At 70.6% G+C, this 54,659-nt stretch carries 59 protein-coding genes and 1 pseudogene (1 of these 60 running past the window's edge); 22 read left to right on the top strand and 38 right to left on the bottom strand.

All coding sequences use genetic code 11. The features are described from left to right. The coding region annotated (ppk1, locus tag AC2H6A_RS01125; protein ID WP_484271284.1) for a polyphosphate kinase 1 crosses the window boundary (this coding region is incomplete at its 3' end): on the bottom strand, nt 1–405 show 405 of its 1,847 nt. Its footprint begins 1,442 nt before the window's first position. A 104-nt stretch (nt 406–509) separates the two neighbouring features. Between ppk1 and AC2H6A_RS01120 the strand changes: the two genes are divergently transcribed. After that, nucleotides 510–2,009: a Ppx/GppA phosphatase family protein gene (locus AC2H6A_RS01120; RefSeq protein WP_484271283.1), complete on the top strand. Its 1,500-nt coding sequence runs from the start codon at nt 510–512 to the stop codon at nt 2,007–2,009. Between the two features lie 4 nt (nt 2,010–2,013). After that, entirely contained in the window at nt 2,014–4,647 is a 2,634-nt protein-coding gene (gene plsB / locus AC2H6A_RS01115) for a glycerol-3-phosphate 1-O-acyltransferase PlsB (protein ID WP_484271282.1), read from the top strand. Here the strand turns inward: plsB and AC2H6A_RS01110 are convergent. Next, nucleotides 4,623–5,363 (bottom strand): GNAT family N-acetyltransferase, encoded by a 741-nt coding sequence (locus AC2H6A_RS01110; protein WP_484271281.1) that lies wholly within the window; start codon nt 5,361–5,363, stop codon nt 4,623–4,625. The genes plsB and AC2H6A_RS01110 overlap by 25 nt on opposite strands. A 312-nt stretch (nt 5,364–5,675) precedes the next feature. Between AC2H6A_RS01110 and leuA the strand changes: the two genes are divergently transcribed. After that, complete coding sequence (leuA, locus tag AC2H6A_RS01105; RefSeq protein WP_484271280.1) at nt 5,676–7,403, top strand: 2-isopropylmalate synthase; 1,728 nt, start codon at nt 5,676–5,678, stop codon at nt 7,401–7,403. Between the two features lie 21 nt (nt 7,404–7,424). Here leuA and AC2H6A_RS01100 read toward each other — a convergent pair whose 3' ends face one another. The 5 genes from AC2H6A_RS01100 to rsmD form a co-directional block, all read right to left on the bottom strand. Next, a complete protein-coding gene (locus AC2H6A_RS01100; protein ID WP_484271279.1) occupies nt 7,425–8,372 on the bottom strand; it encodes an aldo/keto reductase in 948 nt (315 codons plus the stop codon). A 54-nt stretch (nt 8,373–8,426) separates the two neighbouring features. Continuing rightward, nucleotides 8,427–8,891 (bottom strand): SixA phosphatase family protein, encoded by a 465-nt coding sequence (locus AC2H6A_RS01095; RefSeq protein WP_484271278.1) that lies wholly within the window; start codon nt 8,889–8,891, stop codon nt 8,427–8,429. Between the two features lie 131 nt (nt 8,892–9,022). Further along, the gene (locus AC2H6A_RS01090) at nt 9,023–9,298 is read right to left on the bottom strand and encodes a YfhL family 4Fe-4S dicluster ferredoxin (protein ID WP_484271277.1); all 276 of its coding nucleotides are present in this window, start codon (nt 9,296–9,298) and stop codon (nt 9,023–9,025) included. A 6-nt stretch (nt 9,299–9,304) separates the two neighbouring features. After that, on the bottom strand, nt 9,305–9,805 hold the full coding sequence (gene coaD, locus AC2H6A_RS01085) for a pantetheine-phosphate adenylyltransferase (RefSeq protein ID WP_484271276.1): 501 nt from the start codon (nt 9,803–9,805) through the stop codon (nt 9,305–9,307). Continuing rightward, nucleotides 9,802–10,437: a 16S rRNA (guanine(966)-N(2))-methyltransferase RsmD gene (rsmD, locus tag AC2H6A_RS01080; protein ID WP_484271275.1), complete on the bottom strand. Its 636-nt coding sequence runs from the start codon at nt 10,435–10,437 to the stop codon at nt 9,802–9,804. Before rsmD ends, coaD begins: the two co-directional genes overlap by 4 nt. Before the next feature lie 54 nt (nt 10,438–10,491). Between rsmD and ftsY the strand changes: the two genes are divergently transcribed. Next, on the top strand, nt 10,492–11,601 hold the full coding sequence (gene ftsY / locus AC2H6A_RS01075) for a signal recognition particle-docking protein FtsY (protein WP_484271274.1): 1,110 nt from the start codon (nt 10,492–10,494) through the stop codon (nt 11,599–11,601). Between the two features lie 241 nt (nt 11,602–11,842). Continuing rightward, nucleotides 11,843–12,685, top strand: a complete 843-nt coding sequence (rpoH, locus tag AC2H6A_RS01070) for an RNA polymerase sigma factor RpoH (RefSeq protein WP_484271273.1) — start codon at nt 11,843–11,845, stop codon at nt 12,683–12,685. Nucleotides 12,686–12,910: 225 nt separating this feature from the next. Here rpoH and AC2H6A_RS01065 read toward each other — a convergent pair. The 9 genes and pseudogenes from AC2H6A_RS01065 to AC2H6A_RS01025 all read right to left on the bottom strand — a co-directional run. After that, a pseudogene (locus AC2H6A_RS01065) lies at nt 12,911–14,509 on the bottom strand (rhodanese-like domain-containing protein); the annotation flags it as partial. A gap of 147 nt (nt 14,510–14,656) precedes the next feature. Further along, the gene (locus tag AC2H6A_RS01060; protein ID WP_484271272.1) at nt 14,657–15,604 is read right to left on the bottom strand and encodes a CysB family HTH-type transcriptional regulator; all 948 of its coding nucleotides are present in this window, start codon (nt 15,602–15,604) and stop codon (nt 14,657–14,659) included. 129 nt (nt 15,605–15,733) lie between these two features. Then, nucleotides 15,734–16,330, bottom strand: coding sequence for a cysteine hydrolase family protein (locus AC2H6A_RS01055; RefSeq protein WP_484271271.1), 597 nt, complete (start codon nt 16,328–16,330; stop codon nt 15,734–15,736). Between the two features lie 73 nt (nt 16,331–16,403). Beyond that, complete coding sequence (locus tag AC2H6A_RS01050) at nt 16,404–18,041, bottom strand: ABC transporter ATP-binding protein (RefSeq protein ID WP_484271270.1); 1,638 nt, start codon at nt 18,039–18,041, stop codon at nt 16,404–16,406. Between the two features lie 11 nt (nt 18,042–18,052). Next, on the bottom strand, nt 18,053–18,754 hold the full coding sequence (biuH, locus tag AC2H6A_RS01045; protein WP_484271269.1) for a biuret amidohydrolase: 702 nt from the start codon (nt 18,752–18,754) through the stop codon (nt 18,053–18,055). A gap of 29 nt (nt 18,755–18,783) precedes the next feature. Next, a complete protein-coding gene (locus tag AC2H6A_RS01040; RefSeq protein ID WP_484271268.1) occupies nt 18,784–19,791 on the bottom strand; it encodes a formamidase in 1,008 nt (335 codons plus the stop codon). 38 nt (nt 19,792–19,829) lie between these two features. Then, complete coding sequence (locus tag AC2H6A_RS01035) at nt 19,830–20,756, bottom strand: ABC transporter permease (protein WP_484271267.1); 927 nt, start codon at nt 20,754–20,756, stop codon at nt 19,830–19,832. After that, a complete protein-coding gene (locus tag AC2H6A_RS01030; RefSeq protein ID WP_484271266.1) occupies nt 20,753–21,844 on the bottom strand; it encodes an ABC transporter permease in 1,092 nt (363 codons plus the stop codon). Before AC2H6A_RS01030 ends, AC2H6A_RS01035 begins: the two co-directional genes overlap by 4 nt. A gap of 34 nt (nt 21,845–21,878) precedes the next feature. After that, a complete protein-coding gene (locus tag AC2H6A_RS01025) occupies nt 21,879–22,994 on the bottom strand; it encodes a BMP family ABC transporter substrate-binding protein (RefSeq protein ID WP_484271265.1) in 1,116 nt (371 codons plus the stop codon). 293 nt (nt 22,995–23,287) lie between these two features. On the opposite strand from AC2H6A_RS01025, the gene atzF reads away from it, so the two are divergent. The 10 genes from atzF to AC2H6A_RS00975 are packed head-to-tail and all read left to right on the top strand — an operon-like array spanning nt 23,288 to nt 33,231. Further along, nucleotides 23,288–24,970: an allophanate hydrolase gene (gene atzF, locus AC2H6A_RS01020; RefSeq protein ID WP_484271264.1), complete on the top strand. Its 1,683-nt coding sequence runs from the start codon at nt 23,288–23,290 to the stop codon at nt 24,968–24,970. Between the two features lie 47 nt (nt 24,971–25,017). Next, nucleotides 25,018–26,616: an ABC transporter substrate-binding protein gene (locus AC2H6A_RS01015; RefSeq protein WP_484271263.1), complete on the top strand. Its 1,599-nt coding sequence runs from the start codon at nt 25,018–25,020 to the stop codon at nt 26,614–26,616. 37 nt (nt 26,617–26,653) lie between these two features. Further along, complete coding sequence (locus AC2H6A_RS01010; protein ID WP_484271262.1) at nt 26,654–27,667, top strand: ABC transporter permease; 1,014 nt, start codon at nt 26,654–26,656, stop codon at nt 27,665–27,667. A 1-nt stretch (nt 27,668) separates the two neighbouring features. Beyond that, complete coding sequence (locus tag AC2H6A_RS01005; RefSeq protein WP_484271261.1) at nt 27,669–28,520, top strand: ABC transporter permease; 852 nt, start codon at nt 27,669–27,671, stop codon at nt 28,518–28,520. Further along, nucleotides 28,517–29,479: an ABC transporter ATP-binding protein gene (locus AC2H6A_RS01000; protein ID WP_484271260.1), complete on the top strand. Its 963-nt coding sequence runs from the start codon at nt 28,517–28,519 to the stop codon at nt 29,477–29,479. The genes AC2H6A_RS01005 and AC2H6A_RS01000 overlap by 4 nt, the downstream gene beginning before the upstream one ends. Continuing rightward, a complete protein-coding gene (locus AC2H6A_RS00995) occupies nt 29,476–30,489 on the top strand; it encodes an oligopeptide/dipeptide ABC transporter ATP-binding protein (RefSeq protein WP_484271259.1) in 1,014 nt (337 codons plus the stop codon). Before AC2H6A_RS01000 ends, AC2H6A_RS00995 begins: the two co-directional genes overlap by 4 nt. Continuing rightward, nucleotides 30,486–30,680: a DUF4089 domain-containing protein gene (locus tag AC2H6A_RS00990; RefSeq protein WP_484271258.1), complete on the top strand. Its 195-nt coding sequence runs from the start codon at nt 30,486–30,488 to the stop codon at nt 30,678–30,680. Before AC2H6A_RS00995 ends, AC2H6A_RS00990 begins: the two co-directional genes overlap by 4 nt. Further along, a complete protein-coding gene (locus AC2H6A_RS00985) occupies nt 30,677–32,092 on the top strand; it encodes an AtzE family amidohydrolase (RefSeq protein ID WP_484271257.1) in 1,416 nt (471 codons plus the stop codon). The genes AC2H6A_RS00990 and AC2H6A_RS00985 overlap by 4 nt, the downstream gene beginning before the upstream one ends. A 16-nt stretch (nt 32,093–32,108) precedes the next feature. After that, nucleotides 32,109–32,486, top strand: a complete 378-nt coding sequence (gene hpxZ / locus AC2H6A_RS00980; protein ID WP_484271256.1) for an oxalurate catabolism protein HpxZ — start codon at nt 32,109–32,111, stop codon at nt 32,484–32,486. Between the two features lie 34 nt (nt 32,487–32,520). Then, nucleotides 32,521–33,231, top strand: coding sequence for a GntR family transcriptional regulator (locus tag AC2H6A_RS00975; protein WP_484271255.1), 711 nt, complete (start codon nt 32,521–32,523; stop codon nt 33,229–33,231). Nucleotides 33,232–33,255: 24 nt separating this feature from the next. Here the strand turns inward: AC2H6A_RS00975 and AC2H6A_RS00970 are convergent, their stop codons facing one another. Further along, nucleotides 33,256–33,831: an NADPH-dependent FMN reductase gene (locus AC2H6A_RS00970; protein WP_484271254.1), complete on the bottom strand. Its 576-nt coding sequence runs from the start codon at nt 33,829–33,831 to the stop codon at nt 33,256–33,258. A 287-nt stretch (nt 33,832–34,118) separates the two neighbouring features. Between AC2H6A_RS00970 and AC2H6A_RS00965 the strand changes: the two genes are divergently transcribed. Further along, nucleotides 34,119–35,294, top strand: a complete 1,176-nt coding sequence (locus tag AC2H6A_RS00965) for an LLM class flavin-dependent oxidoreductase (protein WP_484271253.1) — start codon at nt 34,119–34,121, stop codon at nt 35,292–35,294. Between the two features lie 87 nt (nt 35,295–35,381). After that, nucleotides 35,382–36,269 carry a DMT family transporter gene (locus AC2H6A_RS00960; RefSeq protein WP_484271252.1) on the top strand — a complete coding sequence of 296 codons (888 nt, stop codon included), beginning with the start codon at nt 35,382–35,384 and terminating at the stop codon, nt 36,267–36,269. On the opposite strand, the gene AC2H6A_RS00955 is transcribed toward AC2H6A_RS00960, so the two are convergent. Next, nucleotides 36,242–36,670, bottom strand: coding sequence for a sirohydrochlorin chelatase (locus AC2H6A_RS00955; RefSeq protein WP_484271251.1), 429 nt, complete (start codon nt 36,668–36,670; stop codon nt 36,242–36,244). The two genes, AC2H6A_RS00960 and AC2H6A_RS00955, sit on opposite strands and share 28 nt — an antisense overlap. A gap of 4 nt (nt 36,671–36,674) precedes the next feature. Next, on the bottom strand, nt 36,675–37,502 hold the full coding sequence (locus AC2H6A_RS00950) for a proteasome-type protease (protein WP_484271250.1): 828 nt from the start codon (nt 37,500–37,502) through the stop codon (nt 36,675–36,677). Between the two features lie 126 nt (nt 37,503–37,628). Between AC2H6A_RS00950 and AC2H6A_RS00945 the strand changes: the two genes are divergently transcribed. Beyond that, on the top strand, nt 37,629–38,525 hold the full coding sequence (locus AC2H6A_RS00945; protein ID WP_484271249.1) for a DMT family transporter: 897 nt from the start codon (nt 37,629–37,631) through the stop codon (nt 38,523–38,525). Nucleotides 38,526–38,590: 65 nt separating this feature from the next. Here the strand turns inward: AC2H6A_RS00945 and AC2H6A_RS00940 are convergent, their stop codons facing one another. From AC2H6A_RS00940 to AC2H6A_RS00920, 5 genes are read right to left on the bottom strand one after another with little or no spacing between them, the layout of a single operon-like run. Then, the gene (locus tag AC2H6A_RS00940; RefSeq protein ID WP_484271285.1) at nt 38,591–39,139 is read right to left on the bottom strand and encodes an SCO family protein; all 549 of its coding nucleotides are present in this window, start codon (nt 39,137–39,139) and stop codon (nt 38,591–38,593) included. 46 nt (nt 39,140–39,185) lie between these two features. Then, on the bottom strand, nt 39,186–40,076 hold the full coding sequence (gene cyoE / locus AC2H6A_RS00935; RefSeq protein WP_484271248.1) for a heme o synthase: 891 nt from the start codon (nt 40,074–40,076) through the stop codon (nt 39,186–39,188). Between the two features lie 26 nt (nt 40,077–40,102). Further along, nucleotides 40,103–41,152, bottom strand: coding sequence for a COX15/CtaA family protein (locus AC2H6A_RS00930; RefSeq protein ID WP_484271247.1), 1,050 nt, complete (start codon nt 41,150–41,152; stop codon nt 40,103–40,105). A gap of 5 nt (nt 41,153–41,157) precedes the next feature. Further along, nucleotides 41,158–41,952 (bottom strand): hypothetical protein, encoded by a 795-nt coding sequence (locus AC2H6A_RS00925; RefSeq protein WP_484271246.1) that lies wholly within the window; start codon nt 41,950–41,952, stop codon nt 41,158–41,160. After that, nucleotides 41,918–42,745, bottom strand: a complete 828-nt coding sequence (locus AC2H6A_RS00920) for an SURF1 family protein (RefSeq protein WP_484271245.1) — start codon at nt 42,743–42,745, stop codon at nt 41,918–41,920. The genes AC2H6A_RS00925 and AC2H6A_RS00920 overlap by 35 nt, the downstream gene beginning before the upstream one ends. On the opposite strand from AC2H6A_RS00920, the gene AC2H6A_RS00915 reads away from it, so the two are divergent. Continuing rightward, on the top strand, nt 42,744–42,959 hold the full coding sequence (locus AC2H6A_RS00915; protein WP_484271244.1) for a twin transmembrane helix small protein: 216 nt from the start codon (nt 42,744–42,746) through the stop codon (nt 42,957–42,959). The genes AC2H6A_RS00920 and AC2H6A_RS00915 overlap by 2 nt on opposite strands. A 177-nt stretch (nt 42,960–43,136) precedes the next feature. On the opposite strand, the gene AC2H6A_RS00910 is transcribed toward AC2H6A_RS00915, so the two are convergent. The 8 genes from AC2H6A_RS00910 to AC2H6A_RS00875 form a co-directional block, all read right to left on the bottom strand. Continuing rightward, the gene (locus tag AC2H6A_RS00910; protein WP_484271243.1) at nt 43,137–44,003 is read right to left on the bottom strand and encodes a cytochrome c oxidase subunit 3; all 867 of its coding nucleotides are present in this window, start codon (nt 44,001–44,003) and stop codon (nt 43,137–43,139) included. Nucleotides 44,004–44,085: 82 nt separating this feature from the next. Then, nucleotides 44,086–44,283 carry a DUF2970 domain-containing protein gene (locus AC2H6A_RS00905; RefSeq protein ID WP_484271242.1) on the bottom strand — a complete coding sequence of 66 codons (198 nt, stop codon included), beginning with the start codon at nt 44,281–44,283 and terminating at the stop codon, nt 44,086–44,088. Continuing rightward, entirely contained in the window at nt 44,283–44,855 is a 573-nt protein-coding gene (locus AC2H6A_RS00900) for a cytochrome c oxidase assembly protein (RefSeq protein WP_484271241.1), read from the bottom strand. The genes AC2H6A_RS00905 and AC2H6A_RS00900 overlap by 1 nt, the downstream gene beginning before the upstream one ends. After that, nucleotides 44,852–44,962, bottom strand: a complete 111-nt coding sequence (locus AC2H6A_RS00895) for a cytochrome oxidase small assembly protein (protein WP_484271240.1) — start codon at nt 44,960–44,962, stop codon at nt 44,852–44,854. Before AC2H6A_RS00895 ends, AC2H6A_RS00900 begins: the two co-directional genes overlap by 4 nt. 17 nt (nt 44,963–44,979) lie before the next feature. Beyond that, a complete protein-coding gene (gene ctaD / locus AC2H6A_RS00890; protein ID WP_484271239.1) occupies nt 44,980–46,563 on the bottom strand; it encodes a cytochrome c oxidase subunit I in 1,584 nt (527 codons plus the stop codon). A 72-nt stretch (nt 46,564–46,635) separates the two neighbouring features. Then, complete coding sequence (gene coxB, locus AC2H6A_RS00885) at nt 46,636–47,844, bottom strand: cytochrome c oxidase subunit II (RefSeq protein ID WP_484271238.1); 1,209 nt, start codon at nt 47,842–47,844, stop codon at nt 46,636–46,638. 23 nt (nt 47,845–47,867) lie between these two features. Beyond that, nucleotides 47,868–48,344, bottom strand: coding sequence for a DUF2244 domain-containing protein (locus AC2H6A_RS00880; protein ID WP_484271237.1), 477 nt, complete (start codon nt 48,342–48,344; stop codon nt 47,868–47,870). A gap of 157 nt (nt 48,345–48,501) precedes the next feature. Further along, nucleotides 48,502–49,452 (bottom strand): methyltransferase domain-containing protein, encoded by a 951-nt coding sequence (locus AC2H6A_RS00875; protein WP_484271236.1) that lies wholly within the window; start codon nt 49,450–49,452, stop codon nt 48,502–48,504. A 39-nt stretch (nt 49,453–49,491) separates the two neighbouring features. Here AC2H6A_RS00875 and AC2H6A_RS00870 point away from each other — a divergent pair, with 39 nt between their 5' ends. After that, a complete protein-coding gene (locus AC2H6A_RS00870) occupies nt 49,492–50,406 on the top strand; it encodes a phosphoribosyltransferase family protein (protein ID WP_484271235.1) in 915 nt (304 codons plus the stop codon). A gap of 172 nt (nt 50,407–50,578) precedes the next feature. After that, nucleotides 50,579–51,046 (top strand): tRNA (uridine(34)/cytosine(34)/5-carboxymethylaminomethyluridine(34)-2'-O)-methyltransferase TrmL, encoded by a 468-nt coding sequence (gene trmL, locus AC2H6A_RS00865; protein ID WP_484271234.1) that lies wholly within the window; start codon nt 50,579–50,581, stop codon nt 51,044–51,046. 7 nt (nt 51,047–51,053) lie between these two features. Here the strand turns inward: trmL and AC2H6A_RS00860 are convergent, their stop codons facing one another. From AC2H6A_RS00860 to AC2H6A_RS00835, 6 genes are all read right to left on the bottom strand, one after another. Next, on the bottom strand, nt 51,054–51,605 hold the full coding sequence (locus tag AC2H6A_RS00860) for an LOG family protein (protein ID WP_484271233.1): 552 nt from the start codon (nt 51,603–51,605) through the stop codon (nt 51,054–51,056). Beyond that, complete coding sequence (locus tag AC2H6A_RS00855; protein ID WP_484271232.1) at nt 51,598–52,608, bottom strand: NAD(P)H-dependent glycerol-3-phosphate dehydrogenase; 1,011 nt, start codon at nt 52,606–52,608, stop codon at nt 51,598–51,600. Before AC2H6A_RS00855 ends, AC2H6A_RS00860 begins: the two co-directional genes overlap by 8 nt. A 9-nt stretch (nt 52,609–52,617) precedes the next feature. Further along, on the bottom strand, nt 52,618–53,070 hold the full coding sequence (locus tag AC2H6A_RS00850; RefSeq protein WP_484271231.1) for an SH3 domain-containing protein: 453 nt from the start codon (nt 53,068–53,070) through the stop codon (nt 52,618–52,620). Nucleotides 53,071–53,090: 20 nt separating this feature from the next. Next, complete coding sequence (secB, locus tag AC2H6A_RS00845) at nt 53,091–53,579, bottom strand: protein-export chaperone SecB (RefSeq protein ID WP_484271230.1); 489 nt, start codon at nt 53,577–53,579, stop codon at nt 53,091–53,093. Nucleotides 53,580–53,606: 27 nt separating this feature from the next. Next, a complete protein-coding gene (gene grxC, locus AC2H6A_RS00840; RefSeq protein WP_484271229.1) occupies nt 53,607–53,867 on the bottom strand; it encodes a glutaredoxin 3 in 261 nt (86 codons plus the stop codon). 97 nt (nt 53,868–53,964) lie between these two features. Continuing rightward, a complete protein-coding gene (locus AC2H6A_RS00835; RefSeq protein ID WP_484271228.1) occupies nt 53,965–54,369 on the bottom strand; it encodes a rhodanese-like domain-containing protein in 405 nt (134 codons plus the stop codon). Between the two features lie 101 nt (nt 54,370–54,470). Between AC2H6A_RS00835 and AC2H6A_RS00830 the strand changes: the two genes are divergently transcribed. Further along, the coding region (locus tag AC2H6A_RS00830) for a histidine phosphatase family protein (RefSeq protein WP_484271227.1) at nt 54,471–54,659 on the top strand (189 nt) is incomplete at its 3' end.

Genomic DNA, 54,659 nt, shown 5'->3' with positions numbered 1-54,659 from the left:
CTGCTCGGCCCACTGGCGCACCGCCGGCGTCCAGGAGGCGATCATCTGGAAGACGATGCCTTCGGTGGCAAGCGCCGGCATCAGCGCATCGTTGAGCAGGCCATACTGTCGCTCGACCAGCAGCCGGGCCCGGGCCGCGATGGTGCGCAGGCTCTCGCGGGCCGTCACCGCATCGGCATGGCGCGAAGCCGCGATCTCACGCAGTTCGGCCACCCGCACCTCGAAGAACTCGTCGAGGTTGCTCGAGACGATGGTCAGGTAGCGCAGCCGCTCCAGCAGGGGCACCTGCGCGGATTCCGCCTGGGCCAGCACGCGCTCGTTGAAGGCGAGCATGCCGAGCTCGCGGTTGAGCAGACGCGGCTCACCCTGCGCCGGCAGATCGCTGCCCTGATCGGAGGCTTCCATGGAGCCCAGTCTCTGGGCACGGGATGACGATTTGATGACACGGGCTTTATTTGCCATTCTCCCGGCCTCCTCTGTCCATTGTGCCTTGCCCGCTCCTGCCCGGGATGCCTGAACGCCACCTGCTTGCCGCCGTCGACCTCGGATCGAACAGCTTCCGCCTGCTGATCGGGCGCGTCGAACAATCGGGCAGCGGGGTCCAGGTGCAGCCGCTCGATGCGCTGAAGGCGCCGGTGCGGCTGGCGGCGGGCCTCACTCCCGAAGGCATGATCGACGCTCCGGCGCAGCAGCGCGCCCTCGAGGCGCTGGCCCGCTTCGGCGAGCGGCTGCGCTCCTTCAGCCCCGACGCGGTGCGGGCGGTGGCCACCAACACCCTGCGGGTGGCGCGCAACGCCAGCCACTTCCGGGCCACCGCCGAGGCCGCGCTCGGCTTTCCGATCGACATCATCGCCGGCCATGAAGAAGCGCGGCTGATCTACTGCGGCGCGGCGCACGCCCTGCCTGCCGACGGCCGCAATCGGCTGGTGGTCGACATCGGCGGCGGCTCCACGGAGTGCATCATCGGACAAGACTACGAGACCCGCCTGCTCGAGTCGGTGAGCGTGGGCTGCGTGTCGCTCAGTCGCAAGCATTTCCCCGACGGCAACCTCAGCCGGTCGTCCTTCGAGAAGGCGGTGCTGCGCGCACGCGCCGCGCTGGCCCCCATCGGGCTCGCCTACCGGCGCGAGGGCTGGGACTACGCCGTGGGCACGTCAGGCACCGCCAAGTCGCTGAGCCAGATCGCGGCAGCGCAGTGGGGCCGCACCGAGCTCACCCGCCAGGGCCTGCGCGACATCGCCGACGCCCTGCTCGCCGCAGGCAACGCCGAGCGGCTCAAGCTCGAAGGCCTGCGGGCCGATCGCCGCCCGGTGCTGGCCGGCGGGCTGGCGGCCATGATCGCGGTGTTCGAGGAGCTCGAGCTCCCGGCCATGCGCTACTGCCCGGGCGCGCTGCGTCAGGGTCTGCTCTACGACCTGCTCGGGCGCGAGACCGAGGGCGACATGCGCGAGCTCACCGTGGCCCGCATGAGCGCGCGTTACGGTCTCGACCCGGAGCATGGCGCGAGGGTGGCCCAGACCGCCCGCGCCATGCTCGGCCAGGCCGACCGCGGCCCCGAGGAACAGCGCGTCGCCAATCGTGACCTGCTCGGCTGGACCGCCCGGCTCGCCGAGATCGGCATGTCGATCTCCCACGAGGACCATCACCGGCACTCGGGCTACATCCTGAGCCATGCCGACATGCCCGGCTTCAGCCAGAACGAGCAGGCACGCATGGCCGTCCTGGCCCTCGGCCAGGGCGGCGGGCTGCGCAAGATGCGCGGGGCGATCACTGACGAGCATGACTGGCTGATGCTGCTCTGCCTGCGGGTGTCGATCATCCTTCACCGTCGCCGGGATGGCGAAGAGGTGCCGCTGCCGGCGCTGTTCGCGCGCGCCGGCCGGGTACGCATCGAGCTGCCGGCGGCCTGGGCGCAGCGCCATCCCCTGAGCGACGAGAGCCTGCGGGCCGAGGCCGCCACCTGGAACGAGGTCGGCCCGTTCTCCGAAGTGCTCTACCAGACCCTGTAGCCGCATGCGCAGCCGCCTGGTCGACCTCGCCCGGCGGGCCCTGATGACGCTGGTGCGGTTCGAGGCGAGCGGCCAGGAGGCCGTGCGCGAGGCCGCCGCACGCCGGATGTCGACCGCGGCGGGCGAGGCGGGCACGGCCGCCGCGGTCGATGCCCCGCCAGATCCCGCGCCGATACTCTGCTACGTGCTGCCGGTGCGCCAGATCACCGCGCTGCTGGTCCTGGAGGAGGCCACCCGCCGGCTCGGGCTCCCCGGCCCGCTGCAGCCGATCGAGGGCGCCGGGCTGCGCGAGCGTCACGGCTACTTCTTTCTCAGCCGACGCGGCCAGCCCTCGCCGCTGGGTAGCACGCCCTACCGGTATCCGCCCCGGCTGGCACGCCTGGCCGCGGCCGCGCGCGAGGCCGACGCGCCGCCGCTGCAGGTGGTGCCGGTGAGCGTGTTCTTCGGCCGCGCACCGCGCCAGCAGGAGTCGCTGCTCAAGGTGATGGTGGCCGATGCCTGGTCGGCGCCGGGCCTGTTCACCCAGTTGCTGCGGGTGCTGATCCACGGCCGCCAGACCCTGATCCGGTTCAGCCCGCCGATCGCGCTGGCCGACCTGCTCATCCAGACCCGCGCTGACGCGACCGCCGCGACTCAGGCGCCCGCCCCGGCCCATGCGCCCGCCCCGGCCCATGCAGCCGACCCCGCCAGCGACCAGCGCCGCGTGGCCCGCGCGCTGCGCGCGCAGTTCCGCCTCGAGCGCGAACTCGCCATCGGCCCCAACCTGTCGCACCGCCAGACGCTGATCGGCGCCCTGATCGACAGCTCGCCGGTGCGCGCGCAGATCGCCGCCCAGGCGGGTCGCGCCGGCATCACCCCCGCCCAGGCCGAGCTGCAGGCGCGGCGCATGGCGGTGGGCATCGCCTCGGACTATGCATACCCGGTCATCCGCGTCTGGGATGTCGCACTCACCGCGCTGTGGACGCGCATCTACCGCGGCGTGTCGGTGCATGGCTTCGAGACGCTTGCGCGCACCGCCGCGGGGGCGCAGCTGGTCTGGCTGCCCTGCCACCGCAGCCATGTCGATTACCTGCTGCTGTCGTGGATCATCCACCACCGCGGGCTGCAGATTCCGCACATCGCCGCCGGCGAGAACCTCGACATCCCGGTGGCCGGCACCCTGCTGCGACGCGCCGGCGCGTTCTTCATGCGCCGCAGCTTCCGCGACGATCCGCTGTACGGCGCGGTGTTCGCGCAGTACCTGCACGAGCTTCTGCGGCGCGGCTATCCGATCGAGTACTTCGTGGAAGGCGGCCGCAGCCGCACCGGCCTGACCCTGCCGGCGCGCGCCGGGCTGCTCTCGATGACCGTCGACAGTTTCCTGCGCGAACCGGTTCGGCCGCAGGTGCTGCTGCCGGTGTACATCGGCTACGAGCAGGTGATCGAGTCCGCGAGCCACGCCGCCGAGCTCGCCGGCGGCCGCAAGTCACGCGAGACCCTGGCCGGCGCGCTGCGTGCGGTGGCCGCCCTGCGCAAGCGGGACTTCGGCCGGGTGCATGTGAACCTCGGGGAGCCGGTGATGCTCACCGACCTGCTCGAGCAGCACTGGCCGCAGTGGCGTGAAGCGCAGGCCCGTGCGGCTGCCGAACCCGGAGGCGAACCCGGAGGCGATCCACAGGCCGGTCCGCAAGGCGAGGCCCGGCGCGCCTCGCCACGCGGCGCCCTGATCGAGGCCCTCGCGCAGACGGTCACCGAACGCATCAACCAGGCCGTGGTGATCGGCCCGGTCAATCTGCTGGCGATGGCGCTGCCCGGCGCCGACAAGGCCGCGATCGACGAGGACGAGCTGCACGCGCGCATCGGCCAGCTCAAGGCGCTGGCCACGGCCAACCCGATGTCCCCGCGCCAGGTGCTGACCGGCGACGAGCCCGCCGCGGTGATCGCGCTCGGGCTGTCGCAGGGCCTGATCCGCCGTCAGTCGCACCCGCTGGGCGATCTCATCCTGGTGATCGAGGAGCGACGCCACGCGGTGGACTACGCCCGCCACAATGTGCTGCACGCCTTCGCCGAAGCCGGGCTGATCGCCGGTCTGCTCGCTCAGGGCGAGGGCAGCGCAGAGGCGGCGCCGCCCGCGGCCGCGCTCGGCCTGCATCCTCTGCTGCGGACCGAGCTCTTCCTGGGCGACGACGGCCGCCCGCCCGCGGCCCGGCTGCAGGCCTGCCTCGACGCGCTCGGGCGCGATGCGCCGTCCGGCCCGCCCTCCAGGCACCGCTGGCTCGCCGCGCCGGTGGCACCGCTGCTGCTGCGCTGGGCGCTGGTCGCGAGCCTGCTCGAGGGCCTGGCCTCGGACCCGCCCGAGGCCAGGCTGGTCGAGGACTGCGCGCTGATGGTCGCCGAGCGCATGGCCCTGCTCGATCCGGCGAGCGCCGCGCGACTGCCCCAGCGCGCCGCGTTGCGCCAGGCGCTCGGCACGCTGCAATCGCTCGGCCATGTGACGCAGATCGAGGGCAGGCTGAGCGCGCAGCCCTCGCTGGCCGACCTCGCGGCATTCGCCCTTCGGGCGCTGCCGCCGCGCACCGCCGAGGCGATCGCGCAGGCCGGCCGCCGCCCTCCCGCTGCGCTGCTGGCTGCGGCTCAGGCCCCGAACCGGCGACGGTAACGCGCGCTCAGCGCGTCGACATTGAGCAGCACCGGCAGGTCGGCGCACCCGAAGTCGGCGTCGTGATGCGGCTCGCCGAGCAGGCGTGCGCCGGCGCGCAGATAGCCCTTGAGCAGCGGCGGCAGCGGAGCCGGCGCCGGCAGCGGGGCCAGCGTCTCCAGGGGCAGGCGCTCGCGGGGCCAGACCCGCAGGCTCTCGCCGGCGAGATGGGTGTCTGCCAGTCGCCGATAGAGGTCGGCGGCGAGCCGCCCGCCGTCGGCCATCGGCACGCTGACACAGCCGATCAGATAGCGATGGCCGCTGTCGGCGAGCAGCGCGCTCAGCGCGCCCCAGAGCAGCATCAGCACCGGCCCGCCGCGATGGTCGGCCCGCACGCAGGCCCGGCCGAGTTCGACCAGGTCGTCACGGATCGGCGCCAGGCGCCCGAGGTCGAACTCGCCCTCGGCGTAGAGCCGGCCGATCGCGCGGGCGCCCTGCGGCATCAGCACCCGGTAGGTGCCCACCACCGCGCCGCGCGAGCCCTCGCGCACGATCAGGTGCAGGCAGTGGGCGTCGAAGGCATCGCGCTCCAGCCCCGCCTCGGCCGTGGCACGCGCACCGAGCTCATGCACGAAAACCTGGTGACGCAGGCGCAGCGCCGCGGCCACCTCCTCGTCGGTGCGGGCGACAGACACCCGCAGTTCGGCGGCGACATCGGCTTCGGCAATCGCGGTCATGATCGGGCTCCGGACAGGGTGCCGTCACGATGGACCGCGAAGGTTGCAGCGCATTGACGCGACGATGAAGCCGCGATGACAGCGGTTGACAAGCGCCCCCCGGCTCACCCATGATGCCGGGATGTCTCCGAGCCACGCCTTCCCGCTTCGCGCCAGCGCTTCTGCCGCCGGCCTGCGTGCGCTCGTCCTGCTAGCGCTACTGCGCCCCTAGGCGCAGACAACACTTTCCCCCATCACCGGTTGTGCTCTCGGCCTTCGAATGGTCGGGGGGCAGCCTCGCATTCCATCCCCGTGCCGCCGAAGGAAACCGTCATGACCATGCCCGACCCCCGTGCCAAGTACCGCCCTTTCGCGCCGGTGAACCTGCCCGATCGCACCTGGCCCAACAACACCATCACCCGCGCGCCCATCTGGTGCAGCGTCGATCTGCGTGACGGCAACCAGGCACTGATCGAGCCCATGGACGGCGAGCGCAAGCTGGCGATGTTCAATCACCTCGTGAAGCTCGGCTACAAGGAGATCGAGGTGGGCTTTCCCTCGGCCTCGCAGACCGACTTCGACTTCGTGCGCCGGCTCATCGACGAGAACCTGATTCCCGATGATGTCACCCCGCAGGTGCTGGTCCAGGCGCGCGAGGAACTGATCGAGCGCACCTTCGAGTCGCTCAAGGGCGCCAGGCGCGCCATCGTGCACCTGTACAACTCCACCTCCACCGCGCAGCGCCGGGTGGTGTTCTGCCTCGATCGCGAGGGCGTGAAGCAGATCGCGGTGCAGGGCGCGCAGTGGGTGGCGCAGCACGCGGCCCGCAACCCCGGCACCGACTGGATCTTCGAGTACTCGCCCGAAAGCTTCACCGGCACCGAGCTCGATTACGCCAAGGAGGTCTGCGACGCCGTGGGCGATGTGCTCAAGCCCACCCCGCAGCACAAGATGATCATCAACCTGCCGGCCACGGTCGAGCACAGCACGCCCAACATCTACGCCGACATGATCGAGTGGATGCACCGCAACCTGAAGTACCGGGATTCGGTGGTGCTCTCGGTGCATCCGCACAACGACCGCGGCTGCGGCGTGGCCGCGGCCGAGCTCGCGGTGATGGCCGGCGCCGACCGGGTGGAAGGCTGCCTGTTCGGCAACGGCGAGCGCACCGGCAATGTCTGCCTGGTGACGCTGGCCATGAACCTCTACACCCAGGGCGTCGACCCCGGCATCGACTTCTCGGACATCAACGAGACCATCCGGGTGTCCGAGCACTGCACCCAGCTGCCGGTGCACCCGCGTCATCCCTACGGCGGCGAACTCGTGTTCACCGCGTTCTCGGGCTCGCACCAGGACGCCATCAAGAAGGGCCTGGCCGAGCGCAAGACCGAAGGCGGCTTCTGGGATGTGCCCTACCTGCCGATCGACCCCTCCGACCTCGGCCGCACCTACGACGCGATCATCCGGGTGAACAGCCAGTCGGGCAAAGGCGGCGTGGCCTACCTGCTCGAGCGCGACCACGGCCTGAACCTGCCGCGGCTGCTTCAGATCGAGTTCAGCCAGGTCATCCAGGGCATCACCGACGCCACCGGCAAGGAGGTGAGCTCGAGCGAGATCCGCAAGGCCTTCGACCGCACCTACCTCGAAGGCAACGGCCCGCTGCGCTACGAGGACCACGCCCAGACCCATGTGCGCGGCCAGACCAACGCCGAGCGCGTCGAGGCCACGGTGCTGCACGACGGTCAGCCGCTCGCGGTCGCCGGCGCGGGCAACGGCCCGGTGGACGCGATGATGCGCGGCCTGCAGCAGGCCCTGGGCATCGACGCCCATGTGATGAGCTATTCCGAGCACTCGCTCACCGCCGGCGAAGACTCGCGGGCGGTGGCCTATGTGCAGCTGAAGTTCGGCTGGGACCAGAGCGCCTACGGCGTGGGCATCGACGAGAACATCGTCACCGCGGCGCTCAAGGCGATTGTCTCGGCGGTCAACCGCGGGGTGTCGCTCGGCATGGCCAGCCTCACGCTGCCGCCGGCCGCCCCGCGGGTGGTCAACAGCCGCTGAGCGGCTCAGGCGCTGGCCGGCTCAGGCGCTGGCCGCGTCCAGCGCCGCCACGGCGGCCGCATCGAGCGGCAGCCGCAGCCCCGCCAGCAGCGCCTGAAGCTGCTCGACGCTGGTGGCGCTGGCGATCGGCGCGGCAATGGCCGGCCGGTCGCGCAGCCAGGCGATCGCCACCGCGGTCTGGGTGGTGCCCAGCCGCACGGCCACTGCATCGAGCGCGGCCAGGATGCGCAGCCCGCGCTCGTTCAGGTAGCTGCCGGCGCGCGCCCCGCGGGCACGGCCCTCGAGGTCTTCGGGCTTGCGGTACTTGCCACTGAGAAAGCCCGCCGCCAGCGAGTAGTACGGGATGACCGACAGGCCCTCCTTCACGCACAGCGGTTGCAGTTCGGCCTCGAAGCCGGCACGGTCGGCGAGGTTGTAGCCGGGCTGCAGGGTCTCGTAGCGCGGCAGCCCCAGCCGGGCCGACACCGCCAGGGCCTGCGCCAGACGCGGCGCAGTGTAGTTGGAGGCGCCGATGGCGCGCACCTTGCCCGCGCGGATCAGCTCGGCGAAGGTGCCCAGCGTGTCTTCCAGCGGGGTGTCGGCATCGTCCTGATGTGCCTGATAGAGATCGATGCAGTCGATGCCCAGGCGCTGCAGCGAGGCATCGACCGCGCGCCGCAGGTAGGCCGGCGACAGGCCCTTGTTGCCCTCTCCCATGTCCATGCCGGCCTTGGTCGCGATCAGCACCTGGTTGCGCCGGCCGCTGCGCGCCAGCCACTGGCCGATCAGGCTCTCGGACTCGCCGCCGCGATGGCCAGGCACCCAGCGCGAATAGACATCGGCGGTGTCGATCAGGTTGCAGCCAGCATCGACGAAGGCATCGAGCAGCTGGAAGGAGCGGGCGGCATCGGCCGTCCAGCCAAAGACATTGCCGCCGAAGGCAAGCGGAACCGCCTTCAGGCCGCTGCGACCGAGTTCACGGGTTTGCATGGATTGACCTCGCGGGAGAATCCCGCAGGCCGGCGCGGCCGCGCGGGGGACCGTTCAGAGCTGCTCGGGGTTGGTCACCGAGCGTAGCACGACCTGCTCGCGGCCCTCGCGCTCGCGGGTGCTCAGCCACCAGACCGCGCCCTTGCGCACGCTCCAGTCCATCTCCTGACCGGCCATCAGCAGGCTGGCCAGGCGCCCGATCATGGGCTGGTGGCCCACCAGCACCACGGTGCCGCCGCAGCCCTCGGTGCCCTGCGGCCAGTTCGCGGCCGCGAGGTAGTGCGCGACATCGACATCCGGGGCGAGATGACGGTCGATGCGGTAGTCGATGCCCAGCGCGTCGGCGGTCTGGCGGGTGCGCTGCGCAGGGCTCGCCAGGATCAGGCAGCGCTCGGGCAGGCGCGGCCGCAGCCACTGCGCCATGGCCTGCGCCTGCCGCCGGCCGCGCGCGGTGAGTTCACGGGCGAGATCGGGCTCGGCATCCTGCGCCTCGGCATGGCGCCACAGAATCAGGTTCATCGGGTCTCCGGGAAACGCGCCCGAGCATGATCGCCGCACATGGCAGCGAGATGTCGATGGCGGAAGAGGGAACCGGGGCGGATGGGGGCGGGTCGGAGCGCGCGGGGTCCGGGCGCGTCAGTCCTGGCGCGTCAGTCGGCTCGCGGCGGCGCAGCCGCTGGCGCCTGCTGAAGCCGCTGATACTTGGCCATCAGCGCCTCGTGCGATTCCGGCCACTGCGGGTTGAGCGGGATGCAGTCCACCGGGCAGACCTGACGGCACTGCGGCTCGTCATGGTGACCGACGCACTCGGTGCACAGCGCCGGGTCTATCTGGTAGATCTCGGGGCCCATCGAGATGGCATCGTTCGGGCACTCCGGCTCGCAGACATCGCAGTTGATGCACTCGTCGGTGATCATCAGCGCCATGACGGTTCAGGCCTGGCGGGCCCGCTCGGCGATCTTGGCCTGCAGGTGGCGGAACACCACCGGCGAGACAAACTGGGCGACGTCGCCACCCAGGGTGGCGATCTCGCGCACCAGCGTGGCCGACACATGCCGGTATTCGTCGGTGGGGGTCATGAAGACCGTCTCGATCTCGGGCATGAGGCGGCTGTTCATGCCGGCGAGCTGGAACTCGTAGTCGAAGTCGGTCACCCCGCGCAGGCCGCGCACCACCACCCGCGCGCCCTGGGCGCGCAGCAGGTTGACCAGCAGGCCCGAGAAGCGCACCACCCGCACATTCGGATAGATGGCCAGCGCCTCGCGGGCGATCGCCTCGCGCTCGGCCGGCTCGAAGAGCGGACTCTTGCCGCGGCTGTCGGCCACCGCGAGCACCACCTCGTGGAACAGGCTGGCGGCGCGGCGCACCAGTTCCTCGTGCCCGCGGGTGATCGGGTCGAAGGTACCGGCATAGACGGCGACGACGGGGGTCATGGATTCTCCTGGGGCTGGATGGCGAGCAGATGGTAATGCACCTGCCCGGCCGCGGCCCGCCGCGCGATGCGGGCATCCGGACCGAGCCAGTCGCGCACCTGCGCCTCGTCGAGCGCGGCCTCGGACTCGACATAGACCCAGGCCGCCGCCGGATTCAGCAGCGGCGCCAGCACCGGCAGGACGCCGGCCAGCAGGTCCTGGCGGAAGGGCGGATCGACGAAGACCAGGTCGAGGAGCACACCGGCGGCGCGCAGACGCTGCAGCAGGCCGAGCGCATCACCGGCGTGCAGGCGCACCTGCTCGGCGGCGCCGAGCCGGTCGATCGCCGCCTGCAGGGCGCGGCGCGCGGCCGGCGCGGTCTCGGCCAGATGCACCAACGCCGCGCCCCGCGAAGCCGCCTCGAGCCCGAGGGCGCCGGTGCCGGCGAAGAGATCGGCGCAGACCAGACCGGTGAGGTCCTGGCCGAGCCAGTTGAACAGGGTCTCGCGCACCCGGTCGGGCGTGGGCCGCAGGCCAGGGGCGTCGATCACCGGCAGCAGGCTGCGCCGCCAGCGGCCGCCGATCAGGCGCACGCGCTGCGGCGCGGCGCGCGGGGCGCCAGGCGGCGGGGTACGGGGGGGCTTGGCGGGCATCGCGGAATCGGGCAAGGGTGAGCGGACGGCAGGGGTAGAATTGTCGCGGAAATCATGTTCGGATTCCTAAGACGCAAGCCCCCGCCGGCCGCCCAGCCTGCGCCCCCTCCGGTCGACAGCCCCGCCGCGCCAGCCGCGGGCCCGGCCTCGCCGATCCTGCCTTCGGTCGCGGCGCCGGCTCAGGCACTGGCGCCCGCCCAGGCCCCTGCCTCTGCCCTCGTGGCGGCGCCAGCCGCGGCTGCCGAGCCCGCGCCGGCCCGCACTGGCTGGCTGGCCAAGCTGCGGCAAGGCCTGTCGCGCACCAGCGGCAACCTCGCCGGCCTGTTCGGCGCGGCCCGCATCGACGAATCGCTCTTCGAGGAGCTCGAGACGGCGCTGCTGGTCAGCGACGCCGGCGTCGAGACCACGCGCGTCCTGCTCGAGGGCCTGCGCCGGCGGGTCAAAGACCAGCGCCTCACCGACGGCGCCCAGGTGCGCGAAGCTCTGCGCGTCCTGCTCACCGAGATGCTCCTGCCGCTGGAGCGTCCCATGGACATCGACCGCGCCGCGCCGCTGGTGATGATGATCACCGGCGTCAACGGCGCCGGGAAGACCACCTCCATCGGCAAGCTCGCCCACCACCTGCAGGGCGAGGGCAAGACCATCCTGCTGGCCGCCGGCGACACCTTCCGGGCCGCGGCGCGCGAACAGCTCACGCAGTGGGGCGAGCGCAACGGCGTGCAGGTGGTCTCGCAGCAGGGCGGCGACCCCGCGGCGGTGGCCTTCGACTCGGTGAGCGCAGGCCGGGCCCGCCAGACCGGGGTGGTCATGATCGACACCGCCGGCCGGCTGCCCACCCAGACCCACCTCATGGACGAGCTGCGCAAGATCCATCGCGTGCTCGGCAAGGCCATGGAGGGCGCCCCGCATGAGAGCCTGCTGGTGCTCGACGGCAACACCGGGCAGAACATGCTGGCCCAGGTGAAGGCCTTCGACGAGGCAGTGGGCCTCACCGGCCTGGTGGTCACCAAGCTCGACGGCACCGCCAAGGGCGGCGCGCTCGCGGCCCTGGCCCACACCCGGCGCGAGCGCCCGATCCCGGTGTACTTCATCGGCGTGGGCGAAGGCCTGGATGACCTGCAGGCCTTCTCGGCCGCCGAGTTCGCCAGCGCGCTGCTCGACTGAGCTTCAAGCTGCTGGGTCGCCCTCCGGGCCGCATCCCGAACCGGGGCCGGGCAGGCCGCCGGATTGAGCCGGCGCAACGCTCGCGCACGCCCAGCCTCCGATTGTCAGGAAGCATTGGCACTCTCTACCCATGAGTGCTAATATTTTTGTGTGCTGCAACAAAAGGCACGCCCACGAAAGGAACCTCATGGCCACCCTGACTCCGACCGCTCTCGTCCCCGCCGGCGCCCAAGGCGTTGCGATGGCCTTGCCGCCCGTCGGGAATCTGGATGCCTACATCTCGGCGGTCAATCGCCTGCCCATGCTCTCGCCCGAGCGCGAGACCGAACTCGGCCGGCGCCTGCGCGACCATGCCGACCTGACCGCCGCCCGCGAGCTGGTGATGTCGCACCTGCGGCTGGTGGTCTCGGTGTCCCGGCAGTACCTCGGCTACGGCCTGCCCCACGCCGACCTGATCCAGGAAGGCAACATCGGCCTGATGAAAGCGGTCAAGCGCTTCGACCCGGAGCGCGGCGTGCGACTGGTGTCCTTCGCCCTGCACTGGATCAAGGCCGAGATCCATGAATACATCCTGAAGAACTGGCGCCTGGTCAAGGTGGCCACCACCAAGGCCCAGCGCAAGCTGTTCTTCAACCTGCGCTCGCAGCGCACCGATGCGCACACCCTGTCGGCCGGCGAGATCGACGCGATCGCGGCCCGGCTCAATGTCAAGCCGGCCGATGTGGCTGAGATGGAAACCCGCCTCACCGGGCAGGACATGGCCCTGGAGCCGACCGGCGAGAGCGACGAGGACAGTTTCGCCCCGATCGCCTACCTGGCCGCGCCGCAGGCGGAGCCCAGCGAGGTGCTCGAGCGCCGCGAGCGCGACCGCCTGCACGGCGAGGGTCTGTCGCAGGCGCTCGCCACCCTCGATCCGCGCAGCCGCCGGATCATCGAGGCCCGCTGGCTGCGCGACGAGAGCGAGGGCGGCTCGCTCACGCTGCACGACCTGGCCGACGAGTTCGGCGTGTCGGCCGAGCGCATCCGCCAGATCGAGGTCAAGGCCATGCAGAAAATGAAAGCCGCACTCGCCGAAGCGGTCTGAGGCATTGAAAGGTCGGGCAACCCTGCCCGACCGACACGCAAGCCTGCGGGCTCGGGACTCCCGGCGGCGCGTTGCGCGCCCCGGCCCCGGGTCGGCGGGCACCCGGTCGGGGTGGCTGCCCCGGCTGGATTGCCTGACATCGGCATCACGGCTTCCCCCCTTTGGCCGTCCTTGGCGCATGCCATCGACGGCCGTATTTTTTTGGCGAGGCCCGGACCCCGCGGTTCAGCCGAGCCGAAAGGCGTGGGTGCGATCGCGTTCGAGCTGGGCCACCAGACCAAGCTCCCAGTCGAGGTACGCGCGGAAGGCGGCGTCGCGCCGGGCGAGATCGCGGTGGGCGTAGGGGCTGAACCAGTGATCATCGTCGCCGCTGAGCACTCCCCGGTCGCCGCTGCCAACGGGCAGGCCGGCGGCCACCCAGGCCTGGGTGCCACCGGCAATCGCCCGCGCATCGCGCCCGGTGCGGGCCACCAGCTCGGCTGCCACCAACCCGGCCAGGACACCGTCGGCCGACGCGATCAGGATCGTGGCCTGCGGCGGCGCATCGGCAAGGAACTCGCTCAGGCGATCGGGCACGCAGAAGCGCGCACCCGCCACATGCCGCCGCTCGTAGGGCGCGCGCCGATCGACATCGAAGGCCAGCGTCGAGCCCTCGGCCAGCAAGGCCGCGGCCTGCGCCGGTGACACGCAAGGCACTGCGGGATGAGGCCGCAGCACCTGCAGGGGCTCGGGCCCGGTGACCCGGGGCGCATCGGCCGCGGGCCGATACAGCCAGACCTCGCCGACGCCGAGTTGCGCCAGCCAGGCGGCCGCGCTCAGGGCGCGCACGCCGTCGTGGTCTGCCAGCACGATGCGCGCACCGCGGGTGCCGATGAATTCATCGGTGGCCTGCACCAGCTGGCCACCCGGAGCCCATCGCCAGCCCGCGAGGTGAGCGGTCTGGTACTCCTCGCGGGTGCGCACATCGAATCGGTAGAGGGTGCGATCGGCCTCCTGCTGCCAGCGGGCGAGCACGGCATCATCCACCCAGCCCACGCCGGCGCGACCCGCCATCGCCTGCGCGCGGTCGCGGGCCTGCGCGAGGCTCCCGGCACCCGGCTCGGGCAGCGCCGCGCGCCGCCCACGGGCGAGTTCGCGCCCCGCCAGCAGCCAGGCCATGGTGCCGTCGCGCAGCGAGACCACCGGGTTGGGAATGCCGGCATCGATCAGGGTCTGGGCGCCGACGATGCTGCGGGTACGACCGGCGCAGTTGACCACCACCAGGGTGGCCGGATCGGGGGCAAGCTCGCCAATGCGGTAGACGAGTTCGCCACCCGGCAGGCTGTGCGCGAAGGGCAGGCTGAACTGCGCGAACTCCTCGGGGGTACGGCTGTCGACGACCACCAGGTTCTCGCCGTCGGCCAGTCGCCGGGCGAGCTCGTCGGCATCGATGGACGGGGTGTGGTGCTGGTGCTCGATCAGCTCGCCAAAGGCCTTGCTCGGCACATTCGTGCCGCTGAACAGTTCGCCGCCCCAGGCGACCCAGGCCTGCGTGCCGCCGTCGAGCGCCGACACGCTCGTCCAGCCCAGCGAGCGCAGCGTGGCAGCGGCCTCGTCGACCCGCGACCCATCGCCATCGACCAGCACCACCCGGGTGTCGCGCCGCGGCACCAGGCGGTCGATCAGCAGGCCCAGCCGCCAGGCCGGGGCCGAGACCGCCAGCAGCAGGTGACCATGGGCGTAGACGCCGGTCTCGCGGACATCGAGCAGCGCGATCTCGCCGCCATCGGTGAGCCAGGTCTGGAGCTGGGCGGGGCTGAGGCGCGCGGGCGGCACCGACGCGGGCCGGGGCGCAGAGGCAGGGTTGGCAGTCATGCCGGCCACGCTACGCCGGGCAGCGCCGTGCGGCAAGCCGGCGGGGTCCGCGGCCGGGGCGGAACGCGCGGTCCGGTCGGGCGGCGCCGCGGCGACCGGTCACGCGCCCGCGGACGATCAGCCCGCCGAGGGCGGCTCGGTCATGGCCGCGTCGACCACCGCCCGCCCCAGCGTGGGCGCGAACTGCGCGATGAAGGCATAGACATAGTCGCGCAGATAGCTGCCGCGGCGCACCGCGAGCCGGGTGAGGTTCACCGCGAAGAGGTGCCGGGCATCGATGGCCGACAGCGCGGTGTCGCGCGCCTCGTCGTGCGCGATCGCGGCAATGATGCCCACCCCCATGCCGAGCTCGACATAGGTCTTGATCACATCGGCATCCATGGCCGAGAGCACGATGTTCAGGGGCAGGCCGGCACGGCGGAAGGCATCGTCGATGTGCCGGCGCCCGGTGAAGCCGGTTTCATAGGTGACGATCGGAAAGTCCGCCAGACGCGCCAGCGTGAGCGCCTCGCCACGGGCCTGCGCCAGCGCCAGGGGATGGCCGCGCGGCACGATCACCGAGTGGGTCCAGCGATAGCAGGGCAGCGCGGCAAGCTCGGGGAACTCGGCGAGAGCCTCGGTGGCGATGCCGATGTCGGCATCACCGTCGATCAGCCACTGCGCGATCTGGCGCGGCGAGCCCTGGTGGATGTGCAGCGCCACCTCGGGATGCGCGGCGCTGAAGTCACGCACCGCCTGGGGCAGCGCGTAGCGCGCTTGCGAGTGGGTGGCGGCGATGGTCAGCGTGCCCCGGCCCTGCGCGGCGAAATCCTCGCCAGCCCGGCGCAGATTCTCGGCCTGCTGCAGCAGCGACTCGATGATCGGCAGCACCGCCTCGCCCGGGCCGGTAAGCCCGGTGAGGCGCTTGCCGGCCCGGTGGAAGAGCGCCATGCCGAGCTCATCCTCGAGCTCGCGGATCTGGCGGCTGACGCCGGGCTGGGAGGTGTGCAGCACCTGCGCGACCTGGGTCAGGTTGAAGCCGCGACGCACGGTCTCGCGCACGGATCGCAACTGCTGGAAATTCACGATGGGAGCCGCAGGATGAGGAAGCCGCGGATTGTGCGGCGCGCCGCGTGCCTGGCCAAAGACCGTTTGGCACTATGCATGGTGCGGCCGCGCATAAGCGGCCACGCGCCGGCGGCGGATGCCCTCGGCTCAGCCGGCCGCCTGCAGCAGCGCGAAAGGCGCCGCCCAGCCCACGATGCCACCCTGCGCGACGATCATCTCGATCGCACTGTCGCGGAAATGCGGAAAGTAGCTCGCGGTGGCGTCCGACACCAGCAGGCTGTCATAGCCGCGGTCGTTGGCCTCGCGCATGGTGGACTGCACGCAGACCTCGGTGGTCACACCGGCGAAGATCAGCCGCTCAACGCCCCAGTCGGTCAGGAGCCGGCTGAGCTCGGTGCCGTAGAAGGCGCCCTTGCCCGGCTTGGCCAGCACGCACTCGCCGGGCAGCGGCGAGAGCTCGGGGATGAAATCGCTGCCCGGCTCGCCGTCGATGAGAATGCGGCCCATCGGTCCCGGGTCGCCGATACGCTGGCTGGGCAGTCCGCGCTCGCGCTTGGCCGGCGGGCAGTCCGACAGATCGGGCCGGTGGCACTCCTTGGTGTGCACGATGCGCAGGCCCTGCGCGCGCGCCCAGTCGAGCAGCGCCCGCGCGGGCGCGACCGCCGCGCGCAGGTGCGAGACATCGTTGCCGAGCGACTCGCCGAAGCCGCCGGGCTCGAGGAAGTCGCGCTGCATGTCGATCATCATCAACGCGGTGCGAGCCGGCCGGAACCGGAAGGGCGAGGGACGGGCGGACACTTCCCGCCAGGCGTTCGGATCAGGCATGTCCACCCATGGCCTTGCCGATGCGGTCCCGATCGGCTTCGGGTTGCAGGGATTCGAGCACGATGCGCCCGCCATTGATGACGAGCACGCGGTCGGAGAGCTCGAGCAGCTCGTCGAGGTCCTCGCTCACCAGCAGCACCGCGCAGCCCGACTCCCGGGCGTCGCGCAGCCGCTGGTGGATCTCGGCCGAGGCCTGGAAGTCGAGGCCGAACACCGGGTTCATCACGATCAGCAGCCGGGCATCGCGGGAGAGTTCGCGCGAGAGCACCGCGCGCTGGATGTTGCCGCCGGAGAGCCGCTCGATCGGCTCGTCGGGGCCGCGGGTCTTGATGCGGAAGGCCTCGATCGCCTGCTCAGCGGCGCTGCGAAACGCCGCCGGCCGCAGCCAGCCGCCCACCGACCAGGGCGCGCGATCGAAGTCACGCAGGGCGAGGTTGCCGGCCACCGACATGCCCGGCACGCAGGCGTTGTGCAGCGGCTCCTCGGGCAGCGCCGCCACCCGGTGACGCAGGTAATCGGCCCGGCTCGCCCGGAACGGCTCGCCGAAGACCCGCACCTCGCCGGCGGCGCGCGCGCGCTGACCGGTGAGCGCCTGCACCAGCTCACGCTGACCGTTGCCGGACACGCCGGCCACACCAACGATGCTGCCGGCGGCCACCCGCAGGTCCAGGCCGCGCACGGCCGGCAGACCGAGATCGTTGTTCACCGCCAGACCGTGCACCGCGAGCGGCAAGGATGCGGCGGACGAGCCCACGGCAGCGCTGGCCGCGGAACCCGCGGCAGTCGGCGGCTCACCCGCCTGGGCTGCGGCGTGCGACTGAACCGGGGCGGGTCGGCGCGCCGTGGCACCCGCCAGCGACTGGCCGACCATCAGCGTGGCCAGACGGTCGGCATCCATCTCGGCCACCCGGCCGGCGCCGGCGAGCTGACCGCGGCGCAGCACGGTGACCTCGTCGGCGAAACGCTCGACCTCGCGGAACTTGTGGGTGATGAGCAGCGCGGTCATGCGCCCGCCGTGCGCGAGATCGCGCACCGAACTCAGCAGCTCGTCGGCCTCCTCGGGGGTGAGCACCGAGGTGGGCTCGTCGAGGATGAGAAAACGGTTGCGGGCATAGAGCTGCTTGAGCAGCTCGGTCTTCTGCTTCTCGCCCGCGGACAGGTCGGCCACCCGGGCATCAGGGTCGACCCGGAAAGGCACGCTGCCCAGGAAGTCGTCGAGCTCGGCGCGCTGACGGCGCCAGTCGATGCGGGCCGGCAGGCCGCCGCGGGCCAGGGCAAGGTTCTCGGCGACGGTCATCGAGGGCACCAGGGTGAAGTGCTGGTAGACCATGCCGATGCCGAGCTCGCGCGCGCGCTGAGGCGAGGCGATCTCGGTCTCGCGGCCTTCGATGAGGATGCTGCCGCCATCGGGCCGGTGAAAGCCCACCAGGCATTTCACCAGCGTGCTCTTGCCCGCGCCGTTCTCGCCGAGCAGGGCATGCACCGTGCCGGGCTGCACGGTGAGCGAGACCCGGTCCAGCGCGACGAAGTCCCCGAAGCGCTTGGTCAGATCGTAGGTGGCCAGCGCCAGCGCGCCGCTGGACGCGCGTGCCGGTGCCACCACCGCGCCATCGACCCGCAGGACTTCCATCGCCGGCGGCCTCAGCCCAGCGCGGCCAGCACCGCGGCCGAATCGGCCACCGCGCCGAACACGCCACCCTGCATCTTGATCATCTTGATCGCGGCAAGGTGGTTGCCGAGATCGGTGGCACCGGTGCAGTCCTCGAGCATCAGGCACTCGAAGCCGCGGTCATTGGCCTCGCGCATGGTGGTGTGGACGCAGACATCGGTGGTGATGCCGGTGAGGATCAGGTTGCGGATGCCGCGGGTGCGCAGCACCAGTTCCAGGTCGGTGGCGCAGAACGAGCCCTTGCCGGGCTTGTCGATGATCACCTCGCCGGCCACCGGCGCGAGCTCGGGGATGATCTCCCAGCCCGGCTCGCCCCGCACCAGGATGCGCCCGCAGGGGCCGGCATCACCGATGCCCGCGCCGATGCGCTGCGAGCGCCAGCGCTTGTTGGCAGGCAGGTCCGACAGATCGGGCCGATGGCCTTCGCGGGTGTGGATGATCGTGAAGCCGAGCGCACGCATGCGGGCCATCACGCGGCGGATCGGCTCGATCGGCGCGCGGGTGAGGCTCAGGTCATAGCCCATCTTGTCGACATAGCCGCCCACACCGCAGAAGTCGGTCTGCATGTCGATCACCACCAGGGCGGTGTTGGCCGGGCGCAGGTCGGCATCGAAGGGCCAGGGGTAGGGGTCGGCGGCGACGCAGGGCAGCGCTACGGAGGCGGAGGTGCTCATGACGGAGTCCAGGAAAAAAAGGGCCGTGTTCAGGGCAGCCGGTTGCCGGGATCGTGATCGCGCTGCGGCGGCGCGAAACCGCAGGAGCGCCCGTCGACATGCTCGACCTCGTCCTCCCAGGGCAGCCGGTAGCGGCCGTTCACCATGTCCTGCATGAAGGTGTAGGGGCAGTCCTGCGCGCCGCCGCGCACCGCCACATAGCCGCGATGCCAGAGCTGGTAGATGTTGTTCTCGACGCCCCAGTGGCGGCGGGCCTCGCGCACCAGGTCGGGCCGGACCTCGCAGGTGATGATCTCGTCGGGCCGGTGGCTGCCCATGACCAGCGGCTCACCGTCGAAGTTCACGAACATGCCCTCGCCCATCGAGTCGAAGGTGCCGTCGCTGCCGCACATGCACACGCTGGCGGTGACCATCAGGTTCTGGAAGGCATTGGCCTGGTTGGTGACGCGCCAGGAATGCCGGATGGGCGCGGTGTAGCCGGCGGTGCGAATCATGAGTTCGGCGCCCTTGTAGGCGCACTCGCGGGCCATCTCGGGGAACATCCCGTCGTGGCAGATGATCAGCGCGAGCTTCACGCCGCGCGGACCGTCGATCACCGGGATGCCGAGGTTGCCCGGCTCCCAGGGCTCGACCGGCACCCAGGGATGCAGCTTGCGGTAGTAGAGCGCGATGCGGCCGGTGTCGTCGATGATCAGGCCGCTGTTGTACGGGTTGCCGTTGGGGTTGAGCTCCATGATCGAGAAGCAGCCCCAGATGCGGTGCTCGATGCAGGCGGCCTTGAAGGCGGCCACCTCGGGCCCGTCGAGCCGGCACATCAGCGCCGGATCGGTGTTCATCGACAGCCCGTGCAGCGAGTACTCGGGGAACACCACCAGGTCCATCGAGGGCGAGTTGCGCCGGGCCTTGCCGACCATCTCGACGATGCGCGCGGCCTGCGCGGCGAGTTGCGCCGGGGTGTCGACCACCGGCAGTTGCGACTGCACCAGGCCGACCACCACCCCGTTGGGTGACTTGTTCAGGCCGCCGAGTCCGGACATGAGCGATCTCCAGGAAATGCCAGGGGAAGGGAAAGGGATCAGCGGGTGAGGCTGAGTTCGCCGGGAGCACCGGCGAGCGAGCGGCGCGCCGAGGAGGTGGCCACCATCACCACCAGCGTGAGCACATAGGGCGCGGCGTTCCAGAGGTGGTAGCCCTGCACGATGCCGATCGCCTGCAGGGCCGGCCCGATCGCACCGGCGCCACCGAAGAGCAGCGCCGCCCACACGCAACCCACGGGGCTCCAGCGGGCGAAGATCACCAGCGCCACCGCCATCACGCCCTGGCCGCTGGAGAGCGCCTCGTTCCAGCTGCCCGGGTAGTAGAGCGAAAGAAAGGAACCGCCCACGCCCGCCATGAAACCTCCGGCCGCCGTGCTCCAGGCGCGCACGGCGTTGACCGGGAAACCGAGGGCGCGCGCGGCGTTGGCGCTGTCGCCCACGGTGCGGATGACCAGACCCCAGCGCGTGCTGCGCAACGCCCAGGCCATGAGCAGCGCACACACGATGCCCACCACCAGCAGCGCATTGACCTGCAACGCCGACTGCAGGGCCGGCGAGTCGCTCCAGCCGCCGAGCGCGATCGCCGGCAGGCGCGGCGCGGTGGGCTGCACATAGTCCTTGCCGAAGAAGAAGGCCAGGCCCAGCCCGAGGGTCATCAGCGCGATGCCCAGGGCCACATCGTTGACCCGCGGCAGGCTGCACAGCAGCCCGTGCACCAGGCCGAAGACCACGCCGAACAGGCCGGCGGCGAGCACCCCCAGCCAGGCCGAGCCGCTGTGGTAGGCGATGGCATAGCCGCTCATCGCGCCGAACACCATCGTGCCTTCCAGGCCGAGGTTGATGCGGCCGGCGCGCTCGGTGAGCGCCTCGCCGAGGCTCACGAACAGGAAGGGCGTGGACACCCGCAAGGCCCCGCCAAGGATGGCCGCCAGGACGGTCAGCCAGGCGCTTTCGTCACCGCTCATCGCGGCACCTCCGGGGCGGGCGCAGCCTGCGGACCGCGCAGGGCGATCGGACGCAGCCGCCAGTTGATGCGGCCGTGCATCGCCTCGCAGGCGAGGATCGACACGAACAGCAGGCCCTGCAGCACCTGGGTGGTGGCGTCGGGCAGGTCGAGGCGACGCTGCAGCAGGCTGCCCGCCGCGGCGATGCCGCCGAGCAGCACCGCCACCGGCACCGTCGCCAGGGGTTGCTGGCGCGCGATGAAGGCCACCAGGATGCCGGTGTAGCCGAAGCCGCCGAGCAGCGAGGCATTGGCCGAGCCGTGCACCGCCAGCACCTCGATGGCACCGGCCAGGCCCGCGCACATGCCCCCGAGCGCGCAGGCCGCGACCAGCAGCGCCGACACCGGCAGCCCGACCAGACGGGCGGCGCGCAGGTTGCCGCCGGCCACGCGCATGGCAAAGCCCGCAGTGGTGCGCGAGACCAGCATCTGCGCGAGCACCGCGGCCACCACGCCGATGGCCAGCCCCCAGTGCAGGTCGGTGCCCGGCATGTTGCCGAGCATGACGGCCTCGGGCAGGGGATGGGTGGAAGGCTTGTTCAGGCTGGCCGGGTCGCGCATGGGCCCGTCGACCAGATGATTGAAGAGGGCGATGGCGATGTAGGAGATCAGCAGGCTGGCGATGGTCTCGTTCATGCCCCGCCAGGCGCGCAGCGCACCGGCCGCTGCGTTGGACACCGCACCCGCGACCATGCCCGCCCCGCAGGCGACGATGACGGTGGCCATGGGCCCGGCCCCGGCCTGGGAAGCCGCCAGACCGCCCGCGGCAGCGGCCAGACCGCCCAGGGCAAGCGCCCCCTCGCCACCGATCATCACCAGACCCACCTGGGCCGGGATCGCCACGGCCAGGCCGGTGAGGATGAGCGGCGCAGAGCGCAGCAAGGTGTTCTGCCAGGCAAACGAACTGGCGAAAGCGCCCTCGAAGATGGTCACGACCACCTCGAGGGGATTGCGGCCGATGGCCAGCACGAACAGCGCGAAGAGGATCAGCCCCCCGATCACGCCCGCGAGCGCGATCAGGGTGGACTGCAGGCCGCGAGAAGACGCCATGACCGCGCTGCCGTGCCGGAAACCGCTGCGCCGATCAGCCGGGGATCGCGCCGATCACGCCCTCGACCAGGTAATTCATCTTCTCGAGTTCGACATTGGTCATCTCGAGCGAGGTCCCGGCCGCGATCACGGTGTTGCCCTTGTTGTCCTTCAGCGGGCCCTTGAAGATCGCGAAGTCGCCCGAGGTGAGCGCGGTGCGCGCCTTGTCACCCGCCTCCTTGGCCTTGGCCGACACCGAGGCGCCGTAGGGCGACATCTTCACGAAGCCTTCCTTCATGCCACCGCGCACGAAATTGGGCATGGGCTTGCCTTCGGCGGCGGCCGCGATCAGCAGCTTGTACGGCGTGGTCCAGTCCCACTCGGCGCCGGTGAGATAGCCCTTGGGTGCGAGCTTGGCCTGGCTGGCGTGATAGCCGCAGCTCATGATGCCGCGCTTCTCGGCGGTCTCGATGACCACCTTCGGACCGTCCACGTGGCAGGTGACCACATCCACGCCCTGGTCGACCAGGCTGTTGGTGGCCTCGGCCTCCTTGACCGGCAGCGACCAGTCACCGGTGAAGATCACCTGGGTGGTGATCGAGGGATCGACCGAGCGCGCGCCCATGGTGAAGGCGTTGATGTTGCGCAGCACCTGCGGGATCGGCTTGGCGGCGATGAAGCCGAGCTTCTTCTTCTTGCTCATGTGACCGGCGACCACGCCCGCCACGTACTGGGCACCATCGATGTAGCCGAAGAACGAGCCGGTGTTCTTGGGATGCTTGCCCTCGGTCCACAGGCCGCCGCAATGCGCGAAGCGCACGTTGGGGTACTTCTCGGCCATCTTGAGCATGTGCGGGTCGAAGTAGCCGAAGGAGGTGGCAAAGATCAGCGAAGCCTTGTCCTGATTGATCATGGCCTCCATCGACTTCTGCACCGCGACCGTCTCGGGAACCTTCTCCTCCTCGACCACCTTCACGCCGGGCATCTTCTTGATCATGGCCGCGGCCTGGGCCTGAGCCTGGTTGTAGCCGAAGTCGTCGCGCGGGCCGACATAGATCACGCCGACGGTGATCGGCTTGGCCTGGGCGAAGGCCGACAGCGGCAGGCCGGCCGCCGAGACGAGGCCGGCAGCACCGGCGGAGGTGACGATGAGACGACGGGATGCATCCATGCTGAAGCTCCTGTATCGATGAGGGGGAAGAGACGGTCAGCCGGACCACCCGGCTTGTGTACAAGGTCGGTTGCAAGTTCCTTGCCAGCCGGCAGGCGCTCGCGCCAGACCCCGACCGCACCGCGGCACCCCCGAAATCCGCACGATCCCGGTGCGCAACGGCCGCCCTGAAGCCCGTCTCTGGTGCAGACGCCCGATTTGCGGGCGAAACCGGACCGGAAGCACGTCCATCCGGCTGGCACAGGGATTGCAAGGTCTCTTGTATCCAAGAACACGCGCTCAGGAAGCTGCCGATGGATCCGACCTGGATCACCCGATTCCCCCACCCCAGACCGGGGGCCGACACCGGCCCGCTGGCCGGCCGGCGATTCGCAGTCAAGGACAACATCGATGTGGCCGGTGAGGCGACGACCGCAGCCTGCCCGGCCTACGGCCGCGTGGCTGCGCGCTCCGCGACGGTGGTCGAGCGCCTGATGGCTGCCGGCGCGAGCCTGGTGGGCAAGACCAACCTCGATCAGTTCGCCTGCGGACTCAACGGCAGCCGCTCTCCCTACGGCACACCGCCCAACGCCTTCGACCCGGCCCTCGTGCCCGGTGGCTCGAGCTCGGGCTCGGCGGTGGCGGTGGCCCGCGGCGAGGCCGACTTCGCCCTGGGCACCGACACCGCGGGCTCGGGTCGCGTGCCGGCGGCGCTGAACAACCTGGTGGGCCTCAAACCCAGCCGCGGCCTGATCAGCAATCGCGGCGTGGTGCCGGCCTGCCGTTCGATCGATTGCGTGTCGATCTTCACCACCACCGTGGCCGATGCCGTCGATGTGCTGCGCGTGGCCGCCGGCCACGACCCGGAAGACCCGTACTCCCGGGCCCGTCCGCTGGACCCCGCGTTCTTTCCCGAACGCTTCCGCTTCGGCGTGCCGCACGAGGACCAGCTCGAGTTCTTCGGCGATCCGCTCTCCAGGCGCGCCTTCGAGCAGGCCTGCGCGCGGCTGCGCCGGCTCGGCGGAGAACCGGTGCGCATCGACTACCAGCCCTTTGCCGAAGCCGCCGCGATGCTCTACGAGGATGCCTTCGTGGCCGAGCGCTACGCCGGCATCCGTGAGTTCTACGATGCCCAGGCCGAGAGCAACCCCGAAGCCTTCGACCCGACGGTGCGCGCGATCATCGGCTCCGGCCGCCGCTACAGCGCCGCCGACTGGTGCCAGGCCAGCGACATGCTCGGCCTGCTGCGCCAGTGCTGCGACGAGATCCTGGCCAGCGTGGATGTGCTGGTGCTGCCGACCACGCCCGGCCCGGTGAGCGTGGCCGACATGCGCGGCGATCCGGTGGGGCTGAACCGTCGGCTCGGCCACTACACCAACTTCGTGAATCTGCTCGACTACGCAGCGCTGGCGGTGCCGGCCTGCCTGCGCGAGGACGGCCTTCCCTTCGGCATCAGCTTCATCGGCCCGGCCGGCAGCGACCTGCGTCTGGCCGATATCGGCCAGCGCTTTCATCACGACACCGGCCTCACCGCCGGGGCCACCGGCCGCCCGCTGCCGCCGCCGCGCGACATCACGCGGCCCACGGGCAGCACGGTGCGCCTGGCCGTGGTCGGCGCCCACCTGAGCGGCATGCCGCTGAACAGCCAGCTGCGCGAGCGCGGCGCCCGGCTGCTGAGTGTGGGCCGCACCGCGCCGCTCTATCGGCTCTTTGCCCTGCAGGGCACGGTGCCGCCCAAGCCCGGTCTGCTGCGGGTGCCGCCCGGCGAAGGTGCGTCGATCGCGATCGAGGTCTGGGAGATGCCGTTGGCGCACTACGGCTCGTTCGTGGCGCTGATCGGCGCGCCCCTGGGCATCGGCACGCTGCGCCTGGAAGACGGTGGCAGCGTGCAGGGATTCCTGTGCGAGGCGCTCGACACCGTCGGGCAGCCCGACATCACCGGTTTCGGCGGCTGGCGCGCCTACCTGTCCAGCCAGGCAGCCCACCGGGCAGCCTGACCCGGTCTCTCTTCCCTTGTCTTTGCAACCCTGATCGAGAGGTCCTCATGAAACCATTGATCGTCTCCGCCTTCCTGGCCGCCGGCCTGATGCTGGCGGGCGCGGCGCCCGCCCAGGACGCGCGCAAGGAAACCCTGGTGGTGGCCAACGAGTTCGGCCCCAACATGCTGGACATCCACGGCGTGGGCGCGAACCGGCCTGCCTATGGCGTGGCCTGGATCGCCTACGACCGGCTGATGACTTATGGCCGCAAGACCCTGCCCAACGGCACGGTCACCTACGATTACGCCAAACTCGAGCCGGAACTGGCCGAGCGCTGGGAAGTGGCCAAGGACGGCTCCGGCGTCACCTTCTACCTGCGCAAGGGCGCGAAGTTCCATGACGGCTCGCCGGTCACCGCGGCCGATGTGAAATGGAGCTACGACCGCGCGCTCGCCATGGGCGGCTTCCCGCAGTTCCAGATGCGCGCCGGCTCGCTGGAAAAGCCCGAGCAGTTCGAGGTGGTGAACGACACCACCTTCCGGGTGAAGTTCCTGCGCCCCGACAAGATGTCCATGCCGAACATGGCGGTGCCGGTGGCCTCCATCTACAACGCCACCCTGGCCAAGAAGCACGCCACCGCCGACGACCCCTGGGCAGCCACCTGGCTCAAGACCAACACCGCCGGCGGCGGCGCCTACAAGGTGGAGAGCTACAAGCCCGGCCAGGAGATCATCTATGTGCGCAATGACGACTGGAAGAACGGCCCGCTGCCCAAGGTGAAGCGGATCATCCAGCGCGATGTGCCTTCGGCGGGCAACCGCCGCGCGCTGCTGCTGCGCGGTGACATCGACATGACCTACGACATGCCGCCCAAGGACTTCGGCGAACTGGCTGCCGACACTGCCAAGGTGAAGGTCGCCTCGTTCCCAATCGAGAACGCCCTGTTCTACCTCGGGATGAATGTGACCAAGCCGCCCTTCAACAACGTCAAGGTGCGCCAGGCCGTGGCCTGGGCCCTGCCCTACGACAAGATGTGGGAGACCGCCATCTATGGTCGCGGGGTGAAGCTCTACGGCGCCGCCAGCAACGATGTGAAGACCATCGCCTGGCCCCAGCCCACCGGCTACAAGACCGACATCGCCAAGGCCAAGGCGCTGATGGCCGAAGCAGGCTTTCCCAACGGCTTCGAGACCACGCTGTCCTTCGACCTCGGCGGCGCGACGGTGGGCGAGCCGATGTCGATCCTGGTGCAGGAGGCGCTCGCGCAGATCGGCATCAAGACCACCATCAACAAGGTGCCGGGCGCGAACTGGCGCGCGGCCCTGCTGAAGAAGGACATGCCGCTGATGATCAACCGCTTCGGCGGCTGGCTGAACTACCCGGAGTACTTCTTCTTCTGGTGCTATCACGGCCAGAACGCGGTGTTCAACACCATGTCCTACCAGGACGCGGAGATGGACAAGTTCATCACCAATGCCCGCTTCGCCGAGAGCAAGGCCATCTACGACGACCAGGTCAAGGCGATGATCCGCAAGGCCTATGTCGATGTTCCGCGAGTGCCGCTGTTCCAGCCCACCCAGGATGTGGCCATGCAGAAGAACATCAGCGGCTTCACCTACTGGTTCCACCTGCAGCCCGACTACCGTCAGATCGTGAAGAACTGATCGGCGTCGGATCACCGGCACGCCCCGTCGCCCCATCATGCTCGCGATCATCCTGAAGCGGCTGCTGCTCTCGGTGCCCACCCTGGCGGGCATCGTGGTGGTGACCTTCGCGCTCACCAGGCTGCTGCCCGGCGACCCGGCGGCCTACTTCGCCGGCAACGCCGCCAGCGTCGAGGCGGTCGAGCAGATCCGCGCCAAGCTCGGCCTGAACCAGCCGCTGGCCACGCAGTTCGTGCGCTATGTGAAGGAGCTGGCCACCGGCGACTGGGGGCAGTCGCTGAACACCGGCCAGCCGGTGGCGGTCGAGATCGCCACCCGGCTGCCGGCCTCGCTGGAACTCACCCTGGTGGCGCTGGTGCTCTCGCTCTCGGTGTCGATCCCCCTGGGCGTGCTGGCCGCCACCCGGCCTGGCTCCTGGGTGGATCAGCTCTGCCGCCTGGTGACCACCGCCGGCGTGTCGCTGCCGGTGTTCTTCACCGGCCTGCTGCTGTCCTTCGTCTTCTACTTCCTGCTCGGCTGGGCGCCCTCGCCGCTGGGCCGCATCGACCCCTATGTGAGCGCGCCGGCCACCGTCACCGGCTTCTACCTGATCGACAGCCTGCTGGCCGGCAGCGGCGAGGCCTTCTGGTCGAGCCTGCGCCAGCTGATCCTGCCGGCCATCACCCTGGCCCTGTTCGTGATGGCGCCGGTGGCGCGCATGACCCGCGCCTCGATGCTCGGCGTGCTGTCGGCCGACTTCGTGCGCACCGCCCGCGCCATGGGCCTGTCACGGGCGCGGGTGCTCTACGGCTATGCCTTCCGCAATGCCTTCCTGCCGGTGCTCACCACGATCGGCATGGTCTTCTCCTTCATGCTCGGCGCCAATGTGCTGGTCGAGAAGGTCTTCGCCTGGCCGGGCATCGGCTCGTTCGCGATCGAGTCGCTGGTGGCCAGCGACTACGCGCCAGTGCAGGGCTTCGTGCTCACCATGGCCATCCTCTATGTGGCCCTCAACCTGGTGATCGACCTGCTCTACCTGGCGATCGACCCGCGTGTCTCGGTGGCGGGCTGAGATGGCGAGCGCAGGCACCCTGGCCCATGCCCGCTATGTGGTGGGCGAAAACCCGGTCACTGCCGGCGCGTTCGGCCTGTTCGCGCTGTTCGTGCTGATGGCGATCGCCGGCCCCTGGCTCGCGCCCTACGACCCGCTGGCCACCAACGCCGCGGTGGCCATGCAGCCGCCCTCGGCGCGGCACTGGTTCGGCACCGATGCGCTGGGCCGCGATGTGCTCTCGCGGGTCATGGCCGCGGCCCGGGTGGACTTCGGCATCGCGCTCTCGGCGGTGGCGCTGTCATCGGTCACCGGCATCCTGCTCGGCATGGTCGCCGGCTACTACGGCGGCTGGTTCGACCGCGCGATCGGCCGGCTGGTGGACACCATCATGGCCTTCCCGCTGTTCGTGCTGGCCATGGGCATCGTGGCGGCGCTGGGCAACACGGTGGCCAACATCGTGATCGCCACCGCGATCATCAACCTGCCCTTCTACCTGCGGGTGGCGCGGGCCGAAACCAATGTGCGCCGCGACGCCGGCTTCATCGAGGCCGCGCGCGTCACCGGCAACAGCGATGCGCGGGTGCTCCTCGTGCACATGCTGCCCAACATCCTGCCGCCGGCGATGGTGCAGATCTCGCTGAACATGGGCCTGGCCATCCTCAACTGCGCCGGCCTGTCGTTCATCGGCCTTGGGGTGCGTCCGCCGGCGCCGGAGTGGGGAATCATGGTTGCCGAGGGCGCGCAGTACATCGTGAGCGGCGAGTGGTGGGTGGCGCTCTTTCCCGGCGCGGTGCTGATGCTGGCGGTGTTCTGCTTCAACCTGCTCGGCGACGGGCTGCGCGACATCATCGACCCGCGCAGGCGCACATGAGCGAACTGCTTCGCATCGAGGGACTCTCGCTGGAGTTCCGCACCCGCAGCGGCACGGTCTCGGCGCTGCAGGGCATCACACTTTCCCTGGACAAGGGCGAGACCCTCGGCCTGGTCGGCGAGAGCGGCTCGGGCAAGTCGGTGCTCTCCTACGCGGTCCTGGGCATCCAGGATCCGGCGGCGCGCATCACCGCCGGCTCGATCCGCTTCGGCGGCATCGACCTGCTCTCGCTTGGCGAGCGCCAGATGGCCGACATCCGCGGCCGCGAGATCGCCATGATCTTCCAGAACCCGCGGGTGGCGCTGAACCCCATTCGCCGGGTGGGCGGGCAGATCGGCGATGTGCTGGTGCGCCACACCACCACGCTCGCCCGCGAACGCGAGGCGCGCGCCGTGGCCATGCTGCAGGCGGTGCGCATTCCCGACCCGCAGCGCCGGGCGCGGGCCTATCCCTTCGAGATGTCGGGCGGCCAGTGCCAGCGCGTGATGATCGCGATGGCGCTGGCCTCGAACCCGGCGCTGCTGATCGCCGACGAACCGACCACCGGCCTGGATGTCACCACCCAGGCGGCCATCATGCAGCTGCTGCGCGATGCGGCGGCCGACCGTCAGATGGCCACGGTGCTGATCACCCACGACCTCGCCCTGGCAAGCGAGAACTGCGACCGCATCGCCGTGATGCACGCCGGACACATCGTCGAGGTGGCGCCCACCCGCACGCTGTTCACCGCGCCACGCCATCCCTACACCCGGGCGCTGATCCGCTCGGTGCCGGCCAGCGCCGCGTCGCTCGCCGACCTGCAGGCCATCCCGGGCTCGCTACCCGATCTGCGATCGACCGACATCCCGGCCTGCCGCTTCGCCCACCGCTGCGCGCAGGCCACGCCGCTTTGCCACACCACGCCCCCGCCGCAGGTCGCCGAGGGCGAGTCGGTGGTGGCCTGCCACTTCCCGACATGACCGGACCCGCCCCGTTGCTGGCCGTCTCGCACCTGTCACGGCGCTTCGCGATGCGCCGCGGCGTCCTGTCGCGGGCCGCGCCCTCCTTCCTGCACGCGGTCGACGATGTCAGCCTGAGCATCGCGCCCGGCCGCAGCGTGGGCCTCGTGGGTGAGTCAGGCTGCGGCAAGTCGACGCTGGTGCGCCTGATCGCCAGGCTGCTCGACGCCACCGAGGGCGAGATCGCCTTCGACGGCGAGGACCTCGCCGCCGTACCCGCCGCGCGCTTTGCCCGTCACCCGCGCCGGCGCGAGCTGCAGGTGGTGTTCCAGGACCCCACCGAATCGCTCAATCCGCGTTACACCGCCTTCGACAGCATCGCCGAACCGCTGCGTCTGCTCGAGGGTGTGCGCGACAGCGCCGGGCTGGAGGCCCGCGTGAAGGCGGCCGCCAGCGACGTCGGCCTGCCCGCCGAACTGCTCGGGCGCTTCCCGCACCAGCTCTCCGGCGGCCAGAAGGCGCGCGTGAACATCGCCCGCGCGGTGGCGGTGCGCCCGCGTCTGCTCATCCTCGACGAGCCCACCGCGGCACTCGATGTGTCGGTGCAGGCGATCGTGCTGGAGCTGCTCGCCGAGCTGCGCCAGCGCCACGGCCTCGCCTATCTGTTCGTCTCGCACGATCTGAATGTGGTGCGGCTGATGTGCGACGAGGTGCTGGTGATGTACCTCGGCCGGATCGTCGAGCGCGGCCCTGCCGCCGAGGTCTTCGCCAACCCCGCCCATCCCTACACCCGACTGCTGGTCGATGCGCTGCCGCGCCTGGGCCAGCCCGCACCGGCCGTGGCGCTGCCGGCCGGCGAGCCCACCAGCCCGATCGACCCCGATCCGCGACAATGCCGCTACGCCTCGCGCTGCCCGCAGGCCCGCCCGCGCTGTTCGGAGCTCAGCCCCAGCCTGAGCACCCTTGCACCGGGTCGTGAAGCCGCCTGCCATTTCCCGCTCGTCAACCTCGCCCCGGAGAGCGCCACATGAAGCCTGCCGAGATTCCCCGCTACGTCGACGCCGCGCTCGCCCTGCACGGCTACCAGCTGAGCGAAGCCGCCCGAGACGAGGTGCTGCGCCAGTTCACGCTTGGCGCCACGATCGCCGCCGGTTTCCTGGACCTGCCGCTCGGCCCCGAGGACGAGATGGCGCCGGTCTTCACCCCGGTATCGCCGGCATGAGCGCGGCCATCAGCGGCGCCACGCCGATCGGCGATGCGCTCTCGCTCGCCCGCCAGGTGCGCGAGGGCAGCCTGAGCGCCACCGCGCTCATCGAGCAGACCCTGGCCGGCATCGCCGCCCGCGGGCATCTCGGCAACGCCTTCACCCTGGTCACCGCCGAGCGCGCACGCGCGCAGGCGCGGGCGCTCGACGCCCGGCGCGCCGCCGGACAGGTGCTGCCGCCGCTGGCCGGCGTGCCCTTCGCGGTGAAGAACCTGTTCGACATCGCCGGCGAGGTCACCCTGGCCGGCTCCAAGGTGAACGCTTCGCTGCCGCCGGCCGGGACGGATGCCAGCCTGATCAGGCGGCTCACTGCGGCCGGCGCCATCCTGGTGGGCGCGCTCAACATGGACGAGTTCGCCTACGGCTTCACCACCGAAAACAGCCATGTCGGCCCCTGCCGCAACCCGCACGACCGCAGCCGGCTGGCCGGCGGCTCCTCGGGCGGCTCGGCGGTGGCGGTGGCCGACGGCCTGGTCCCGCTCACCCTTGGCAGCGACACCAATGGCTCGATCCGGGTGCCGGCCTCGCTGTGCGGCGTCTTCGGCCTGAAGCCCACCTATGGCCGGCTCTCGCGCCATGGCAGCTTCCCCTTCGTGGCCAGTCTCGACCATCTCGGCCCCTTCGCCGGCACGCTGGCCGACCTCGCCCTGTGCTACGACCTGATGCAAGGGCCCGACCCGGCCGATCCGGCCTGCGCCCAGCGGCCGCTGGAGCCGGTGAGCGACGCGCTCGACGAGGGCGTGGGCGGGCTGCGCATCGCACGCCTGGCCGGTCACTTCGAGCAGTTCGCCGGACCGGTGGCCCGGGCCTCGCTCGACCTTGCCTGCGAGGCCCTGGGCGTGAGCCAGCGTGTCGAGTGGCCGATGGCCTCGGCCGGTCGCGCGGCGGCCTTCGTGATCACCAGCAGCGAGGGTGGCGCGCTGCATCTGCCCGGTCTGCGCGAGCGCTATGACGACTACGAGCCGCTGTCGCGCGACCGGTTCATCGCCGGCAGCCTGATGCCCGCCGCCTGGTACAACCGCGCCCAGCGGGTGCGCGCCCGCTACGCCCGGGCGGTGGCCGAACAGTTCGCCAGCGCCGATATCTTCCTCGCGCCGGTCACGCCGTTGCCCGCACCACCGATCGGCAGCGAAACCGTCACCATCAACGGCATGACCCTGCCCGCTCGCGCCAGCATGGGCATCCTCACCCAGCCGGTGTCGTGCATCGGCCTGCCGGTGCTGGCCGCGCCCGTGCCGGTCGAGGGCGAGTTGCCGATGTCGATCCAGATCATCGCCGCGCCCTGGCGCGAACGCGATGCCGTCCGGGTGGCGTCGGCGCTGGTGCGCGCCGGCGTGTGCCGCGTGCCCGCCGTCCCGACTTCCGCCTGAGCCTGGAGCCGATGCCATGCAGATCAACCTGCCCGATGTGCTTGCCGAGGTGAGCGCCGTCTTTGCCCGCTATGAGCAGGCGCTGGTGACCAACGATGTCGCGGTGCTCGACGAACTCTTCTGGAACAGCCCGCACACCCTGCGCTACGGCGTGGCCGAGAACCTCTACGGCTACGGCGAGATCCAGGCCTTTCGCGCCGGACGGCCGGCGGTGGGCCTGGCCCGCGAGGTGCTGCGCACGGTGATCACCACCTACGGCACCGACTACGCCACCGCCAACATCGAGTTCCGGCGCGAGGGGGCGGCCCGCACCGGGCGCCAGAGCCAGACCTGGGCGCGCATGCCCGAGGGCTGGCGGGTGGTGGCTGCCCATGTCAGCCTGATGGCTGGCTGATCACCGGACGGGCCACGTCCCTCGCAGACCGGTCATGGGCGCCAACGACTCCACCACCGCGCCGCTGCACGCCTCGCTCGCCGACACCGTCTACCAGCGCGTGAAGGACGATATCGCCGAGTTCCGGCTGGTGCCGGGCGATCGTTTCACCGAGAACGAGGTGGCCACGCGCCTGGGCGTGTCGCGCACGCCGGTGCGCCAGGCGCTCTTCCGCCTGCAGCGCGAACGGCTGGTGCAGGTGCACTTCCGATCGGGCTGGCAGGTGCAGCCCTTCGACTTCGAGATGTTCGAGCATCTCTACGACCTGCGCGTGGTGCTCGAGACCACGGCCGCCCAGCGGCTGTGCGAGGCCGCGCCGGGCAAGGCAGATCGCAGCCGCCTCGATGCCCTGCAGGCCTTCTGGGGCGTGCCCCGCGAGGAACGCAAGACCGATGGCCGTCTGGTGTCACGGCGTGACGAGGAGTTCCACGCCGCGCTGGTGGCGGCCGCCGGCAACCCGGAGCTCGCTCGCGTCCACCACGATGTCACCGAGCGCATCCGCATCGTGCGCCGGCTGGATTTCACCCAGCCGGAGCGCATCCACTCCACCTACGACGAGCACGCCAAGATCCTGCAGGCGCTGCTGCGCCGCCGGCCCGAGCAGGCGGTGCTGCTGCTGCGCAGCCACATCGAGGCGAGCAAGTCGGAGGTGCGCAAGCTGACGCTGCACAACCTGTACCTCGCCAAGCGCGGCTCGCGCGCCTGAGCGCGCCAGCGCGCGGCCTGTGCGTCAGCCGCGCGTGGCCAGGCTCATCAGCGCGAAACGCGCCACCTCTTCCCCCACGGTCTCGCAGGCCTTGATCGCGGCCGGATCGGGCTGGCGGTCAGGCCCGCCGAAGGGCTTGGTGCTCGAGGCGATGGCCGCGCCGTAGGGCGTGGGCCAACCGCGCAGCGCGTGCACGATCGCGCGCAGCGACACCATGGTGGTGCCCATGGCCTGCGCGCCTTCGGCGCACACGATGCACCCCACGGCGCGCCCCTCGAGGTAGACGCGGGGATCGGCGCGCATGTCTTCGGTGAAGTCGATCGCGTTCTTGACCAGGCCCGAGATGCCGCCGTGGTAGGCCGGCGTGGCGATGATCACGCCGTCGGCCCGGCGCAGCGCCTCGACCATGGCCTGAGCCTGCGGACTGCGCCCGGGCGCGGCCGGATCGTAGGGTTCGCTGGGCATGTCGCCGGCACCGAAGGCCTGGGTGTCGCAGCCCAGCGTCTGGGCGCGGGCCAGCGCCACGGCCAGCGCACGCTCGGAGGTGGACCCGCTGCGGGTGGTGCCGCCGATGCCGACGATGAACGGACGCGATTGCATGGAGGGCGCTCTGGAGTGGGGGGAGGGGACGGCGCCGCGGTGCTTGAAGCGTGAAGCAGGACGCCGGAACGCCCGAGTCTATCAAGGGCCGGACCACGCCCCGGAGCCGACAGGCGGGTCGATTCCACTTTGCCCCGGGCCCGGCCCGCAGGCCGGGGACGCCACCGACCCGTGTGATGGACAGGTCGTCGGGGCAAGGCGTAGAAATCGTGGTTCCAGCTGGCCACCGTGCCAACCGGAGCCTCGCCGCCCCATCACGGCGAAGGCCACCACAACAAGGAGACATCATGGGACACCGCATGCGTTTCGGCATCTTCCTGGCCCCCTTCCACAAACCCGGCATCAACCCCACCCTGGCGCTGGAGCAGGATCTCGAGCTCATCCAGTGGCTCGACCGATGCGGCTATGACGAGGCCTGGTGCGGCGAGCACCACTCGGCCGGCTCCGAGATCAGCGCCTCGCCCGAGATCCTCATGGCGGTGGCCTCGCAGCGCACCCGCCACATCCGGCTCGGCACCGGCGTGGTCAGCGTGTCGTACCACAACCCGCTGTGGGTGGCCGAACGCATCGTGCAGCTCGATCACCTCACCCGCGGTCGCGTCATGCTCGGCGTGGGCCCGGGCTCGCTGCCCAGCGACGGCATCATGATCGGCATCTCGCAGGCGCAGACACGCGGTCTGCTCGAAGACGGCCTGGGCATCATCATGAAGCTGCTGACCAGCGACGAGCCGGTGAACTTCAGGAACGACCGCTGGGAGCTCAACGACGCGCGGCTGCACCTGCGGCCCTACTCCAACCCGCTGTTCGACATCGCAGTGCCGGCGGTGGCCTCGCCCACCGGCCCGAAGCTCGCCGGCATGCACGGCGTGGGTCTGCTGTCGATCGGCGCCACCACTGCCGCCGGCTTCGATGCCCTGGCGCTGCACTGGGATGTGATGGAGGAGCAGGCCCGCCACCACAAGACCCGGGTCGACCGCAACAAGTGGCGCCTCGTGGGCATGGTCCACTGCGCCGAGACCATGGAGCAGGCCTACCGCGATGTGGAGTACGGCATGGAGCAGTGGTTCGACTACTTCCAGGCCGTGGCGGCCTTCCCGCAGATGGCGGTGCCCGGCAGCAACGTGAAGGAGATGATCTCCTTCGTGAACGACTCGGGCTTCGGCGCGATCGGCACCCCCGACATGGTCAATGCCCAGATCGAGCGGCTCTGGAACCAGTCCAACGGCGGCTTCGGCGCCTACCTCATGCTGGCCCACAACTGGGCCAACTTCGACGCCACCCGCAAGAGCTACGACCTGATCGCCCGCCATGTGTTCCCGCGATGGCAGGGCCAGATGCAGTCCACGCTCGATGCGGCGGCCCGCGCCCGCGCCGCGCGCCCGGCGCTCGCCGAAGTGCATGCCAAGGCGGTGGAAGCGGCCACCCAGCGCTTCGCCGACGAGAAGGCAAAGCGCGTGGCCTGAACCCCGCCGGCCATTACCGGACCGCCGCCCCGGGCCCCGGCTTGCCCGGGGCGGTGGGGCGTGCGAGCCTGCCGCCCCATGTCTGCCGTGACCGTTCCGCCGCGGGCCCTGGTGATGCTGGTGGTGCTCACGCTGGTCTGGGGCACCAACTGGCCGCTCTTTCCGCTGGCCCTGCAGGAGATCTCGGTGTGGACCTTCCGGTCCATCACCGCGCCCACCTCCGGCCTGATCCTGCTCGCGGTGGCCCGCCTGCGCGGGCTGCCCATGCGCATTCCGCGCGAGCACTGGCCGACCATTGCCGCGGCCAGCTTCTTCTACCTGGTGGTCTGGAACATCTGCAGCACCTACTCGGCGCTCATGATCCCCTCGGGCCAGTCGGCGGTGCTCGGCTACACCATGCCGCTGTGGTCGGCGGTCCTGTCGTGGGCGGTGCTCGGCCAGCGCCTGAACGGCCGGCTGCTGCTGGCCCTGGCCCTGGGCACGCTCTCGGTGGTGCTGCTGATGGTGCCCAGCCTGGGCGCCTACGCGCAGGCCCCACTCGGCCTGGGTCTGGGCCTGGTCGCCGGCCTGGGCTGGGCGGTGGGCACGCTCATCCTGAAGCGGCGGGTGATTCCGGTGCCGGTGATCGTGCTCACCGGCTGGCAGATGCTGATCGTGTCGCTGCCGGTGATGGCGATCGCGCTGGTCACCGGCGACCGCCAGTGGTTCATGCCGAACACCCAGTCGATCGTGCTGATCACCTACATCACCCTGATCCCGCTGTGCGTGGGCAATGTCTGCTGGTTCTCGATCGTGACCCTGCTGCCGGCGAACATTGCCGGGCTGTCGGTGATCATGGTGCCGATGGTGGCCATGGTCTCGGGGGCCTGGCTGCTCGGCGAGCCGCTCGGCCCGCTGCAGCTCGGCGCCATGGCCTGCTGCGCCGCTTCGCTGGCGCTGACCCTGGTTCAGCCGGCGCGCCAGCGGCCGGCGTAGACCGCGGTCAGGGCAGCCAGCACCTCGGGGCTGGCGCCCATCACCGGCCAGCGCTCCAGACGCAGCCCAGGGTGCCGCTCGCAGGCCTGCGCCAGCATCGGCGGCACCTCCTGACGCAGGTGACCGCCCTCGGCCCAGAAGAGCGGCGCGATCGCCACACGGCGCGCGCCGGCGGCCACCGCTGCGTCGATCGCCTGCGGGAGGTCGGGTGACATGAACTCCAGGAAGGCCACCGAGACCCTGGCATCGGGCACGGCGCTGGCGAGCAGCACCGCCATGGCATCGACCGGCGCGCGCCAGCCGGGGTCGCGGGCGCCGTGGGCGAAGAGGATCAGCGCATCGGCGCCATCGACCGGCGCGGCGAGGGCGGCGGCGGCGGCTGGGCCAGGGGCCTCGGACACCATGTCAGATCAGCCGCTCGTCAGGCCCGCCGATCTTGCGCATCGGCTGGCTGCGCGGGCTGGCCACCCGCAAGGGCACCTCGGTGCTGCCGCCGTTCCACATCGGATCCTCGATGCTGTCGAAGACCTCGCGCAATTTGTGGCCCCAGCTGTCGTGAAGCATGCGGAAGTAGGGATTGTTCTCGTCGATGCAGACCAGGCGGTCGGTCTGGAAGCGGTCGGCCTCGTAGACCACCAGATCGAGCGGCAGGCCCACCGAGAGGTTGGACTTCAGCGTGGAGTCCATGGACACCAGCGCGCACTTGGCCGCCTCGGCCAGCGGGGTGTCGGGGGTGATCACCCGGTCGAGCACCGGCTTGCCGTACTTGGACTCGCCGATCTGGAAATAGGGTGTCTCGGGAGTGGCCTCGATGAAGTTGCCCGCCGAGTAGACCTGGTAGAGCCGCATGCCCTCGCCGCGGATCTGGCCTCCCAGGATCAGCGAGACATTGAACTCCACGCCGGCATCCTTGAGCGCCGCCGCGTCGCGGTCGTGCACCCGACGCACCGCCGAGCCGAGCACGCGCGCCGCATCGAACAGGCTGCGCGCATTCCAGATGGTGAGCGGCTCGGCATGGTCGTTGTCGCGAAGCTCCTCGACCTGCAGGATCTCGCGCACCGACTGGGCGATGGAGAGATTGCCCGCCGACAGCAGCACCATGAAGCGGTCATCGGGGCGCTCGTAGACGATCATCTTGCGGAAGGTGCTGATCTGATCCAGGCCGGCATTGGTGCGGGAGTCGGACAGGAAGACCAGGCCGGCCCTGAGCTTGATGGCAACGCAGTAGGTCATGGCATGGGGGCGCACGATGGCGGCTGGACGAGGCTTACCCGGCATTATGCGTGACGGGTCGGGCCCGGGCGCGTGTGGATGGACATCGGCGGGGACGCTGCCGCAGCGGGTTATCCTCGCCGCCCCATGCCTGCATCCGTCCGACTCGACAGCCCGCGCCTCGCCGCCGCCGCGCTGCTGCTCAATGCCCTGATCTGGGGCCTCTCCTGGTGGCCATTCCGCTGGCTCGACGCCCACGGGCTGCACCCGCTCTGGTCCACCGCCGCGGTCTATGGGGCAGCGCTCATGCTCACCGTCGCGCGCCGTCCGGGTGACGCCCTGGCGGCGCTGCGCCAGCCCGCGCTGCTCGGCCTGCTTGCGTCATCGGGTCTGACCAATGCCTGCTTCAACTGGGGCGTGAGCATCGGCGAGGTGGTGCGGGTAGTGCTGCTGTTCTACCTCATGCCGGTGTGGTCGATGCTGCTGGCCCGATGGTGGCTGGGCGAGGCGCTGCGGCCGGCCTCGGTCGCCCTCGCGTTGCTCGCGCTCGCCGGCGCCATGCTCATCCTATGGGAGCCCGGCGCAGGCCTGCCGATGCCCACTTCGCTCGGCGACTGGCTGGGCCTGGCCGGTGGGGTGGGCTTCGCGATGACCAATGTGCTGCTGCGGCGGCAGGCCCATGACGCCCCGGGCGCGCGCGCTGCCGCGATGTTCGCCGGCGGCATGCTCATCCCCGCGACGGTGGCGCTGGTTGCCGGCGGGCTGGGGCATCCCGTGCCCCTGCCCCGGCCCGATGCCCAGGCCTGGCTGCCGCTGGCCGTGTTCGCCGCCGCCTTCATGCTGGCCAATCTCGCGCTGCAGTTCGGCGCAGCGCGCCTGCCCGCGCGGGTGACCGCGGTGGTGATGCTGAGCGAGGTGGTGTTTGCCGCGGTCTCGGCCGCCTGGCTGGCCGGCGAGATGCCGGGCAACCGCGCGCTGATCGGGGCCGCGCTGATCCTGGGCGCCAGCCTGCTGGCGGCCTGGCGTGAAGGCCGCGATCCCTGAGAGCCCAGTCGGACCGGGTGGCGGCAGCCGGGGCTGGCCGGGTTCGGGGCGAGGCCAGGCCCGGCTCAGGCGCCGTCGAGCAGCTTGCCGATGTCGGCCGCGAGTGGGGCGACGCCCTGGGCGTGCTTCACGAAGAGCCGCAGCCGGCCCGCCGGATCGAACACATAGCTGCCGGCGGTGTGATCGATGCTGTAGCTGCCCGGGGTGCTGCCGTTGACCTTCTGGTAGAAGACCTTGAACTCGCGCGCGGCGCGGTCGATCTCCTCGGGGCTGCCGCGCAGCCCGATGAAGCGCGGATTGAAGGCGGGCACATACTGCGCGAGCAGGGCCTGGGTGTCGCGCTCGGGGTCGAGCGTCACGAACAGCACCTGGACCTTGCCGGCGCGGTCGCCCAGCGAGGCCAGCGCCTGGGCCATCTCGGCCAGGGTGGTGGGGCAGACATCCGGGCACTGGGTGAAACCGAAGAACACCACCACCACCTGACCGCGGAAATCGGCCAGGGTGCGCGGCTTGCCGGTGTGATCGGTGAGCGCCAGTTCACGGCCGAAGGGTGCGCCGGTGACATCGGTGGCGGCAAAGCCAGGGCTGCCGCGCCGGCAGGCCGCCAGCAGCATCGGCAGACCCACGGCCAGCGCCAGAAGGCGGCGGCGCGGCGCCAGGCTAGAGGTAGTGGTCAAGCAGCAGCGCGCCGAAGATCGCGGCAAGGTACTGGATGGAGTAGCCGAAAGTGCGCCGGGCCAGCGCGTCGGAGTAGCTGCGCCAGAGCCGCCAGGCGAGCAGCAGGAAGTAGCCGCTGAGCGCGAGCGCGGCCACCAGATAGGGCCAGCCGCTCATGCCGATCAGGAAAGGCAGCAACGACACCGGCATGAGCAGCACGGTGTAGAGCAGGATGTTCAGCCGCGTGAACTCGGGGCCGTGGGTGACCGGCAGCATCGGCAGCCCGGACTTGCGGTAGTCCTCCACCCGATAGAGCGCGAGCGCCCAGAAGTGCGGCGGCGTCCAGACGAAGATGATCAGGAACAGCACCAGCGCCGGCGCGGCGACCTCGTTGGCCACGGCGGTCCAGCCGAGCAGTGGCGGCATGGCACCCGAGGCACCGCCGATCACGATGTTCTGCGGCGTGGCGGGCTTGAGGATGACGGTGTAGACCACCGCGTAGCCGATGAAGGTGGCCAGGGTGAGCCACAGCGTGAGGTCATTGACGAAGACATGGAGCAGCCAGGCACCCAGCCCGCCGAGCAGGCCCGCGAACACCAGCGTGCCGGTGGCGCTGACCCCGCCCCGGGCCAGCGGGCGCGCACGGGTGCGCGCCATGCGGGCATCGATGCTGCGCTCGATGAGACAGTTGAAGGCAAAGCCACTGCCGGCGAGCAGCGAGATGCCGATCAGACCGAAGACCAGGACCGGCCACGGCACCGCGCTGTCGGTGGCCAGCAGCATGCCGATGAGCGCGCAGAAGGCGGTGAGCAGCACGATGCGCGGCTTGGTGAGCTCGAGGTAGTCGAGCGCCAGGCGGCGCAGGTCTGGGGCGGTGGAAGACTGGGCGTGCATCCCGAAGCGGGGTGTGGCGCGCGCGGCTAGACGCGAAGGCGAGCCTGACGGGCCCGAAAGTGTAGCACCACGGTCAGGCCCAGCAGGACCGCAGCCCCGCCATTGTGGGCCACCGCCACCGGCAGCGGCAGGCTGAACCACACATTGGACAGCCCCAGCGCCCATTGCACCGCCAGCATGGCCAGCAGTGCGGCACCCAGCGGCGCTGCCCCCGGGGTACGCAGGGTACGCCAGCCCACCCAGCCCACGCCAAGCGCGACCACCACCGCGCCGATGCGGTGGGTGAGGTGGATCGCGGTCAGGGCCGGCATCGGCAGGAACTCGCCCTCACCGGTGCGGCCGAGTTCCCTCAGGAAGTGAAAACCATCCGGGAAGTTGACCGTAGGCCACCAGGCGCCCTGACAGGTGGGGAGGTCGGTGCAGGCGAGTGCCGCGTAGTTGGTGCTGACCCAGCCCCCCAGGAAGATCTGGCCCGCCACCAGGGCGAGTGCGATACGCGCCGGCCAGCGCAGAGCGGCCACCGGCTCGGGATCGACCCAGGCCGGCGCGGGCTGCTGGCGCAGCCAGAACCACAGCAGCAGGCTGAAAGTGAGCATGCCGCCGATGAGGTGGCCGGTGACGATCGCAGGCTTGAGCAGCAGGGTGACCGTCCACTTGCCGAACAGGCCCTGCAGCATGACGACACCCAGCAGCAGGAACGCGAACGCGGGCGACTGCCGCAGGGCCGCGCGTCGCCACACGCTGTAGATCGCCACGCCCAGGATGATCGCGCCGAGGAAGGTGGCGATGTAGCGGTGGATCATCTCGCGCCAGGCCTTGCCCATGGAGACCGGGCCGTGTTCGCCGCCCTGGTCCTGCACGGCCTGCGCGATGTGCTGGCTGGCGCGCGTGGGCGTGAGATGGCCGTAGCAGCCGGGCCAGTCGGGGCAGCCAAGGCCCGCGTCGGTGAGTCGCACCCAGGCGCCCAGCATGATCAGACACAGCGTGAGCACGACCGCGAAGCCGAGCACCCGCGAGAGGCTGGCACGGGCCCGGCGGGTGCGCTCGGCTGCGTCGGTGAAGGATTCGACCGTCATGGCGCTCACCCCACCCGCGACGCGCGCAGCAGCTTGGCAAGGTCCTTCTTCATGCGGCTGGCGTCAGGATTGGCGGGGAATCGCATCATCAGATTGCCCAGGGGGTCGATCAGGAGGATGCCGGGCGTCTGGTCTGGCGCCGACGCGGCCCGCAAGCTGGCCAGCGCGGCAGCGTCGGTGCGCAGCACCTGCAGGCCTTCATGGCCTTCCGGCAGGGTGGGCACCGGTGCGTCGGCGGACAGCAGCAGCACCCGCTCGATGCGGTCGCGGTCCTTGCCGGTGGTCAGCCGCACCTGTCGCATCACATACAGGCGCTGGGCACAGTCGTCGGCGCAGCGGCCGTCGGTGGTGGTGGTAAGCATGATCCAGCGGCCGCGGAACCGGCCGAGGCTGGATTCCCCGGAGGTGCCGGATGAGGCAGTTGCCGAAGCTTCAGTTGCTGGGGCGGCGGTTGCCGAGGCGGCGGTTGGTGGGGCGGCGGTTGGTGGGGCGGCGGTTGGTGTGGCGGCAGTTGCTGGGGCGGATGATGCCGAGGCGGCGGTTGAGAGCGCGGCGGGCGCCGGCGCGGGGGCCGATGACCTCATCCCTGGCAGCTCGCTCACGGCCAGGCCGGCCACCGGCACCTGCGGCTGAACAAGCTCGCCGTAGTTGGTACGGCCCTCGGGCTTGAGGAAGTAGTAGGCGAGATAGGACGCGATCACCGGCGAGGCGCACACCGCGAGGATGGCCAGCAGCTTGATCCGGTTGCGGCGGCGTGCAGCGGGGTCAGGCGTGGCGGGCGGAGGAGGCTGATCGGGCATGACGCAGAAGGCTCAGAAACAGGTACAGCGCAACCGCACCGGCGGCGGCGGCCATGGCAAACCACTGGACGGCATAGCCGCGGTGCTTGTCGACATCGGCGCCGGCAACCCGCCACTGCCTGACCAGTCCGTCGTCCACTCCGCCGGGCGCCTGACGCACCACGAACGGCAGCAGGCTCAGGCCTGACCATGCGGTGAAGACCGCCGGATCGAAGTTCTGCCAGAGGCGCTCGTCCGGCCCCGGAGGCCGCGCCGCCGCCAGCTCCAGGGTTCGGGCGAGCTGCCGTTCGGCCATGCCGGTGAGCGTGACCTCGCCGTCAGGGGTGGTGAGGGGGGGCAGGCGGTTGCGATCGACCGGATCGCGGGCCACCCAGCCGCGCAGCACCATCACATGCTCGGACACACCCGTGATTCTAACCGGCGTGAGCACATGGAAGCCCGCCACCCCCTGGTGGGTACGGTTGTCGATGAAGACGCTTGCCTGCGGCAGGAATCGCCCCACCACGGCCACCGGCACGCCATCCACCGGTTCGGGCAGAGGGTCACGCCCGATGCGCAGGGGCGCCTGCTGCGCGGCCTTGTCGGCCCGTGCCTGCAGCGCGCGCTTCTCGTCGGCGCGGCGCAGCTGCCATTGCCCGAGCGAGGTGGTGATGGCCACCACCGCAGCCATGCCGAGCGCCGCGATCAGTCGAGACCAGGCTCCGAAGGCCGAGGCCTGCCGACCCGATGGGCGTTCGCCTGCCGGGGATGTCGGCTCGGGGGGCGGTGCGGGGGGGATAGAATGCGTTCCCATGAAATGGCTCGTCGTGATTGCCTTCGTCCTGATCCTCGCGAGCCTCGGTTCTGCGATGGTTTTTCTGATTCGCGACCGCGGCCGCACCCGCAACGTGGCCAGGGCGCTCAGCTTCCGGGTGGGATTCTCCGTCCTGCTGTTCCTGCTGATCCTGTTCGCCCATGCGATGGGCTGGATACAGAGCACCGGCATCCCGGTCCGAACCGGCGGATGAGCGTTCCGGGCACCGGCGCCCGTCACACTCCCGGCGCGGCACAGTCACCCGCCCCGGCCCCGAAAATCCAGCCCTGCCCGGGCATCGATCCCTGAAAAGACGCGGGGCTGCGCGCGGCAGCCCCGGTGTCTCTGGCGCCCGCCAGGGGCGCCGGTTCGCAGCGCAGGTGGCAGGCTCCTAGAGCCAGTAGACCACCACGTACAGGCCAAGCCAGACCACGTCCACGAAGTGCCAGTACCAGGCCGCGGCCTCGAAGGCGAAGTGGTTCTCGGCGGTGAAGTGCCCGCTGAGGATGCGGAACAGCACCACGGTGAGCATGATCGCGCCCACGCACACATGGAAGCCGTGGAAGCCGGTCAGCAGGAAGAAGGTGGAACCGAAGATGCCCGAGGACAGCTTGAGGTTGAGGTCCTGGTACGCATGTGCGTACTCGAAGGCCTGCAGCGACAGGAACACCGCGCCGAGCAGCACGGTGATCAGCAGCCAGAACTTCAGGCTGCCGCGGTGGTTGTCCTTGAGCGCATGGTGGGCGAAGGTGAGCGTGACGCCCGAGGTGAGCAGCAGGGCGGTGTTGATGGTGGGGATCGGCCACGGCCCGATCGTCTGGAAGGCCTCCACCACACCCGCCGGGCCGAGATTGGGCCAGGCAGCCGTGAAGCCCGGCCAGAGCACCGACTTGTGATCGAGGTCGCCCAGCCAGGGCATGGTGATCACGCGGGCATAGAACAGGGCTCCGAAGAATGCCGCGAAGAACATCACCTCGGAGAAGATGAACCAGCCCATGCTCCAGCGGAAGGAGACATCGACCCGGTCATTGTAGAGACCACCCTCGGACTCGCGGGCCACCGCGGCAAACCAGCCGAACATCATGTAGATCAGCACGGCGAAGCCGAGCGTCAGCAGCCACGGGCCGTAGGCCGCGCCATTGACCCAGCCGGCGGCGCCCAGACCGGCGGAGAGCAGCGCGACGGAACCGACCGCCGGCCACTGGGAGGGACTGGGAACGAAGTAATACGGCGCAATGCCGTGGGACGCTGCACTCATGCGGTGTCTCCCTGGTGGATTCCGGAGCGGTTCTGGATAAGGGTGAGGCCGGCCCCCGAGGGGCGGCGGGAATGCGGACAGGTCATCGGACAACCATCCGCACGATGAGCAGAAGGGCCAGCACGAAGAGAGCCGCCATGCCGATGCCGGCGATGATCACATGCACCGGGTTCAGGCTGCGCATGTCAGCCTGGTGGGCGCGACTGCCCCTGACCCCGAAGAACGAGGCGCCGACCGCGCGCAGGGTCTGGCCGAAGGTGGCGCGAGCGTTGCGGTCCATCACGACCCCTGCACCGGGGCAGCAGGCGAGGGCTTCACGCCCGGCTGGCCGGCCACTTCGAAGAAGGTGTAGGACAGCGTGATGGTGGTGACATCGGCCGGCAGCTTGGGATCGACCACGAACACCACCGGGAACTCCCGGGTCTGGTTCGCTTCGAGGGCCTGCTGCTTGAAGCAGAAGCACTCGAGCTTGCGGAAGAACTTGCCCGAGCCATCGGGCGCGTAACTCGGGATGGCCTGGCCCATGGTGGGCCGGCCCACCATGCTGGTGAGTTCGTACACCACCGTGACCAGTTCGCCCGGATGCACCGTGACCGACGGCACCCGAGGCCGGAAGGTCCAGGCGCCCCGGCTGTTGGCATCGAATTCAACGACGACCGAGCGGGAAGTGTCCACCTGGGTGTTGCGGGCGAAGTCGGCAGCCTTCTCGTCACGCTGGGTCATGAGGCCCACGCCGGTGACCTCGCAGATCGCCCGGTAGATGGGCACCATGGCATAGCCGAACCCGAACATCGCCAGGGCGATGACCAGCAGCTTGACCGACAGATGCCAGTTGGCGATGGAGAGGTTCACGATCCGAACAGCACGCGGTTGACGATCACGCCCGCGAAGAAGACCGCCGCCACCGACAGCAGCACCAGCGCCGTGCGCAGGTTGCTGCGGGGTCTGATGGTGCTCATGGCGCGGCCCTCGACGCTCACTTGACGACCGGCGGGGTCTCGAAGGTGTGGAAGGGCGCCGGGCTGGGCAGCGTCCACTCCAGACCCTGAGCGCCTTCCCAGGGCTTGTCGGCCGCCTTCTCGCCACCCTTGATGCACTTGATCACCGCCCACAGGAACACCAGCTGCGACAGGCCGAAACCGAAGGCACCCACGGTGACCAGCGCATTGAAGTCGGCGAACTGCATCGGGTAGTCGGCATAGCGACGCGGCATGCCCGCCAGACCGAGGAAGTGCATCGGGAAGAAAGTGATGTTGAAGGTGATCAGGCTGAGCCAGAAGTGCCACTTGCCCAGCGACTCGCTGTACATGTGGCCGGTCCATTTGGGCAGCCAGTAGTAGGTGCCGGCAAACAGCGCGAAGAGCGAGCCCGCGACCAGCACGTAGTGGAAGTGGGCCACCACGTAGTAGGTGTCGTGCAGGGCGATGTCCAGGGGCGCGACCGACAGGATGATGCCGGTGAGCCCGCCCATGGTGAACACGAAGATGAAACCGATCGCGAACAGCATGGGGGTCTCGAAGGTCATCGACCCGCGCCACATGGTGGCCACCCAGTTGAAGATCTTCACGCCCGTGGGCACGGCGATCAGCATGGTGGCATACATGAAGAACAGCTGCCCGGTCACCGGCATGCCGGTGGTGAACATGTGGTGGGCCCACACGATGAACGACATGATCGCGATCGACGCGGTGGCGTAGACCATGGAGCTGTAGCCGAACAGACGCTTGCGGGCGAAGGTGGGGATGATCTCGGACACGATCCCGAAGGCCGGCAGGATCATGATGTAGACCTCGGGGTGCCCGAAGAACCAGAAGATGTGCTGGTACATCACCGGGTCGCCGCCGCCGGCCGCGTTGAAGAAGCTGGTGCCGAAGTGGCGGTCGGTGAGCACCATGGTGATCGCCCCGGCGAGCACCGGCATGACCGCGATCAGCAGGTAGGCGGTGATCAGCCAGGTCCAGACGAACAGCGGCATCTTCATCAGCGTCATGCCGGGTGCGCGCATGTTCAGGATGGTGGTGACGATGTTGATCGAGCCCATGATGGAACTCGCGCCCATGATGTGCATGGCGAAGATGCCGAGGTCCATGCCCGGGCCCATCTGCACCGACAGCGGGGCGTAGAGGGTCCAGCCCGCGGCGGTGGCGCCGCCCGGCACGAAGTACGACACGATCAGCAGCAGCGCCGCCGGGGGCAGCAGCCAGAAGCTGAAGTTGTTCATGCGCGCGAACGCCATGTCGGACGCGCCGATCATGAGCGGGATCTGCCAGTTCGCGAAGCCCACGAAGGCCGGCATGATCGCGCCGAACACCATGATCAGCCCGTGCATGGTGGTGAGCTGATTGAAGAACTCGGGGTTGACGATCTGCAGGCCGGGCTGGAACAGCTCGGTGCGCAGCAGCAGCGCGTTCAGGCCACCCACGATGAACATGGTGAACGAGAACCACAGGTACATCGTGCCGATGTCCTTGTGGTTGGTGGCATACAGCCAGCGCCGCCAGCCATGGGGATGGTCATGCGCGTGGTCGTGATCGTCGTGGTGGTCGAGCACTGCACTCATGGATCGGCTCCTGATGAATCTCGGGAAAAGGCGGTGCGGCCGGCGCCCGCAGGCAACCCGGCCGGCGCTCGATTACTTGCCGCGGGCGGCGAGGACTTCCTTGGGCTGGATGATGTTGTCCTCGGCCTTGTTGGACCAGGCATTGCGGGTGTAGGTCATGACCGCAGCCAGCTCGGTGTCGGAGAGCTGCTTGAAGGAGGCCATGGCCGTGCCGGCCTTGCCCTTGAGGAGCAGCTCGATCTGACCATCCTGCGGCCCGAGCACGAGCTTGCTGCCCTCGAGCGCCGGGAAGGCGCCGGGCACGCCCTTGCCGGTGGCCTGATGGCAGGCCACGCAGTTGGCGGCGTAGATCTTCTCGCCTCGGGCCTGCAGGTCGGCGACCAGCCACTCCTTGTTCGGGTCGTCCTGGCGGGCGAGGATCTCCTTCTTCTTGGCCTCGACCCACTTGCGGTAGTCCTCCTCGGACTTGACCTCGACCACGATGGGCATGAAGGCGTGGTCCTTGCCGCAGAGCTCGGCGCACTGACCCCGATAGGTGCCCACCTTCTCGGCGCGGAACCAGGTGTCGCGCACGAAGCCGGGGATGGCGTCCTGCTTGACGCCGAAGGCCGGCACCATCCAGGCGTGGATGACATCGTTGGCGGTGGTGATCACACGCACCTTCTTGCCCACCGGCACCACCAGCGGGTTGTCCACCTCCATGAGGTAGGTGGGGTTGGCTTCGCGCTTGGCACGGGCATCGGGGTAGTTCTTGTCCTCGATCTGCTCGCGCGGGGTGGCCAGGGTGGAGAGCAGGGTGATGCCCTCGCCCTCACCCTTCAGGTAGTCGTAGCCCCATTTCCACTGATAGCCGGTGGCCTTGACGGTGAGGTCGGCATTGGAGGTGTCCTTCTGGGCGACCACATCACCGGTGGCGATCACGCCGAGCGCGACCACGATGATGAAGGGCACGACGGTCCAGGCGATCTCGACCGAGGTGCTCTCGTGGAAGTCGGCCGACTGGGCGCCCTTCGACTTGCGATGGGCGAAGATGGAATAGAACATCACCGCGAACACCGCCACGAAGATGGCGAGGCAGACCCAGAGCAGCACGTTGTGGATCCAGTGCTGGCCGCGCGCGATGGCGGTGACCGGGTCGGCGATGTTGAGCTGGTTGACCCGCGGGCCGCCCGGCATGTCGGACACGGCCATGGCGAGCCCCGAGGCGCCCGAAACGAGCGCAGCGGTGGCCCAGTGGGCAAGTTTCTTGAGGATCATGCGTTCACCAGTGTGTCGTGCCATGTCTCGTTCCGAGTTCCCGTCAGCTAAACCTGCCAGCCGGCGATCGAGGCGCGCAGTTCACGCGCCAGCCGGGTGCGTTCGGCGTCGGGCACGAACCGCCCGACGGCCATCTCCCTGCCCGCAGCCACCAGCCGGATGAGCTCCCGCCTGGCGCCCTGGTACTCCACCCTCACCCACGAGGCCTGGCACTCGACCCGCGCCAGGCTGCCGCCGTGCAACCGTTCCACCAGCACGCTGCCATCCGCCAGGACGATGCGCTCGTAGTCGCCCGCGTGCCTGGCATGGACCAGGAAGGCAACCGCCAGCGCCACCAGTTCGATGCCCGCGAAGGGCACCACCAGCCAGGCACCCTGGGCCGCGAACACCGCCGAGATCAGCAGGGTGACGACACCAACGGCCGCAAAGCAGGCCGCCAGTTGCCGGGGCGACAGGGCGCAATTACGCCGCAGAAGCCACTGCTGCGAACCGGCTTGCGCCTGATGGACCCACCGATACGGCATGGCTGGACGAGAGGCGTACGGCCCGCGCCGGGGGCTCCGGCACGGCAACCGCGTGTTGCGCTGCATTATACGGGGGCTGATGGACTGGGCAAAATCCGCGGCGTCGCCGGACTTCCACCCGAGCCGTCTGCCGTCGCCTCCCGGGCGCAGCCGAGGTTCATTCCTCGCGGGGCCTGGGCACAGCCCCTGCGTCGTTGCGGTTAATGAAACGAACTGGCGCCAGGCCGGCGGGCAGTTTCTTCTGCGGCGGACACCAGGCATGGCCGTGGATGAGCTCCAGACCGACCGGGATCAGGCCCTCGGCGTCGCGATGGGCCGCGAGCGCGTCGAGCGCCCGCTGGAAGCCGGCGCGCCCGGCAAGGCCGCGACGACGGTCGGCCCGCGGATTGCCGCCGAGCGCCGCCCGCCACTCGGCGATCAGGTCATGCGGGCTGCGGTAGCCCAGAGCGATCCGCTCGGCATCCATCACCGGCTCGGCGAAACCGGCCGAGACCAGCGCATCGCCGATGTCGTGCATGTCCGGGAACCGGGCGGCGTCTGCCGCCATCCCGGGCAGGCCACGCAGGGTATCGACCCCGAAGGCCGACAACATCAGCAGCCCCCCGGGACGGATCACCCGGTACCACTCGGCCAGCACCGCCAGCGGATCGACAAACTGGTGCCAGGCGAGGTTCGACCAGATCAGGTCGGCGCAGGCATCCGGCAGCGGCAGCCGGTGGGTGTCGGCCGCCAGCAGGGCAGGCGGGCCGGCGGGGCGTTCGCCGGGCGTCGGGGACGACGGGGCGAGGGCCTGGCGCAGCCAGCCGGCCAGGCGGGCGGCCGGCCCGGCGCGCGGCGGCGCGATGCGGCCGTGCCGCAGCGCCGCGGGCGAAAGGTCGATCGCCAGGCACAGGGCCTGAGGGTAGCGGGCTGCCAGGGCCGAGCTGCCGGCCGCACGGCCGCAGCCCACATCGAGGACCAGCGACGGCGCGAGGCGGACGAAGTCCAGCCGCTCGAGCATGCGGCCATGGACCTCGCGGGCGATGAAGTCGCGCTCGGCCGGGTCGGCCGCGCGTCGCTCGGCCTGCAGGCGCAAGGCCTTGCGGTCTAGGTCGCAGGGTTCGAGCATCGCCCCGCAGTATAGGCGCGGCCCGCTAAGCTCCCCGGCATGCCCCGGCTCATCATGACCCGACTCGCCAAACCCCGTGTCGCCGCACCGGATGTCGCCGCACCGGATGTCGCCGCACCCCGGCTCACCGCACCCGGTGTCGCCGCCGGCCTCTGGCGTCGCGCAGCGCCTGCCCTGGGCACGGCCCTCGATGCCTGGCTGCCGAGGGCCTGCGCGCTGTGCGAGGGGCCGCTGCGCCAGCCCGGCGCGGGCCTTTGCCGGCACTGCCGACTCGCCCTGCCTGGCCGGGCGCGCGCGCGTTGCCCGCGCTGTGCGCTGGGCCTGAGCGCAACGGGCTGCACCGCCTGCACCGCGCAGAGATTCGCCTTCGAAGCCTGCTGCGTGCTGGCCGACTACGCACCGCCGCTCGACCGCCTGATCGGTGCCGTCAAGTTCGACCGCCAGCTCGGCCTGGCGCACGCGCTCGGCCGCGAGCTTCGGCTGGGCCTGGCCCCGGCGCTGCGAACGGCGCTGGGGGCGACGCCGCAGACCGCGCCGGGGGCGGCACGGCGGCACGCACCGGCAGCCACCAGCGAGGCGGGAACCCGCGCTGAGGCGGCGACCGACGGGCAAGCCGCCGTGGTGGCCGTGCCGCTGTCGGCCGGACGGCTGCGCGAGCGCGGCTTCGATCAGGCGGGCGTCCTGGCCCGCGGGCTTGCCGCCGGCCTGGGCCTGCCGGTGCTGCCGGCGCTGACGCGGGTGCGGGCCACCGAGGCGCAGTCGCGTCTCGACCAGGCCGCCCGCAGCCGCAACCTGCGCGATGCCTTCCGGGCTCGACCCATTCGCCTGCCGGCGCAGGTGGTGCTGGTCGACGATGTGATCACCACCGGCGCAACCGCCGATGCCGCAGCCCGGACGCTGATCGCCGCCGGGGTGCGGCGGGTGATCCTCGCGGCGGTCGCGCGAACCGCCTGAGCCGATACCGACGGCTCCACGAGCGCCTCGTCGACACGCACGCGGCCCGCAGAGCCACGCCGGCCAAGGCCGGCAAGCCCGACACCCACAAACCCCGGCCCGACACGGCCAGACAGCGCCGTCGTTGCCCGGACTGGCACCATGGCGGCCCGCGCCCATCGACCGCCCAGCCGTGATCCACGTCGTCCTCGTCCATCCGCAGATCCCGCCGAACACCGGCAATGTGATCCGGCTGTGCGCCAACACCGGCGCCAGCCTGCATCTGGTGCGCCCGCTCGGCTTTCCGATCGACCACGCCCGCATGCGCCGCGCCGGACTGGACTACCACGAGTTCACCCGCATGACCGTGCATGAGGACTGGCCGGCACTGCTCGCCGCCAGCGCCGGCGGACGGCTGTTCGCCCTGACCACCCGCGGCACGCGCAGGCCCGACGAGGTGCGCTTCGCGCGCGGCGACTGGCTGGTCTTCGGCAGCGAGACCGAAGGTCTGCCCGAGGCGGTGCTGGCGCAGTTCGCGCCCGGGCAGCAGTTGCGGCTGCCGATGCGTCCGGGCAACCGCAGCCTGAATCTCTCGAATGCGGTGGCGGTGACGGTCTTCGAGGCCTGGCGGCAGTTCGGCTTCGAGGGCATGGCGCCCTGAGAGGGCCTCAGCCGGCGATCGCGTCGAGCGTGGTCTCGATGCTGTCGGCGGCGCGCAGGGTGCGCAGATCGGCGTCGTGCACGAAGCCGGCCTCGACCATCGCCCGGCAGGCGGCAAGCAGCGGATCCCAGTAGCCCTCGAGATTGAACAGCGCCGAGGGCTTGGCGTGGTAGCCGATCTGCGCCAGCGTGAGCACCTCGAAGAGCTCATCGAGCGTGCCCAACCCGCCGGGCAGGGACACGAAGGCGTCCGACATGGCGATCATCCGGGTCTTGCGCTCGGCCATGTCGGCAACCACCTCCAGCCGGGTGAGGCCGCGATGCGCCACCTCGCGCTCCACCAGCTTGCGCGGGATCACCCCCACCACCTCGCCGCCGCCGGCGAGCGCCCCGTCGGCCAGCGCGCCCATCAGGCCGACATTGCCGCCGCCATAGACCAGCGTCCAGCCGCGGGCAGCCAGCGCCCGGCCGAAGTCGAAGGCCGCGTTCACCCAGCGCGGATCATTGCCGCTCTTGGCGCCGCAGAAGACGCAGACCGCACGCGCGGCGCCGCTACTCATGCCGCGGCTCGCGAGCCAGCAGGGCCAGCACCGCCTCACGGGCGCTCAGCCGGCCATCCATGACCGCCTGCACCGCCGCCGCGATCGGCACCTCGACGCCCGCCTCGGCGGCCTGGCGCAGCAGCTCGGCGGTGCAGGGCACGCCCTCGGCGACATGGCCGAGATCGGCCAGCACCTGCGGCAGCGGTGTGCCGGCGGCCAGTGCCATCCCGACCCGGCGGTTGCGGGAGAGGTCTCCGGTGCAGGTGAGCACGAGATCGCCCAGGCCGGTGAGCCCCATGAAGGTCTCGGGCCGCGCGCCGCGGGCGACGCCGAAGCGGGCGATCTCGGCCAGCCCGCGGGTGATCAGCGCCGCCCGGGCGTTGTGGCCCAGGGCCAGTCCGTCGCAGATGCCCGCGGCGATGGCGATGACATTCTTGAGCGCCCCGCCGATCTCGACGCCAACCACATCGTCGGAGCGGTACAGGCGCACCGCGCCGTGGTGCAGACCGCGCAGCGCCGCCTCGACCACCGGTGGCGGCCCGGCGACGGTGAGCGCCACCGGCAGCCCTGCGGCAACCTCCTGCGCGAAGCTCGGCCCGGACAGTGGCGCGCCGACCGCCTCGGGCCAGACCTGCGCCAACACCTGGTGCGGCAGGCTGCCGGTGTCGCGTTCGAGCCCCTTGCACAGCCACAGCAGCGGCACCTGCGCGAGGCGCGCACCCGCGGCATCACGCAATGCGGTGAGCGAGGGCCGCAGCCCGGCCACCGAGGTGCCGATCACCAGCAGCCCGTCGCGCGGACCCGCCTCGGCCAGGAAATCGATCAGCGCGCCGAGACTGGCACTGGCCTGAAGCGCCGACGGCAGGACGACCCCGGGCAGATAGCGCTCATTGCGGCGATCGCCTTGCAGACGGGCCGCCTGCAAAGCGTCGCGAGCATGCAGCAGCACGGCATGGGCCGCCGCAGCGTGCACGGCCAACGCGGTTCCCCAGGCGCCCGCCCCCAGCACGGCAATCCGCACCGCGCGCTCTCAGAGACCCCAGACGTCGGCCGCGCGCACCCAGCCGGCGGTGCCGTCGCGGTGGCGCACCCGGACCCAGCCCGAGACCAGGGCCGGGTCGAGCAGCTCAAGGGCCACGCCGCGATCGGCGGTGAACAGCACCTCGGCGCCTTCCTGCCCGGCGCTGCGCACGCCGGCCTGCAGACGGGTGACCACGGTGCGGGTGGCGGAGAGATCGCCGCGCTCGACCCAGGCGAGATCACCCGAGGCGTCGCGCACCTTGACCCACTGGTTCACCGTGGACACCACTTCGAGCGGCGAGTGGCGCGGCGCGAGCCAGAGCTTGCGAGCCTGCGGCGAGGGGGCGTCATAGAGGACGGCCGCCGCCACACCCACAGACCGGTACTCCGAGGCCGCCGCCGCCGCGGACAGCAGACCGCCGGCCAGCAGGCACAGGACGCGAACGGGCAGCGAGGCAGCCACGAACCAGTGCCGGCAGGCGGCTAGCGCGCCCCGTTGGGCACGTAGATGCCCGGCCGGGCGGCGGCCTCTTCGGCCTGCTGCTGCGCCAGGCGCTGCTGGTACAGCGCCTCGAAGTTGATCTCGGCCATGTGCATGGGCGGAAAGCCGGCGCGCTGGATGACATCGGCCACATTGGCCCGCAGGTACGGGTAGACGATGTTCGGGCACACCACGTTCAGCACCAGCGGCAGCTGCTCGTCCGGCAGGTTGCGGATCTCGAAGATGCCGGCCTGCTTGGCCTCGACCAGGAAGGCGGTGTTCTGGCCGATGCGGGTGGTGATGGTGACGGTGACGGTGGCCTCGTGGATGCCATCGGCCACGGTCTGGGCGCCGACATCGAGCTGGATCTCGACCGCGGGCGCCTGGGTCTCGAGGAAGACCTGGGGCGCGTTGGGGATCTCGAGGGAGAGATCCTTGAGGTAGATGCGCTGGATGCCGAAGACGGTGTCGGTGCTGGGCTGGGCGGACATGGCGGTTCCTGGAGAGAGGGCGGGCGCTCAGCCGGCCAGCAGGGGCACGAGGCCGCCGGCACGGTCGAGGGCGGCGAGGTCATCGAAGCCGCCGACATGGGTGTCGCCGATGTAGATCTGGGGCACGGTGCGACGGCCGGTGCGGGCCATCATCTCGTCGCGCAGCGCGGGATCGGCGTCGATGCGGATCTTGTCGATCTCGGCCACGCCACGCTGGCGCAGGAGCTGCTCGGCGCGGACGCAGTAGGGGCAGACCGAGGTGCTGTACATGGTGACTCTGGCGGTCATGGCGGGCTCCTGGGTGAGAACGGCCTGGACGGCGGGGGCTGACGGCGGCGGGTGATGGACGCGGCGGGCGGGGGCGGCAGCGCAAGCGGCGCGCCGGCTACTGCCGTACCACCGGCAGGCCGGCCTGGCGCCAGGCCTGCAGGCCACCGGCGAGGTTGAAGACCTGGTCGCGACCGGCCTTGCGCAGCACGCCGGCCGCACCGGCCGAGCGCTGCCCGGTGTTGCAGCAGACCAGCACCGGCTTGCCTGCCGGCAGCTCGCCAGCCCGACCAGCGAGCTCGGCCAGCGGTATGTGGCGTGCGTTGGGCAGGTGGCCGGCCTCGAACTCCTTGGCGTCGCGGATGTCGAGCACCACGGCATGGGCGTCGTTGATGAGACGGGTGGCAGCCAGGCTGTCGAGGGCCGGGCCGCCGGTGCGCCGCTGGATGGCGGGCCACAGCAGCATCGCGCCCGAGACGAACGCGATGGCGATGAGGACGATGTTCTCGGTGACGAAATTCACGGGCGGGGTAGGGCGACCAGCGGGAGGGACACGGCCGGCGCGGCGCGCGCGGCGGGACGGGCCGGCAGAACCGGCACAGGCCGAACGGGTACCCGGACGGCTTGTGCACCGAGTATAAGCCAAGCCCGGACGCCGACCCCGGTATCCTTCGGGTCTGGCGCGGCCATGCGCCGCACCCGCCCCCTCATCACCCCGCCCCGATCATGCCCCACACCCTCGTGCTGCTGCGCCATGGCGAAAGCCAGTGGAACCTCGAGAACCGGTTCACCGGCTGGACCGATGTCGACCTC

Source organism: Quisquiliibacterium sp., from assembly GCF_982640115.1.
The sequence above is the reverse complement of the archived record's forward strand: the minus strand, read 5'-3'. Positions and strand labels throughout refer to the sequence as shown.

Bases quoted from the DNA above. Each gene is read 5' to 3' on its own strand.
- AC2H6A_RS01120 (WP_484271283.1), top strand. From the start codon at position 510: ATGCCTGAACGCCACCTGCTTGCCGCCGTCGACCTCGGATCGAACAGC.
- plsB (WP_484271282.1), top strand. From the start codon at position 2,014: ATGCGCAGCCGCCTGGTCGACCTCGCCCGGCGGGCCCTGATGACGCTG.
- AC2H6A_RS01110 (WP_484271281.1), bottom strand. From the start codon at position 5,363: ATGACCGCGATTGCCGAAGCCGATGTCGCCGCCGAACTGCGGGTGTCT.
- leuA (WP_484271280.1), top strand. From the start codon at position 5,676: ATGACCATGCCCGACCCCCGTGCCAAGTACCGCCCTTTCGCGCCGGTG.
- AC2H6A_RS01100 (WP_484271279.1), bottom strand. From the start codon at position 8,372: ATGCAAACCCGTGAACTCGGTCGCAGCGGCCTGAAGGCGGTTCCGCTT.
- AC2H6A_RS01095 (WP_484271278.1), bottom strand. From the start codon at position 8,891: ATGAACCTGATTCTGTGGCGCCATGCCGAGGCGCAGGATGCCGAGCCC.
- AC2H6A_RS01090 (WP_484271277.1), bottom strand. From the start codon at position 9,298: ATGGCGCTGATGATCACCGACGAGTGCATCAACTGCGATGTCTGCGAG.
- coaD (WP_484271276.1), bottom strand. From the start codon at position 9,805: ATGACCCCCGTCGTCGCCGTCTATGCCGGTACCTTCGACCCGATCACC.
- rsmD (WP_484271275.1), bottom strand. From the start codon at position 10,437: ATGCCCGCCAAGCCCCCCCGTACCCCGCCGCCTGGCGCCCCGCGCGCC.
- ftsY (WP_484271274.1), top strand. From the start codon at position 10,492: ATGTTCGGATTCCTAAGACGCAAGCCCCCGCCGGCCGCCCAGCCTGCG.
- rpoH (WP_484271273.1), top strand. From the start codon at position 11,843: ATGGCCTTGCCGCCCGTCGGGAATCTGGATGCCTACATCTCGGCGGTC.
- AC2H6A_RS01055 (WP_484271271.1), bottom strand. From the start codon at position 16,330: ATGATCGACATGCAGCGCGACTTCCTCGAGCCCGGCGGCTTCGGCGAG.
- AC2H6A_RS01050 (WP_484271270.1), bottom strand. From the start codon at position 18,041: ATGGAAGTCCTGCGGGTCGATGGCGCGGTGGTGGCACCGGCACGCGCG.
- biuH (WP_484271269.1), bottom strand. From the start codon at position 18,754: ATGAGCACCTCCGCCTCCGTAGCGCTGCCCTGCGTCGCCGCCGACCCC.
- AC2H6A_RS01040 (WP_484271268.1), bottom strand. From the start codon at position 19,791: ATGTCCGGACTCGGCGGCCTGAACAAGTCACCCAACGGGGTGGTGGTC.
- AC2H6A_RS01035 (WP_484271267.1), bottom strand. From the start codon at position 20,756: ATGAGCGGTGACGAAAGCGCCTGGCTGACCGTCCTGGCGGCCATCCTT.
- AC2H6A_RS01030 (WP_484271266.1), bottom strand. From the start codon at position 21,844: ATGGCGTCTTCTCGCGGCCTGCAGTCCACCCTGATCGCGCTCGCGGGC.
- AC2H6A_RS01025 (WP_484271265.1), bottom strand. From the start codon at position 22,994: ATGGATGCATCCCGTCGTCTCATCGTCACCTCCGCCGGTGCTGCCGGC.
- atzF (WP_484271264.1), top strand. From the start codon at position 23,288: ATGGATCCGACCTGGATCACCCGATTCCCCCACCCCAGACCGGGGGCC.
- AC2H6A_RS01015 (WP_484271263.1), top strand. From the start codon at position 25,018: ATGAAACCATTGATCGTCTCCGCCTTCCTGGCCGCCGGCCTGATGCTG.
- AC2H6A_RS01010 (WP_484271262.1), top strand. From the start codon at position 26,654: ATGCTCGCGATCATCCTGAAGCGGCTGCTGCTCTCGGTGCCCACCCTG.
- AC2H6A_RS01005 (WP_484271261.1), top strand. From the start codon at position 27,669: ATGGCGAGCGCAGGCACCCTGGCCCATGCCCGCTATGTGGTGGGCGAA.
- AC2H6A_RS01000 (WP_484271260.1), top strand. From the start codon at position 28,517: ATGAGCGAACTGCTTCGCATCGAGGGACTCTCGCTGGAGTTCCGCACC.
- AC2H6A_RS00995 (WP_484271259.1), top strand. From the start codon at position 29,476: ATGACCGGACCCGCCCCGTTGCTGGCCGTCTCGCACCTGTCACGGCGC.
- AC2H6A_RS00990 (WP_484271258.1), top strand. From the start codon at position 30,486: ATGAAGCCTGCCGAGATTCCCCGCTACGTCGACGCCGCGCTCGCCCTG.
- AC2H6A_RS00985 (WP_484271257.1), top strand. From the start codon at position 30,677: ATGAGCGCGGCCATCAGCGGCGCCACGCCGATCGGCGATGCGCTCTCG.
- hpxZ (WP_484271256.1), top strand. From the start codon at position 32,109: ATGCAGATCAACCTGCCCGATGTGCTTGCCGAGGTGAGCGCCGTCTTT.
- AC2H6A_RS00975 (WP_484271255.1), top strand. From the start codon at position 32,521: ATGGGCGCCAACGACTCCACCACCGCGCCGCTGCACGCCTCGCTCGCC.
- AC2H6A_RS00970 (WP_484271254.1), bottom strand. From the start codon at position 33,831: ATGCAATCGCGTCCGTTCATCGTCGGCATCGGCGGCACCACCCGCAGC.
- AC2H6A_RS00965 (WP_484271253.1), top strand. From the start codon at position 34,119: ATGGGACACCGCATGCGTTTCGGCATCTTCCTGGCCCCCTTCCACAAA.
- AC2H6A_RS00950 (WP_484271250.1), bottom strand. From the start codon at position 37,502: ATGACCTACTGCGTTGCCATCAAGCTCAGGGCCGGCCTGGTCTTCCTG.
- AC2H6A_RS00945 (WP_484271249.1), top strand. From the start codon at position 37,629: ATGCCTGCATCCGTCCGACTCGACAGCCCGCGCCTCGCCGCCGCCGCG.
- AC2H6A_RS00940 (WP_484271285.1), bottom strand. From the start codon at position 39,139: ATGCTGCTGGCGGCCTGCCGGCGCGGCAGCCCTGGCTTTGCCGCCACC.
- cyoE (WP_484271248.1), bottom strand. From the start codon at position 40,076: ATGCACGCCCAGTCTTCCACCGCCCCAGACCTGCGCCGCCTGGCGCTC.
- AC2H6A_RS00930 (WP_484271247.1), bottom strand. From the start codon at position 41,152: ATGACGGTCGAATCCTTCACCGACGCAGCCGAGCGCACCCGCCGGGCC.
- AC2H6A_RS00925 (WP_484271246.1), bottom strand. From the start codon at position 41,952: ATGCCCGATCAGCCTCCTCCGCCCGCCACGCCTGACCCCGCTGCACGC.
- AC2H6A_RS00915 (WP_484271244.1), top strand. From the start codon at position 42,744: ATGAAATGGCTCGTCGTGATTGCCTTCGTCCTGATCCTCGCGAGCCTC.
- AC2H6A_RS00920 (WP_484271245.1), bottom strand. From the start codon at position 42,745: ATGGGAACGCATTCTATCCCCCCCGCACCGCCCCCCGAGCCGACATCC.
- AC2H6A_RS00910 (WP_484271243.1), bottom strand. From the start codon at position 44,003: ATGAGTGCAGCGTCCCACGGCATTGCGCCGTATTACTTCGTTCCCAGT.
- AC2H6A_RS00905 (WP_484271242.1), bottom strand. From the start codon at position 44,283: ATGGACCGCAACGCTCGCGCCACCTTCGGCCAGACCCTGCGCGCGGTC.
- AC2H6A_RS00895 (WP_484271240.1), bottom strand. From the start codon at position 44,962: ATGAGCACCATCAGACCCCGCAGCAACCTGCGCACGGCGCTGGTGCTG.
- ctaD (WP_484271239.1), bottom strand. From the start codon at position 46,563: ATGAGTGCAGTGCTCGACCACCACGACGATCACGACCACGCGCATGAC.
- coxB (WP_484271238.1), bottom strand. From the start codon at position 47,844: ATGGCACGACACACTGGTGAACGCATGATCCTCAAGAAACTTGCCCAC.
- AC2H6A_RS00880 (WP_484271237.1), bottom strand. From the start codon at position 48,344: ATGCCGTATCGGTGGGTCCATCAGGCGCAAGCCGGTTCGCAGCAGTGG.
- AC2H6A_RS00875 (WP_484271236.1), bottom strand. From the start codon at position 49,452: ATGCTCGAACCCTGCGACCTAGACCGCAAGGCCTTGCGCCTGCAGGCC.
- AC2H6A_RS00870 (WP_484271235.1), top strand. From the start codon at position 49,492: ATGCCCCGGCTCATCATGACCCGACTCGCCAAACCCCGTGTCGCCGCA.
- AC2H6A_RS00860 (WP_484271233.1), bottom strand. From the start codon at position 51,605: ATGAGTAGCGGCGCCGCGCGTGCGGTCTGCGTCTTCTGCGGCGCCAAG.
- secB (WP_484271230.1), bottom strand. From the start codon at position 53,579: ATGTCCGCCCAGCCCAGCACCGACACCGTCTTCGGCATCCAGCGCATC.
- grxC (WP_484271229.1), bottom strand. From the start codon at position 53,867: ATGACCGCCAGAGTCACCATGTACAGCACCTCGGTCTGCCCCTACTGC.